The 53198-nt window shown below is 71.1% G+C and carries 59 protein-coding genes and 2 pseudogenes (1 of these 61 only partly in view); 30 read left to right on the top strand and 31 right to left on the bottom strand.

Annotated features, from left to right (window positions below):
• The 3 genes and pseudogenes from AOQ53_RS06035 to AOQ53_RS47275 all read left to right on the top strand — a co-directional run.
• Positions 1 to 604: the 3' portion of a glycoside hydrolase family 6 protein gene (locus tag AOQ53_RS06035; RefSeq protein WP_059415623.1), read on the top strand. 362 nt of this gene lie to the left of the window's left edge; only the last 604 of its 966 coding nucleotides appear in the window; its start codon lies beyond the left edge, outside the window; it ends in the stop codon at positions 602 to 604.
• Between the two features lie 150 nt (positions 605 to 754).
• Positions 755 to 2729: pseudogene (locus AOQ53_RS06030) on the top strand (ATP-binding SpoIIE family protein phosphatase); the annotation flags it as partial.
• Between the two features lie 394 nt (positions 2730 to 3123).
• Positions 3124 to 3249: a hypothetical protein gene (locus AOQ53_RS47275; protein ID WP_269085437.1), complete on the top strand. Its 126-nt coding sequence runs from the start codon at positions 3124 to 3126 to the stop codon at positions 3247 to 3249.
• A 285-nt stretch (positions 3250 to 3534) separates the two neighbouring features.
• Here AOQ53_RS47275 and rph read toward each other — a convergent pair whose 3' ends face one another.
• From rph to AOQ53_RS06010, 5 genes are all read right to left on the bottom strand, one after another.
• Positions 3535 to 6138, bottom strand: coding sequence for a rifamycin-inactivating phosphotransferase (rph, locus tag AOQ53_RS06025; RefSeq protein ID WP_059415621.1), 2604 nt, complete (start codon positions 6136 to 6138; stop codon positions 3535 to 3537).
• 869 nt (positions 6139 to 7007) lie between these two features.
• The gene (locus AOQ53_RS06020; protein ID WP_059415619.1) at positions 7008 to 7673 is read right to left on the bottom strand and encodes a maleylpyruvate isomerase family mycothiol-dependent enzyme; all 666 of its coding nucleotides are present in this window, start codon (positions 7671 to 7673) and stop codon (positions 7008 to 7010) included.
• A gap of 70 nt (positions 7674 to 7743) precedes the next feature.
• Positions 7744 to 7920, bottom strand: coding sequence for a hypothetical protein (locus tag AOQ53_RS44460; protein WP_167745684.1), 177 nt, complete (start codon positions 7918 to 7920; stop codon positions 7744 to 7746).
• Positions 7921 to 8054: 134 nt separating this feature from the next.
• The gene (locus AOQ53_RS06015; RefSeq protein ID WP_059415617.1) at positions 8055 to 8267 is read right to left on the bottom strand and encodes a DUF4287 domain-containing protein; all 213 of its coding nucleotides are present in this window, start codon (positions 8265 to 8267) and stop codon (positions 8055 to 8057) included.
• Between the two features lie 668 nt (positions 8268 to 8935).
• The gene (locus AOQ53_RS06010; RefSeq protein ID WP_059415616.1) at positions 8936 to 9382 is read right to left on the bottom strand and encodes a DUF1772 domain-containing protein; all 447 of its coding nucleotides are present in this window, start codon (positions 9380 to 9382) and stop codon (positions 8936 to 8938) included.
• 89 nt (positions 9383 to 9471) lie between these two features.
• Between AOQ53_RS06010 and AOQ53_RS06005 the strand changes: the two genes are divergently transcribed.
• Positions 9472 to 10050 (top strand): TetR/AcrR family transcriptional regulator, encoded by a 579-nt coding sequence (locus AOQ53_RS06005; RefSeq protein WP_059415614.1) that lies wholly within the window; start codon positions 9472 to 9474, stop codon positions 10048 to 10050.
• Between the two features lie 176 nt (positions 10051 to 10226).
• Here the strand turns inward: AOQ53_RS06005 and AOQ53_RS06000 are convergent, their stop codons facing one another.
• Complete coding sequence (locus AOQ53_RS06000) at positions 10227 to 10676, bottom strand: DUF1707 SHOCT-like domain-containing protein (protein WP_236711606.1); 450 nt, start codon at positions 10674 to 10676, stop codon at positions 10227 to 10229.
• Positions 10677 to 10760: 84 nt separating this feature from the next.
• On the opposite strand from AOQ53_RS06000, the gene AOQ53_RS05995 reads away from it, so the two are divergent.
• Positions 10761 to 11357, top strand: coding sequence for a TetR/AcrR family transcriptional regulator (locus AOQ53_RS05995; RefSeq protein WP_059415608.1), 597 nt, complete (start codon positions 10761 to 10763; stop codon positions 11355 to 11357).
• A gap of 400 nt (positions 11358 to 11757) precedes the next feature.
• On the opposite strand, the gene AOQ53_RS05990 is transcribed toward AOQ53_RS05995, so the two are convergent.
• Positions 11758 to 12408, bottom strand: a complete 651-nt coding sequence (locus tag AOQ53_RS05990; protein WP_330219291.1) for a GNAT family N-acetyltransferase — start codon at positions 12406 to 12408, stop codon at positions 11758 to 11760.
• A 276-nt stretch (positions 12409 to 12684) separates the two neighbouring features.
• Here AOQ53_RS05990 and AOQ53_RS05985 point away from each other — a divergent pair, with 276 nt between their 5' ends.
• On the top strand, positions 12685 to 12999 hold the full coding sequence (locus tag AOQ53_RS05985; protein WP_330219290.1) for an ATP-binding protein: 315 nt from the start codon (positions 12685 to 12687) through the stop codon (positions 12997 to 12999).
• A 68-nt stretch (positions 13000 to 13067) separates the two neighbouring features.
• On the opposite strand, the gene AOQ53_RS44455 is transcribed toward AOQ53_RS05985, so the two are convergent.
• The 3 genes from AOQ53_RS44455 to AOQ53_RS05975 form a co-directional block, all read right to left on the bottom strand.
• On the bottom strand, positions 13068 to 13352 hold the full coding sequence (locus AOQ53_RS44455) for a hypothetical protein (protein WP_167745683.1): 285 nt from the start codon (positions 13350 to 13352) through the stop codon (positions 13068 to 13070).
• Positions 13353 to 13434: 82 nt separating this feature from the next.
• Positions 13435 to 14133 (bottom strand): ribonuclease H family protein, encoded by a 699-nt coding sequence (locus AOQ53_RS05980; protein ID WP_078945174.1) that lies wholly within the window; start codon positions 14131 to 14133, stop codon positions 13435 to 13437.
• Positions 14134 to 14166: 33 nt separating this feature from the next.
• The gene (locus tag AOQ53_RS05975; RefSeq protein ID WP_059415603.1) at positions 14167 to 14964 is read right to left on the bottom strand and encodes a VOC family protein; all 798 of its coding nucleotides are present in this window, start codon (positions 14962 to 14964) and stop codon (positions 14167 to 14169) included.
• Positions 14965 to 15110: 146 nt separating this feature from the next.
• Between AOQ53_RS05975 and AOQ53_RS05970 the strand changes: the two genes are divergently transcribed.
• The 3 genes from AOQ53_RS05970 to AOQ53_RS05960 all read left to right on the top strand — a co-directional run bounded on the left by AOQ53_RS05970 (position 15111) and on the right by AOQ53_RS05960 (position 18125).
• Entirely contained in the window at positions 15111 to 16118 is a 1008-nt protein-coding gene (locus AOQ53_RS05970; RefSeq protein WP_179948487.1) for a zinc-binding alcohol dehydrogenase family protein, read from the top strand.
• 194 nt (positions 16119 to 16312) lie between these two features.
• Positions 16313 to 17218: an SGNH/GDSL hydrolase family protein gene (locus tag AOQ53_RS05965; protein ID WP_059415599.1), complete on the top strand. Its 906-nt coding sequence runs from the start codon at positions 16313 to 16315 to the stop codon at positions 17216 to 17218.
• 31 nt (positions 17219 to 17249) lie between these two features.
• Positions 17250 to 18125, top strand: a complete 876-nt coding sequence (locus AOQ53_RS05960) for an aminoglycoside phosphotransferase family protein (protein WP_236711605.1) — start codon at positions 17250 to 17252, stop codon at positions 18123 to 18125.
• Between the two features lie 103 nt (positions 18126 to 18228).
• Here AOQ53_RS05960 and AOQ53_RS05955 read toward each other — a convergent pair whose 3' ends face one another.
• On the bottom strand, positions 18229 to 18711 hold the full coding sequence (locus AOQ53_RS05955) for a VOC family protein (protein WP_059415596.1): 483 nt from the start codon (positions 18709 to 18711) through the stop codon (positions 18229 to 18231).
• 177 nt (positions 18712 to 18888) lie between these two features.
• On the opposite strand from AOQ53_RS05955, the pseudogene AOQ53_RS47975 reads away from it, so the two are divergent.
• The 3 genes and pseudogenes from AOQ53_RS47975 to AOQ53_RS05940 all read left to right on the top strand — a co-directional run.
• A pseudogene (locus AOQ53_RS47975) lies at positions 18889 to 19365 on the top strand (epoxide hydrolase); the annotation flags it as partial.
• A 216-nt stretch (positions 19366 to 19581) separates the two neighbouring features.
• Positions 19582 to 20223 carry an ATP-dependent Clp protease proteolytic subunit gene (locus AOQ53_RS05945; RefSeq protein ID WP_059415592.1) on the top strand — a complete coding sequence of 214 codons (642 nt, stop codon included), beginning with the start codon at positions 19582 to 19584 and terminating at the stop codon, positions 20221 to 20223.
• Positions 20223 to 20825 carry a ClpP family protease gene (locus AOQ53_RS05940; RefSeq protein ID WP_059415591.1) on the top strand — a complete coding sequence of 201 codons (603 nt, stop codon included), beginning with the start codon at positions 20223 to 20225 and terminating at the stop codon, positions 20823 to 20825. Before AOQ53_RS05945 ends, AOQ53_RS05940 begins: the two co-directional genes overlap by 1 nt.
• Positions 20826 to 20847: 22 nt before the next feature.
• On the opposite strand, the gene AOQ53_RS05935 is transcribed toward AOQ53_RS05940, so the two are convergent.
• Positions 20848 to 21279: a helix-turn-helix domain-containing protein gene (locus AOQ53_RS05935; RefSeq protein ID WP_059415589.1), complete on the bottom strand. Its 432-nt coding sequence runs from the start codon at positions 21277 to 21279 to the stop codon at positions 20848 to 20850.
• Between the two features lie 261 nt (positions 21280 to 21540).
• Between AOQ53_RS05935 and AOQ53_RS05930 the strand changes: the two genes are divergently transcribed.
• Positions 21541 to 22428 (top strand): RNA polymerase sigma factor SigF, encoded by an 888-nt coding sequence (locus AOQ53_RS05930; RefSeq protein WP_059415587.1) that lies wholly within the window; start codon positions 21541 to 21543, stop codon positions 22426 to 22428.
• A 115-nt stretch (positions 22429 to 22543) separates the two neighbouring features.
• On the opposite strand, the gene AOQ53_RS05925 is transcribed toward AOQ53_RS05930, so the two are convergent.
• Positions 22544 to 23008 carry an ATP-binding protein gene (locus AOQ53_RS05925; protein WP_059415585.1) on the bottom strand — a complete coding sequence of 155 codons (465 nt, stop codon included), beginning with the start codon at positions 23006 to 23008 and terminating at the stop codon, positions 22544 to 22546.
• A gap of 187 nt (positions 23009 to 23195) precedes the next feature.
• Between AOQ53_RS05925 and AOQ53_RS44450 the strand changes: the two genes are divergently transcribed.
• Genes AOQ53_RS44450 through AOQ53_RS05915 form a run of 3 tightly spaced genes read left to right on the top strand, consistent with a single transcriptional unit; the run spans position 23196 to position 24324 of the window.
• Positions 23196 to 23336, top strand: coding sequence for a hypothetical protein (locus tag AOQ53_RS44450; protein WP_167745682.1), 141 nt, complete (start codon positions 23196 to 23198; stop codon positions 23334 to 23336).
• Complete coding sequence (locus tag AOQ53_RS05920) at positions 23333 to 23911, top strand: PRC-barrel domain-containing protein (protein ID WP_059415583.1); 579 nt, start codon at positions 23333 to 23335, stop codon at positions 23909 to 23911. The genes AOQ53_RS44450 and AOQ53_RS05920 overlap by 4 nt, the downstream gene beginning before the upstream one ends.
• Entirely contained in the window at positions 23908 to 24324 is a 417-nt protein-coding gene (locus AOQ53_RS05915) for a PRC-barrel domain-containing protein (protein ID WP_059415582.1), read from the top strand. Before AOQ53_RS05920 ends, AOQ53_RS05915 begins: the two co-directional genes overlap by 4 nt.
• An 11-nt stretch (positions 24325 to 24335) precedes the next feature.
• Here the strand turns inward: AOQ53_RS05915 and AOQ53_RS05910 are convergent, their stop codons facing one another.
• Positions 24336 to 25481 carry a DUF6777 domain-containing protein gene (locus tag AOQ53_RS05910; RefSeq protein ID WP_236711604.1) on the bottom strand — a complete coding sequence of 382 codons (1146 nt, stop codon included), beginning with the start codon at positions 25479 to 25481 and terminating at the stop codon, positions 24336 to 24338.
• A 179-nt stretch (positions 25482 to 25660) separates the two neighbouring features.
• Here AOQ53_RS05910 and AOQ53_RS05905 point away from each other — a divergent pair, with 179 nt between their 5' ends.
• Positions 25661 to 26959, top strand: a complete 1299-nt coding sequence (locus AOQ53_RS05905) for a streptophobe family protein (protein WP_059415581.1) — start codon at positions 25661 to 25663, stop codon at positions 26957 to 26959.
• A gap of 35 nt (positions 26960 to 26994) precedes the next feature.
• On the opposite strand, the gene AOQ53_RS05900 is transcribed toward AOQ53_RS05905, so the two are convergent.
• The 4 genes from AOQ53_RS05900 to AOQ53_RS05885 are packed head-to-tail and all read right to left on the bottom strand — an operon-like array spanning position 26995 to position 32262.
• Positions 26995 to 27981 carry a serine/threonine-protein kinase gene (locus AOQ53_RS05900; protein ID WP_059415579.1) on the bottom strand — a complete coding sequence of 329 codons (987 nt, stop codon included), beginning with the start codon at positions 27979 to 27981 and terminating at the stop codon, positions 26995 to 26997.
• Positions 27978 to 29465 (bottom strand): hypothetical protein, encoded by a 1488-nt coding sequence (locus AOQ53_RS47970; protein WP_408055139.1) that lies wholly within the window; start codon positions 29463 to 29465, stop codon positions 27978 to 27980. The genes AOQ53_RS05900 and AOQ53_RS47970 overlap by 4 nt, the downstream gene beginning before the upstream one ends.
• A 9-nt stretch (positions 29466 to 29474) precedes the next feature.
• Positions 29475 to 31805 (bottom strand): FHA domain-containing protein, encoded by a 2331-nt coding sequence (locus AOQ53_RS05890; protein WP_059415577.1) that lies wholly within the window; start codon positions 31803 to 31805, stop codon positions 29475 to 29477.
• Positions 31806 to 31851: 46 nt separating this feature from the next.
• Complete coding sequence (locus tag AOQ53_RS05885) at positions 31852 to 32262, bottom strand: hypothetical protein (RefSeq protein WP_059415575.1); 411 nt, start codon at positions 32260 to 32262, stop codon at positions 31852 to 31854.
• A 338-nt stretch (positions 32263 to 32600) separates the two neighbouring features.
• Between AOQ53_RS05885 and AOQ53_RS05880 the strand changes: the two genes are divergently transcribed.
• Both AOQ53_RS05880 and AOQ53_RS05875 read left to right on the top strand, forming a co-directional pair.
• On the top strand, positions 32601 to 32987 hold the full coding sequence (locus AOQ53_RS05880) for a nuclear transport factor 2 family protein (RefSeq protein ID WP_059415574.1): 387 nt from the start codon (positions 32601 to 32603) through the stop codon (positions 32985 to 32987).
• A 69-nt stretch (positions 32988 to 33056) separates the two neighbouring features.
• A complete protein-coding gene (locus AOQ53_RS05875; RefSeq protein WP_059415571.1) occupies positions 33057 to 33344 on the top strand; it encodes a DUF1905 domain-containing protein in 288 nt (95 codons plus the stop codon).
• A gap of 64 nt (positions 33345 to 33408) precedes the next feature.
• Here the strand turns inward: AOQ53_RS05875 and mgrA are convergent, their stop codons facing one another.
• Positions 33409 to 34401: an L-glyceraldehyde 3-phosphate reductase gene (gene mgrA / locus AOQ53_RS05870; RefSeq protein ID WP_059415569.1), complete on the bottom strand. Its 993-nt coding sequence runs from the start codon at positions 34399 to 34401 to the stop codon at positions 33409 to 33411.
• A gap of 117 nt (positions 34402 to 34518) precedes the next feature.
• Between mgrA and AOQ53_RS05865 the strand changes: the two genes are divergently transcribed.
• Both AOQ53_RS05865 and AOQ53_RS05860 read left to right on the top strand, forming a co-directional pair.
• The gene (locus tag AOQ53_RS05865) at positions 34519 to 35487 is read left to right on the top strand and encodes a LysR substrate-binding domain-containing protein (RefSeq protein WP_059415567.1); all 969 of its coding nucleotides are present in this window, start codon (positions 34519 to 34521) and stop codon (positions 35485 to 35487) included.
• Between the two features lie 41 nt (positions 35488 to 35528).
• Entirely contained in the window at positions 35529 to 36044 is a 516-nt protein-coding gene (locus AOQ53_RS05860) for a mycothiol transferase (RefSeq protein ID WP_059415566.1), read from the top strand.
• Here the strand turns inward: AOQ53_RS05860 and AOQ53_RS05855 are convergent.
• Complete coding sequence (locus AOQ53_RS05855) at positions 36026 to 37099, bottom strand: adenosine deaminase (RefSeq protein WP_059415564.1); 1074 nt, start codon at positions 37097 to 37099, stop codon at positions 36026 to 36028. The genes AOQ53_RS05860 and AOQ53_RS05855 overlap by 19 nt on opposite strands.
• Positions 37100 to 37138: 39 nt before the next feature.
• On the bottom strand, positions 37139 to 37534 hold the full coding sequence (locus AOQ53_RS05850) for a VOC family protein (RefSeq protein WP_059415562.1): 396 nt from the start codon (positions 37532 to 37534) through the stop codon (positions 37139 to 37141).
• A 159-nt stretch (positions 37535 to 37693) separates the two neighbouring features.
• On the opposite strand from AOQ53_RS05850, the gene AOQ53_RS05845 reads away from it, so the two are divergent.
• Positions 37694 to 38098: a tautomerase family protein gene (locus AOQ53_RS05845; protein ID WP_059415560.1), complete on the top strand. Its 405-nt coding sequence runs from the start codon at positions 37694 to 37696 to the stop codon at positions 38096 to 38098.
• Positions 38099 to 38372: 274 nt separating this feature from the next.
• Positions 38373 to 38831, top strand: coding sequence for a pyridoxamine 5'-phosphate oxidase family protein (locus tag AOQ53_RS05840; protein ID WP_059415558.1), 459 nt, complete (start codon positions 38373 to 38375; stop codon positions 38829 to 38831).
• Positions 38832 to 38835: 4 nt separating this feature from the next.
• Here the strand turns inward: AOQ53_RS05840 and AOQ53_RS05835 are convergent, their stop codons facing one another.
• The 3 genes from AOQ53_RS05835 to AOQ53_RS05825 form a co-directional block, all read right to left on the bottom strand.
• Positions 38836 to 39744, bottom strand: a complete 909-nt coding sequence (locus AOQ53_RS05835; protein ID WP_059415556.1) for an aldo/keto reductase — start codon at positions 39742 to 39744, stop codon at positions 38836 to 38838.
• Between the two features lie 27 nt (positions 39745 to 39771).
• On the bottom strand, positions 39772 to 40662 hold the full coding sequence (locus AOQ53_RS05830; protein ID WP_059415554.1) for a glycoside hydrolase family 19 protein: 891 nt from the start codon (positions 40660 to 40662) through the stop codon (positions 39772 to 39774).
• Positions 40663 to 40862: 200 nt separating this feature from the next.
• Positions 40863 to 41300: a MarR family winged helix-turn-helix transcriptional regulator gene (locus AOQ53_RS05825; RefSeq protein WP_059415552.1), complete on the bottom strand. Its 438-nt coding sequence runs from the start codon at positions 41298 to 41300 to the stop codon at positions 40863 to 40865.
• 78 nt (positions 41301 to 41378) lie between these two features.
• On the opposite strand from AOQ53_RS05825, the gene AOQ53_RS05820 reads away from it, so the two are divergent.
• Both AOQ53_RS05820 and AOQ53_RS05815 read left to right on the top strand, forming a co-directional pair.
• The gene (locus AOQ53_RS05820; RefSeq protein WP_059415646.1) at positions 41379 to 42491 is read left to right on the top strand and encodes a substrate-binding domain-containing protein; all 1113 of its coding nucleotides are present in this window, start codon (positions 41379 to 41381) and stop codon (positions 42489 to 42491) included.
• A gap of 65 nt (positions 42492 to 42556) precedes the next feature.
• Positions 42557 to 43621, top strand: a complete 1065-nt coding sequence (locus tag AOQ53_RS05815) for an acyl-CoA dehydrogenase family protein (protein WP_059415550.1) — start codon at positions 42557 to 42559, stop codon at positions 43619 to 43621.
• On the opposite strand, the gene AOQ53_RS05810 is transcribed toward AOQ53_RS05815, so the two are convergent.
• From AOQ53_RS05810 to AOQ53_RS05795, 5 genes are all read right to left on the bottom strand, one after another.
• A complete protein-coding gene (locus tag AOQ53_RS05810; protein ID WP_059415548.1) occupies positions 43618 to 44820 on the bottom strand; it encodes a serine hydrolase domain-containing protein in 1203 nt (400 codons plus the stop codon). The genes AOQ53_RS05815 and AOQ53_RS05810 overlap by 4 nt on opposite strands.
• 103 nt (positions 44821 to 44923) lie before the next feature.
• Positions 44924 to 46096 carry an LLM class flavin-dependent oxidoreductase gene (locus AOQ53_RS05805; RefSeq protein ID WP_059415546.1) on the bottom strand — a complete coding sequence of 391 codons (1173 nt, stop codon included), beginning with the start codon at positions 46094 to 46096 and terminating at the stop codon, positions 44924 to 44926.
• Positions 46097 to 46147: 51 nt separating this feature from the next.
• Positions 46148 to 46702 (bottom strand): NADPH-dependent FMN reductase, encoded by a 555-nt coding sequence (gene ssuE, locus AOQ53_RS05800; RefSeq protein ID WP_059415544.1) that lies wholly within the window; start codon positions 46700 to 46702, stop codon positions 46148 to 46150.
• 190 nt (positions 46703 to 46892) lie between these two features.
• A complete protein-coding gene (locus AOQ53_RS47965) occupies positions 46893 to 46970 on the bottom strand; it encodes a putative leader peptide (RefSeq protein ID WP_351405193.1) in 78 nt (25 codons plus the stop codon).
• Between the two features lie 153 nt (positions 46971 to 47123).
• Positions 47124 to 47309, bottom strand: a complete 186-nt coding sequence (locus AOQ53_RS05795; protein ID WP_059415543.1) for a hypothetical protein — start codon at positions 47307 to 47309, stop codon at positions 47124 to 47126.
• A 225-nt stretch (positions 47310 to 47534) separates the two neighbouring features.
• Here AOQ53_RS05795 and AOQ53_RS05790 point away from each other — a divergent pair, with 225 nt between their 5' ends.
• Positions 47535 to 47975: an SPW repeat protein gene (locus AOQ53_RS05790; RefSeq protein ID WP_059415541.1), complete on the top strand. Its 441-nt coding sequence runs from the start codon at positions 47535 to 47537 to the stop codon at positions 47973 to 47975.
• Positions 47976 to 48100: 125 nt separating this feature from the next.
• The gene (locus AOQ53_RS05785; RefSeq protein ID WP_059415539.1) at positions 48101 to 48364 is read left to right on the top strand and encodes a GlsB/YeaQ/YmgE family stress response membrane protein; all 264 of its coding nucleotides are present in this window, start codon (positions 48101 to 48103) and stop codon (positions 48362 to 48364) included.
• Positions 48365 to 48501: 137 nt separating this feature from the next.
• Here AOQ53_RS05785 and AOQ53_RS05780 read toward each other — a convergent pair whose 3' ends face one another.
• Positions 48502 to 49425, bottom strand: coding sequence for an NAD-dependent epimerase/dehydratase family protein (locus AOQ53_RS05780; protein ID WP_059415644.1), 924 nt, complete (start codon positions 49423 to 49425; stop codon positions 48502 to 48504).
• A gap of 59 nt (positions 49426 to 49484) precedes the next feature.
• Complete coding sequence (locus AOQ53_RS05775) at positions 49485 to 50270, bottom strand: GNAT family N-acetyltransferase (RefSeq protein WP_059415538.1); 786 nt, start codon at positions 50268 to 50270, stop codon at positions 49485 to 49487.
• Positions 50271 to 50385: 115 nt separating this feature from the next.
• Between AOQ53_RS05775 and AOQ53_RS05770 the strand changes: the two genes are divergently transcribed.
• The 3 genes from AOQ53_RS05770 (at position 50386) to AOQ53_RS05755 (ending at position 52640) form a co-directional block, all read left to right on the top strand.
• Positions 50386 to 50871 (top strand): nucleoside deaminase, encoded by a 486-nt coding sequence (locus tag AOQ53_RS05770; protein WP_059415536.1) that lies wholly within the window; start codon positions 50386 to 50388, stop codon positions 50869 to 50871.
• A 644-nt stretch (positions 50872 to 51515) separates the two neighbouring features.
• Positions 51516 to 51875 (top strand): PLP-dependent aminotransferase family protein, encoded by a 360-nt coding sequence (locus AOQ53_RS45820; RefSeq protein WP_059415532.1) that lies wholly within the window; start codon positions 51516 to 51518, stop codon positions 51873 to 51875.
• 6 nt (positions 51876 to 51881) lie between these two features.
• Positions 51882 to 52640, top strand: a complete 759-nt coding sequence (locus tag AOQ53_RS05755; RefSeq protein WP_059415530.1) for a methyltransferase — start codon at positions 51882 to 51884, stop codon at positions 52638 to 52640.
• Positions 52641 to 53198 lie beyond the last annotated feature (558 nt).

Raw genomic sequence — 53198 nt, 5'->3', positions numbered from 1 at the left:
CTCGCCGTCCGCCTACGCCGACTGGATCGCCCAGTTCGCCGGCGGGATCGCCGACCGTCCTGCCGTCGTCATCCTCGAACCGGACTCCCTCGGGGATTACGGCTGCATGACCCAGGCGCAGATCGACGAACGCGAGGGCATGCTCACCGGCGCCCTCGCCCAGTTCAGCCGTCGGGCCCCCAACACCTGGGTCTACATGGACGCCGGCAATCCGCGCTGGGCCGACGCGGCGACCATGGCCCGGCGCCTCCACGAAGCCGGCCTCCGACAGGCCCACGGCTTCTCGCTCAACATCTCCAACTACATCACCACCGCCGAGAACACCGCCTACGGCAACGCCGTCAACCGTGAACTGAGCTCCCGCTACGGCTACACCAAGCCGTTCGTCGTGGACACCAGCCGCAACGGCAACGGCTCCAACGGCCAGTGGTGCAACCCCTCAGGCCGCCGCATCGGCACCCCCACCCAGCTGGGCGGAGGCGCCGAGATGCTCTTGTGGATCAAGGTTCCGGGTGAGTCCGACGGCAACTGCGGCGTCGGAGGCGGCTCCTCGGCCGGGCAGTTCCTCCCCGAGGTCGCCTACAAGATGATCTATGGCTACTGATCCCGGACTCCCGTGGCCTGGTACGCCCTGCCCCACGACCGGGCCACGGCTCCGTCCGCCACACCGGCCGAGTCCGCCGCTCGCCGTCTCGCGCACAGGCGGTCGGCAGTCGGCAGTCGGCCGGACCGTGGGCGTTCCCGCGTCCACCCTAAGAAGTACCGCGAGCTGTTTCCCGAATTCGACCGCGAGCTGTTCCCCGAAAGGGACGACAAGCCCTACACCGACCAGCTCTCCGAAGTGGCGAGGACGGGCGAGCCCGCGCGTCTCAACCGTATTCCGCCCGCTCGGCAGCAACTACGCCAACGCCTGGGCCACCAGCATGTGGCCCGTCCGGGATGCCGAAAGCAGGGTCCGCGCGGTCGCCAACTGGGGATTCGACATGAGCGCCGAGTACTGGGCGCGGCAACGCCTGCTCATCCTCAACAAGGCCAGCGGCGGCATCGGCCGGACACTCGACGTGATCGGCACCGCCCGGGAACTGGCCAGGGCCCCGGTGCCGGGATTCGCCGGCCTCGTCAGCGTGGATCTCTTCGACGAGGTGCTGCGCGGAGAGGAACCCCCCTCCGCGTCCGCGTTCACCCCCGGCGAGACCATCGCGCTCAGGCGTGCCGCCCAGCACAGCGCGAAGGAGGACACCGACCGGGCTGCCGGGCCCGCGATGCCGGTCAGCCACACTCCCGGTTCCGTCGCCGCCCGCTGCATGGCCACCGGCAGGTCCACGGTCGAGCTCGCTGCCGAGCCCGGGCAGGGCGGCGAATGGGCCTTCGGGCCCGGGCTCGCCGCCGACCCGGCCCACTGGCCACCGGGCAACCCGTTGATCGACGGGTCCCTCGCCGCGGACGGACTGACCGGCCGGATCACCGTGCCGCTCCGGGCCCGCGGCGCGCTGCTCGGCGTCGTGGCCTTCTCCCGCACCGACCGGCCCGAGGCCTTCACCGCCGACGACCTGATCCTCGCCGAAGAGCTGACCGCCAAGGCAGCCGTCGCCATCGACAACGCCCGCCGGTACTCGCGCGAACGCACAACCGCGCTGACCCTGCAACGCAGCCTGCTGCCGCAGGGGCTGCCCAACCAGGAGGCGGTCGAGGTGGCATCCCGCTACCTGCCCGATGGAACCGGCGCCGAAGTGGGCGGTGACTGGTTCGACGTCATTCCGCTGTCCGGCGCCCGGGGCGCCCTGGTCGTCGGCGATGTCGTCGGCCACGGCCTGCACGCCTCGGCCAGCATGGGCCGGCTGCGCACGGCGATCCGCACCCTCGCCGACGTCGACCTGCCACCGGACGAGCTGCTGACCCACCTGGACGACCTGGTCCTCCACCTCGCCAGCGACCTCCGGCCCACCGACCACTTCCAGCCGGCCGGCGAGTCCGGGGCCACCTGCCTGTACTACGACCCCGTCTCCCGGCGCTTCACGCTGGCGAGCGCCGGCCATCCCCTGCCCCAGATCATCTCCGCGGACGGCACCAGGGCACCGGTACCCGCACAGCCGGGACCGCCGCTCGGTATCGGTGGGCTGCCTTTCGAAGCCACCGAGCTCGAGCTGCCCGAGGCCAGCCTGCTCGCCCTCTACACCGACGGACTGGTGCAAAGCCGCAAGCGCGACGTCGACCAGAGGATCGCCGAACTGCAGCGGATCGTGAACCACTCGGCCACCTCACTGGAGGCCCTGTGCGACACGGTGATGGACGCCATGCTCCCCGAACGCCGCACCGACGACGCCGCCCTGCTGCTCGCTCGCACTCACGCGCTGGATCCCCACCACATCGCCGACTGGGACGTCGAACCCGACCCCGCGCAGGTGCCGAACGCCAGGAAGTTCGCCGTCGACCAGGTGGACGCCTGGGGCCTGAATGAGGCGGCCTTCGTCACCGAACTGGTCGTCAGCGAGCTGGTCACCAACGCCATCAGATACGGCGAGCCGCCGATCAGGCTGCGACTGATTCGCGATACCTCCCTGATCTGCGAGGTCTCCGACGCCAGCAACACCGCCCCGCACCTACGCCGGGCCCGAGCCTTCGGCGAGGGCGGCCGGGGACTGTTGCTCGTCGCCCAGCTCACCCAGGGGTGGGGCACCCGGCACGCCACCAGCGGCAAGGTGATCTGGTGCGCGCAGGCCCTCTCCTAACCTGAGCCGCGCTTGGTTCCACGCCGCGCGAGGCGTCGCCGGCCTCGCAGGCCGGGCACGGTGGCGAGGGAGGCCGGAGTCGGTGTCGGCACGGTCTGCCACCGGAAGAGAACCGGGCACGGCTCGTCTGCGCCCTGATCGAGGAAAACGAGATCCGCTTCCAGGAGGAGTTCGCCGGGCACGCGGACGAACCGCCGCGGGAGCGGCTGCGCGCCTTACTGCACGGCATGGCGGACCTACTGGAGGAACAGCGGGCACTGTTGCTGATCGCGGAGGCCAGCGCCCCGGGCGCCCGCTACTTCTCTCGCCCCTACCGCACACACCATGAGCAACTCACCTCCGTGGTGGCAGAGTTGGCCCCGCCGACGCGACCTATCTCGCGGACCTGTTGCTGATGGCGTACACCCCGGGCCTCTTCGACCACCAGCGCGGCGAATGCGACTGGCCGCTGGAGCGCATCAAGAGCGGGCTGGACACACTGGTCGACGGTATCGCGCGGACCACTGAGCGGCCGTCATAGTCGGTTGTCCTAGCGGGCGGGGGTGATCGAATGTTCAACCGGCTTGAGGTAAGGGTATTGGCGTCGGGGCCGGTGGGCTGCCCAGTTGGAGTTGTAATCGACGGCGAGGATGTGGTGGCAGGGGCGGTCGGAGAGGGGGCCGTGGCCCGTTCGCGGAAGAGGCACTGCCCGCCAACGGCCACAGCCCGTTGTGGGGGACCGCAGAGGGCGACGCGTGGTGCTGCGGGAGCGCGAGCGCACGGGCGTGGATGGTGCGGCTACCTTTCGGTGTCCCGGTGTGGTCGGTCAAGACAGGATCTCGACGTACCCGTCGGTTCCGTGCACGCGGATCCGCTGCCCGTCCCGGATCAGCCGGGTGGCCCGCTCCACGCCCACGACGGCCGGCAAGCCGTACTCCCGGGCGATGACCGCGCCATGGGTCATCAGGCCGCCCACCTCCGTCACCAGGCCCGTGATTCCGACGAACAGGGGCGACCAGCAGGGGTCCGTGAAGGTCGTGACCAGGATGTCGCCCGCTTCGAGATCGGCCTGCGCCAGGTCAAGGATGACGCGGGCCCTTCCCACGATGGTTCCGGCGGAAACCGGTACGCCGATCAGGGCACCGGCCGGCACGTCGTCGCGCCGGTACGCCCCGGTGACGGCCTCACCCTCCGATGTGAGGACCCGTGGCGGTGTCAGCGCGCGGTACGACCGGAACGCGTCCTTGCGCTGCTGGATGAGCCGGTCATCCACCTGGTGCGAGCGCACGACGTCGTGGAGTTCCTGGAACGTGAGGTAGAAGATGTCCTCTTTCTCAGGAAGCACGCCTGCCTGCACGAGGCGCTCGGCCTCCGCCAGCAAGGCTTGCTTGTAGACGAAGTAGCGGCTGACGATGCCGTACTTCGGGTACTCCCGGTACCCGATGAAGGTTCTGACCCGGTCGATCATCCGCTTGGCCTCGTCGGCTTTCCGGTCCCCGTCGGGCAGGGCCCGCAAGCGTGACAGCACGTCCTGTTCCTTCTCCTGCGCCTTCTGCCGCCCTTGCTCGAAGCGCCGCTCGGCGGCTCCCGGCTCGAAGTTCCTGACGTTGTCGAGGATGACGGGCACCAGCGTGGTGGGGCGCTCGCGCCAGCGAGGCCTCGTGATGTCGATCTCGCCGACGCAGCGCATGCCGTACCGGTCGAGGTAGGCCTCGATGGCGTCGCGCGCCTCGGTCCCGCCCGCGAGCTTCGCCAGCTCGTCCAGGAAGCCCTCGTCCTCGGCGCCCACGCCCTGCAGGAGCGCCACCACCTCCGGATGCGGGCGGATCACGTCCGCGACGTCGAGCAACGCCAGTCCCATCTCCGACGTGACGTTGTTGGGGGCGGACAGCGTGAGCGTGTCAGCCGCGTTCTTCTCCCCCAGCCACTCCTGCAGCTTGTCGTTGAGCCACCACGTGGCTTCCATCCCCGCCATGATCGTCTGCATGCTCAGCGGATCGCCGAGGACTCGCTTGTGCTCCTCGAAGGCCTCGAGCAGGAAGCCGAACAGCGCCGGTCCGGTCTTCGTCCGGATGTCGCGTTCCAGGGCGGCGATGGACACCTGGCTGCGCTCGATCAGCTCGGTGACGATGGCCGGGTCGGTTTCGATCGGGGCGGACGCGCCGCCGGCAGGCGGCCCGCCGGGTCCCGCGTCCGGCATTGCCGGGACGAAATCGCCGCGGTCGAGGACCGTCTGCAGCGCGTCCCTGACCAGCGGATCGCCTCTCCCCATGACGTCCAGGAGGCCGGCGCGGCTCGCGGGCGAGGCCAGGCGCCGGGTGACGTCGACGAACAGTCTCCCGCCGGCCTCGTGCATCGGCGCCATGGCCGTCAACTGCCACATGGAGAGCCCCAGGGGCCTCATGGGGTCGGTCATCATCTGCTGATGACCGACGGAGACGTAGACGTGATTCTCCTGGTCACCGGTCTCGGGGATGGGGAACAGCGTCGTGATCGGCCGGCTCTGAACGATCCGGAAGCCATCGTCGGCCAGGCACCATTCGATGTCCTGCGGGCGGCCGAAGTGCGCTTCGATCCGCCGCCCGAGCCGCACGAGCCGCACGACCTGCGCATCCGTCAGCGCCGGCTCGTCCTGCCGCTGCGAGTCGATCGCCACTTCCTGCGTACCGCCGGCCGGCAGGGCGTGAACGGCACGCTGTTTGGCGGCGATCGCCTTGGCGACGACCTCGCCTTCTCGCACCTTGAAGACGTCCGGGTTCACCAGGCCGGAGACAAGGGCCTCGCCGAGACCGAAACCGGCGTCCACGGTGGCGACCTTCCGGTTACCCGTGACGGGGTCGGCCGTGAACAGGATGCCGGCCGCATGCGGGAAGACCATCCGCTGCACGACCACGGCCATGTGGACCGTACGGTGGTCGATGCCGCTGCGCTGGCGGTAGGTCACGGCCCGCTCGGTGAACAGCGAGGCCCAGCACCGGCTGACGTGTTGGAGGATCGCCCTCGGCCCCACGACGTTCAGGTACGTGTCCTGCTGGCCGGCGAAGGAGGCCGTCGGCAGGTCCTCTGCCGTCGCGCTGGACCGTACGGCGTAGGCAGCTCGCGCACCGAACCGGACAAGCGCGCGGGTGATCATCGCCGCGAGATCGTCCGGGATGGCAATTCCTTCAATGGTCCGGCGAATCTCCGCGCTCAGCGCGCGGATCGCCTCCCGGTCGTCCGGATTCACGCGCGACAGCTGATCGAGCCGATCGTCGATCGACGACGCTTCCGCCATGATCCGCCGGAAGGCGTCCGCCGTCACGCAAAAGCCACCCGGCACGCCGATGCCCTCGATCCGCGACAGCTCGCCCAGATGCGCGCCCTTGCCGCCGACGACCGCGACCTGCCCCCCGTCAGTCTCCTGAAGATCCAACACGTACTGCTCAATCATTGCGCTCCCTCTGTGGCCGCCGTACTCGGCCGCACCGCACTGGCTGGTCGTATCCCCGACGCCGCAAGCCCTGTCGAACTTCTTGCTGGGCACGTCCTCATCTCTGGTTCGCCGTCCTTCTGACGAGTCGGCCGGCCGGTCCACCCAGTCCGGCGACACGCACACGGCACTCCGTCCCGAACGCCCGCAACCGCACCGCCGGTTCGACGTCACCCTTCGCCTTTGCGCCGACAGAACACACGCACGTCGTGCCCCCCTCCCCCGCTTTCCGCAGGTTGTGGCCTCGGCGGAGGATTCTGCGCGACAACCCGGGTCTTGCCGCAAGCCCCCTGGTGCGCTATACGTTAAGAGTGGCAAGGAGAGCTCTCCTTGCCTTTGCCTTTGCCCGTCCGCTGGAACTGACGAGCTCCCCGCGAAGCGGTGGCGCGCCGCGTACGGGCGCACGGCGTTTCGCCACGGCCCGGACGCCCACTCGTGTTCACGATCGCGTGGCCGGAAACACCGACGACTACAGCCGGTTCACGGCCGTGGTGAAAGCCATCCGGGTACCGTGTAGCGGGCCAGGGCGGCCTCGGGTTTGTCGGACCCTTGTCCTGGGCGCCCCGCGCAAGAGCGCTATCGACACCCGTTGGCCGAGCATCTGCTTGATCCCCGCAAGATGATCGCCGTGGGATCAGAATGTTGGCGGGCCTGATGGGGCTCGTGTGTGCCGTGGGTGGGTGGTGCAGGTGCGCTCCTGGGCGGGTGGATCCAGCAACGCAACAGGCGGAGTTGGGCAAGCTGAGCCCGCGTCAGATCGGCCGCCCGCCGCATCGCGTCGACCAGCCACCGGGGGTCCGCTTCTGCCATGCCTCTCCTACCCAGCGCAGTCACGCCATCCCGCAGCGTTTACGGAGGAGCTCCACGCCATCGCCTTCAAGGTCGTCGCAGTACGTCGAGCGCCCGGTCATCGCCATCACCAGGGCCAAGGTGGGACCGGAGACGAGTGGCCCGGAACCGGCCGTGAAAGGGCCGTCATCCGCAACGAGTGTCAGGCCGCCGATACGTCCCTTGGCCAGGACCACGAGATCCGAGCCCCGGTAGTACTCAGCCACCAGCGTGACCACCTCGATCGGGTACTCACGACTGATGCCCAGCGGACGCCGGATGTCTTCTCCGTGCACGATGGTCTCGCCCAGTATGGCCATGGCAGGGAGGGGAGGTTTGATCGTGTTCAGGGCCGCGCGCCGGAATCTCTCCAGCGTCTCGGCTGGAGTGGCGCCCAGCTGCTCCGCCAGCCGCATGGCGACCTGTTTGTCGAAGTCAAACCGGCAGCGGAACACACCCGCCAGCCACCGCAGGGAGTTGAGGCTCGCTGCTGCGGTGAGGTGCGCCAGTACCTCACGCACCGTCAATTCGGTGCACAGCGACGACGTTGCCCACTGCTCGTCAGTCAGGTCTGCGAGATCAGCGGCCAGCGCCGTACGCTCAGCGTGGATCAGGGGCCAGGCTCCAGCCCCACGGCTGCGGTCTGCTGTCAGTTCCGGATCAGTCATGCGAGAGCGTCTCCTGTCACGGTGGTGCTGCCCCGGGGCCGGAACAGGAGTAGTTCTCGAAGCCTGTGGATCACGAGGCTCCGGAGACGTCCTGTAGCCAGTCGTCGAGTGCGGCGAGGCCGGTGTCGGTGTCGGTGAGGCCGATCAGGGAATCGACGCGGTGGAGCAGGGCCTGTCCCTGGTGCCTTGCCGCGCCCCATACGCGGTCGAGGTCGCTGATCTCGTCGTCGACCCGGTGGCGTCGCATCCCGTTCGCCCGCGTGAGCGGCCGGGCCGGGCAACGGGACGAGGGGCGGCCCCGCCCCCCAGTCACGGCCCGAGCGCCCCGTCATTGACGGGGCGCTCGGGCCACCCCTGCAATGTGCTCCCATGCGTGGCAGCTCAGGTTCCGGACCGCTCGGCGAGAGTGTGCGCGACGAGGGCATTGGCGTGACCGTGGCCCAGCCCGTGTTCGGCCTTGAGCCAGTTCACGAGCTCCATGTGCTTGGTCAGAGGCGAGGAGCGGATCAGGTCCTTCCACTCCGCAATCGGGCGACCGTACTTCTTCTCGATGGAAGGGAAGTAGCTGGCAGGGCCCTTCACGGTGGCGGTCATGTCAGCCATCCTGTCTGTCCGTTGTGTCGCTTCGGTGTTGTCGCCGGTATGACCGAGGGGCACGGACGGAGTCATCGGTCGATGAAGGTGTGCTGCGTCACACCTCCTGCTCGCCGATGTGGGGGCAGGTAATGGTGCTGGCCGAAGGTTGGCGAGCCGTTCGCCGGGGGGAGGGACCGGCCGGGATCCCCGGCAGCCGACGGCGGGCCCGGTCAGCCATGCCTGGCTCGGTGACACCGCCTCGCCTCCACAGGACGTATGGCGGCAGGGACATGATGGCGTCCACGTGCAGCAGCATGTTCAGCTTCTCTGTGCCGAAGTTGGAGAAGGCCGCGGCATTCCGCTTCTTCTGTGCCCGCTGGACGGCGTCGGACGACGGTACCGCCGTGCCACCGACCGCGTCGCGGCGGGCGGCCAGTGAGGCGCGGGCGCGCTGGAGCGCGCTGTTGAGCGAGGCGAGGGTACAGCCGTACTGGTCTGCGACGGTCCCGGTGCACGTGCAGCCATCGCTGCCGCGCCGAACACGCCCAACGCACCTGAAGCGGGACCGCCGTTCACGAAGACCGACGGCGTGGGGCAGGCTGCACTCCCGGATGTCGGGATTTCGGGGCCCGCCGCCGCCCGGGGAGTGGGCTTGTGCGCCGGGTGCGCGGTGTCGGCCTGCGGGGTCAGTTGAGGGCGGCGACCAGCAGGGCGAAGGCGGCGATGATGACGGCGACGCGGACGTAGTGGAGGCGGTCCCAGCGGTTCATCTGCTGCTTCCAGTCGGCGGGCCGGTTGTCAGGGGTCCACGTCTTGCCCCGGTTGTTGATCGGGACGAGCAGCAGGATCGACATGATCACGCTGAGGATCAGCAGTGCGCCGGCGGTGACGACGAGACCGGTGCCGTGGTGGTGCCATCCGGCGATGGCCCAGACCGCGACGAGGATGAGCGAGGTGATGTACCAGACCGGCATCACGGCGCCGAGCATCCGGCCCCCGTGGGCGCGGCCGAGTTGGCCACTGTCACCGGGGAGCGCGTTGAGGATCGGGTTGATGACGAAGGCGACGGAGAACTCCACCCCCACCATCACGCCGACGACCACGGTGGTGAAGACCTCAAGTGCGGTGAGCATGACGACCTCCGGATTTCTAGCATTGCTAGGCAGTAAGGCTACGCTAGCGCTGCTGCCGCTCGATTGTCTAGCGGTGCTAGGATCGACTCATGTCGGTACAGGAACGCAAGGAGCGCGAACGGGCGGACCGCGAACGCCTCATCGTGGCGACGGCCCGCGAACTCGCCGAGCAGCAGGGCTGGGACGCGGTCACCACTCGCCGGCTCGCCGAACGCATCGAGTACAGCCAGCCCGTTCTCTACAGTCACTTCCGCGGCAAGCGGGAGATCATCGGCGCCGTCGCCCTCGAAGGCGCCGCCGAGATGGCCGCAGCGCTGAGAGCCGCGACCCGCGCCGCGGACGGCCCGCGCGCCCGGGTCGCCGCCCTGGCCCGCGCCTATCTCTACTTCGCCGAGCGCAACCCGGCGGTCTACGACGCCATGTTCCAGCTCGACGGCGGCCTGGCGTTCGCGGACCAGGACACCCCGGAGCCTCTGAAGGACGCCTTCGCCGCCCTGCTGGAGAACCTCGGCGAGGTCGCCGGGGACGGCGTCCACCCGGGACTGTTCACCGAGGTGTTCTGGGCGGCCCTGCACGGGCTCGCCACCCTGACCCGAGCGGGACGGCTGCCACCGGAGGACACCGAGCCGAGGGTGGAGCTGCTGGTAGACCGGCTGGCCATGGTCTGACACACCATCCCGGCGGGCACGCAGCCGGGGCCCTCGGGACCCGGCTGCGTGCCCGCGGCATCGCTTCCGGCCACTCGCGCCCACACGGCACAGCCGCAGATCGCCGGGCCTCGTACCGCAGACGGGCACCCGCTCCGCAAGCCGCGATGCTCATTGATCACGACCCGATACGCGCCCTAGCGGGCCACAGTGCGGCCACCGCTCCCTTCACCGCTGCCGTCCGTGTCACGCGGCCAGATGGCGATGGCGATCAGCACGGCCGCCCACACACCCAGCGGCGTGGCCGGCCAGTAGTAGGTCAGCTCCCCCTTCTGCGCACAGCGTGTGCCCCAGATCCCGGACATGATCACCGCCCCGCCGAGCCAGTAGCGCCATTCGGCCAGCCACTCCCTGAGGTCTCTGCGGTCCTGCTCCGAGCGGGTCGGCGCCGGTTCGGGTAAGTCGGCTGTCAGCACGGCGAGTTCATCGGCCGTACGCGCCCGCAGGGCGCGCCTGGAGCGCATCTCGTGCTCGTGCGGATCGAGTCGCCCCTCGGCCAGCGCCGCCGCCAGCACACCGAGCGTCTCGTCGCGGTCGCGGTCCGAGACCCGCACAGCGGGCACGGCAGGCTCACGTCGGTCATGCACCAATGTCTCCTTTCGGCTCCGTGCAGCACCTCACCTGACGGAAGGTTAGAATACGACTGTATCTCAAAGATGGGAGCGCGACCGATGCCCAAGACCGTCGACAGGGAGGAACAGCGTCGGCAGATCGGCGCGGCCCTGCTCCAGCTGGTCGCCGAACGCGGCCTCGACGAGGTCAGCGTGCGCACCGTGGCGGCCGCAACGGGCCGTTCCCCCGGCGCGGTTCAGAAGTACTTCCGCACCAAGGACGAGATGCTCACGTTCGCCGCCGAGCTGGCCGGTGAGCGCATCGAGCGCCGGATGGCCGAGGTGAACACCGCACTGCCGCTGCGCCAGGCGCTGCGTGACCTGATCCTGAGCACGCTCCCCTTGGACGCCGAGCGACGTGCCGAGGCCGCCGCGCAACTCGCCTTCGCCATCCACGCGGCACATCACCCCCGCCTTGCCGCGATCCGGCGGCAGGTCGACCGAGACATCCGTGAGGCACTGGCCACCTGGCTGGAGTCGGCCGGGCACGCGACCCACCCGGCGGTCCTCGCCGATGCGGTCATCGCACTGTCCGATGGCCTGGCACTGCGCATGCTGTACACCCCACAGGAGCACGAGCAGCTGCTCACAGTCCTGGACCAGGCGCTGGACACCCTGATCCCGGACCCTGGAACAGCCCGGCATCCCCGCGAGTAGGCCGGGGAGACCGGGGCGTGCCGGAGCGGCTGTCGATCCGGACGGTTGGCGCGTCCACCTCAGCAGGGGGGCTTCGTTGGATCATCGGGCGGACCACAGGAAGATGCCCGCGATATGGAGTCCGGCCACCGCTCGGAAGCCTTGCCTGCGCAGGTGTCAGCGGATGGCGCGTAAGGAGTACGCCTTGTCGGCCGGGCCCACCTCGGGCCAAGCTCTCGGACGCCCCCGGTGCCGGGGACCGCGCAGGCAGGCCATGACCTCCTCGAAGGCTGATTGAGGAGTGGCTTCGCAGGTGAAAACGGACACCGTCCGTATCCGCGTCTGGACGCCACTTGTCGATCACAGAGCCCGAAATGTTGGGGAGCAGGAGTAACACCACTGCGGTGTGGGTGGAATGTAGCTATTCGGCAGGTTCGGCGATCAGCGCCGTACCGATCTCGCGGAAGCCGAGTCGGGCGTAGATCTTCGCGATGTCGCCGTCACCTGCCGACAGGAAGACGGTTTCCGCGCCCCGCGAGCGGGCGTCGGCTATCAGTGCCGCTGTGACCGCGAGTGCGAGACCGCGACGGCGCGCTGTGGGGAGCGTTCCGACGCCGACGATCTCGCTGACTCCCGCGAGCGGTTGGTGCTGGCCCGCGGACAGTGCCGACCCGTGCTCGACAGCTGCGGCGACCACCGTCAGGCCTGCCCGGATACGCAGCACCGCGCGTTTCACCGATCCGTCGGCGACGCGGGCGTCGACCGCTCTCGCCAATTGCGGTGTTCCCGCGAGTCCGACCTGCGTTCCAGGCTCGGCGAAGGCAAGGTGAGGAACGGCCAGGGCGCTGGGCAGCATGGGATCGTCCGCGCTTACGATCCGCACCGATATGTTGCCGGGCAACCCCACCACTGGCGCTGCCGCCGTGCATGGATCGAGCACCATCAGCGGATGTTCGTGGACCACGAGTCCCGACTCCTCGGCTGCTGTCCGCAGTGTGGGGGTGGTCTCGGCGACGCATTCGAAACTCTCCGGGATGCCGAGCTCCCGCTGGCGGGCGCGGACCTTCTGCACGTCGGCGGCTTGAAGCGGTCCGGACCACCCCCGTGCGGGACGTGCGTAAAACGGCCAGCCCTGGCCTTCCCGCACGAACAACGTAAGCGGCCCGCAGTCCTCGGCACGGGCGCCGTGGCGCGGGACCGCGTCGTAGTACTCCTCGAGCCGGTCCAGCAGTGCCCGCTCAGGGTGATCATAATTGGCAGAAGTCACGCCGGGTAGCCAAGCAACAGAGCACCAGCCAAAGCCACTTCATTGCACCTGCGCGCTCCACGCTCGGCCGGAAATCGATCGTTGGCCGGCAGCGTCGACTTCACCGCCTCTTCGAAGCTGCCTGCCGCCCAGATCCTCGACCTGGGAGCCGTACGCTGGCTCCATGCCGGCGAGTCGGTCATTCTCTGCGGGCCGGTCGGCGTCGGCAAGACGCACATCGCGCAGGCACTCGGCCACCTCGCCGTCCGCCAGGACGCCCAGGTTCGCTTCGCCAAGACCAGCTGCGTCCTGACAGACCTCGCTAGCGGCCGCGCAGACCGCACCTGGGAGAAACGGATCCGCGAATTGGTCCGCCCGACATCCTTGTCCTCGACGAATTCGCGATGCGCCAGCTGAACGCAACCCAGACTGCCGACCTCTATGAGCTGGTCAGCGAGCGGCAGGGAAGGTCTCTCTCAGTCCCACTAGTTGAACATCAGCTCGCCGACCGTGCCGGGACGCCAGTAACGCACCTGTTCCAGCTCTGCTTCGGCGAGCTCGCTGGTGTCAGCCGCGGCCAACGGAATAATCAGTTCTCCGATGTCCAGCAGCCGGAAGCCGCCCAGCTCAAATGCGTCCGCCCACGCCGGTGGGGATGTGAAGTCCGCCAGAGGCACACCAGCCTGCGGAGGACTCGCCGCAAAGGCCACCGCACGGCAGGCGGTTTTGAAGGCCCCGACGTCCCACCTGCGACAGCGGGTCATCGTCATGCCCCAGAACCCGGCAACTCGTCGGCCATGGCTGAGAGAGCGGAAAGGCCCGAGTGACCAGATCTGTCGGCCGAGGAGCCGGTCAGACGGTCTCGGCCGTGCGGCACTCCGGGTGGCCCCAGCCGCGATCGTTCTTGGCGATGGCCTCCCCGGCCGCGTAGGAGCGGCCGCACTGGCAGCAGCCGGGGAACTTGGCCTTGATGGTGCGCGAGGAGGCCTTCGTGGTGCGGGCCGCGCCGCCGCGCGACCGGGCGCGCGGGGCCTTGGCCGGGGTGTCCGGGGCGGGCGGCGGCTCGGGCGAGCCGAGGCCGCTGCCCGCGGGCTCCTGGGTGGTGGCGGCCTGGCTGGCGGCGCGGTCGGCGAAGTCGTTGAGCCGGTCGCCGTCGACCTGGTGGGCGGGCACGTAGCGGAACTCGACCGAGCGGCCGTCCAGGAGCTCGTCGATGCGCACGACAAGGTCCTGGTTGGCGACCGGCTTTCCGCCGGACGTCTTCCAGCCGTTGCGCTTCCAGCCGGGCAGCCAGGTGGTGACGGCCTTCATCGCGTACTGCGAGTCCATCCGGATCTCGAGCGGCACGTCCGGGTCGGTGGCCGTCAGCAGGCGTTCGAGCGCGGTGAGTTCCGCGACGTTGTTGGTGGCCTTGCCGAGCGGCCCCGCCTCCCAGCGCACCGGGCTCTCGGAAGCATCGGCGACGACCCAGGCCCAGCCCGCGGGCCCGGGATTTCCCTTAGAAGCCCCGTCACACGCGGCCACAACACGTTCACGCATGGGCCCGATCATGCCATGACCGCGTGGGCCGTCCGGCCGGAGGTCTCAGCTCACGTCGGTCATCTTCGGCATCTCGCCCTCGGTCCTGGTGATGTCGATGACCGAGAAGTTGGCGCCCTGCGGATCGCTGAGGGACGCGAACCGGCCGAACGGGGTGTCCATGGGCCCGAAGCGCAGGCCGCCGCCCAGCTTGGTGGCCTTCGCGACGGCGTCGTCACAGTCCTCGACGGCGAAGTAGACGTCGATGTACGGCGGCACCTCGGGCGGGGTGTCGTCCGTCATCTTCATCCGGCCCAGCACGCTGCGGTCGCCGAGGTCGTAGATCCGGAAGTCCATCTCCTCGTCCTCCATCTCCTTCTGCTGGTAGGAGAAGACGGCGGGGAAGAACGCGTCGGACTTCTCGGGCTCGCGGGTGAAGACCTCCGCCCACGTGTAGGCACCCGGTTCGGCCATCGTGTCGAAACCCTCATGGGTGCCCGCCTGCCAAACGCCGAAGACGACACCGCCCGGGTCGCGGGCCAGGCACATGGTGCCGAAGTCGCCGACCCGCATCGGCTCCATGAGGACCTCGCCGCCGTGGTCACGGATCCGGGCGGCGGTGGCGGCGGCATCCCGGGCCGCGAAGTACAGGCACCACTGCGACTGGCCCTCCTGGCCGGGCATGGGCGGGACGACGGCGGCGACCGCCTTGCCGTTCGCATAGGCCTCGGTGTAATTGCCGAACTCCGTCGACGCCTCGGCGAAGGTCCAGCCGAGGACGTCTCCGTAGAAGCTCTTGGCCCCTTCGAGGTCGCTGAACATCGCGTCGGCCCAGCACGGGCTTCCTTCAGGTTGCACGGCCATGGCTGCGACCCTCTCCGAATGGGTGGACAGTCCGTTTCCTCACGCTAATCACCCGTGGGCCGGCCCGCGCGCCGAACGGGCGGTTCCGTCGCAGACTGGGCGTGGGCGCTCGGCAGGACGGGAGCGGCGGCATGGCGGACGGGACGATGCGCACGTGGTCGGTGGTGCGGCCAGGCCCGGTCGAGGAGGGGTCTCTGCGGCTGGTCGGGAAACCGGTGCCGGTGCCCGCGGACGACGAGCTGCTGGTGCGGGTGCGCGCCTGCGGTGTGTGCCGCACCGACCTGCACGTCGCCGAGGGCGACCTGCCCGTGCGCCGGGCGGGCGTCACGCCCGGTCACGAGGTCGTCGGCGTGGTGGCCGGGGCGGGCGCGGCGGTGCGCGGCTTCGCGGCGGGCGACCGTGTCGGTGTGGCCTGGCTGCGCCGCACCGACGGCACCTGCGCGTACTGCGCGCGCGGCGCGGAGAACCTGTGTCCCCGCTCCGAGTACACGGGCTGGTGCGCCGACGGTGGCTACTCGGAGTACACGACGGTGCCGGCGGCGTTCGCCTACCGGCTGCCGGACGGCGTGCCGGACGTGGCCCTGGCTCCCCTGCTGTGCGCGGGGATCATCGGCCACCGGGCGCTGCGGCGGGCCGGGCTGCCGCCCGGCGGACGGCTCGGGCTGTACGGCTTCGGGGGCAGCGCCCATCTGTGCGCGCAGGTGGCGCTCGCCGAGGGCGCCACCGTGCACGTCATGACGCGCGGGGCTGCCGCCCGGCGGCTGGCGCTGGAGCTGGGCGCGGCCTCCGCGCAGGACGCGTACCAGCGGCCGCCGGAGCCGCTGGACAGCGCGATCCTGTTCGCGCCTGCGGGCGAGTTGGTCCCGGTCGCGCTGCGCGCCCTGGACCGCGGCGGTGTCCTGGCCATCGCCGGCATCCACCTCACCGACACACCTCCCCTGCACTACGAGACCGAGCTCTTCTACGAGAAGCAGGTGCGCAGCGTCGCCTCCAGCACGCGCGAGGACGGCCGCGAGTTCCTGACCCTCGCGGCGAGGTACGGCGTACGCGCGACCACCCATCCTTATCCGCTGTCGCGGGCCGTGGAGGCGCTCGCGGATCTCAAGGCAGGGCGGTTCGACGGGGCGGCGGTGCTGGTGAACGACTTGTCGTGAAGTGAGCCGGGGGCGGCCCCGTTCGGCAGGCGCCCGGCCTCACCTGCGCCACGAGGGCGCTGTCTCCGGGCCTGACCCGCCGTCATGTCGTCGGCCGCGGACCGCGGTTCCGTGGCCGACTCGTGTCTTCCCCCAGGGGTCCGGCTGTGCTTGCCTGGGGAGCCGTTTCACCGGCCCGGGGCGGGAGTTGCCGTATGCGCAGACCGTGGTTCGTGGGTGTGCTGGTGGCGGGGTTGCTGCTCGGTGCGTGCGCTGATCCGTCGTCCGGGCCCGAGACTCCCCCGCCGTCCGCTCCGGAGGTGTCCGCGACCACGCACCAGCGTGCCCCGGCCTCCTCCCCCAGTGCCCGGGCCCCCGTGCAAGCGCCCACCGTGCTGTACCTCGGTGACTCGCTCGCCATGGAGAACCAGAAGGTCCTCGGCCAGGAGCTGCGCCGGGACCTGCGCGCGAAGTACACGAGTGCCCCCTACTCGGGCACCACCCTGTGCGACTACCTGGAGGGCACGGCCGAGCGGTCCCTCGTACCGGCCCGGGACAAGGCGGCCGCCCTGGTGCGGTCGCTGCGTCCGGACTTCGTGGTGTTGCAGTTCTGGGGCAACGCCTGGGACTTCACCTGGTGCATGGACGGGATCACGTACGACGGTGCGCGGGAGCGGTACTTCAAGCGGTACGAGGCCGACGCGCGCAAGCTCGTCGAGCAGATCGCGACGGCCGGCGGGTCCCACCGGCCTCGGATCGTGTGGGTGCTCCAGGGCCCGGATCCGATCACGCCCGACCGGGTGCGCCGGGTGAACGGACTGTACGAGCGGCTGGCCGCCACGTCGGGCGGCATCGTCGCCGACGCCGGGAAAGCGGTGAGTCCGGGCTCGGACCGCTACACCTGGACGCAGTACCTCCCGTGCACCGCCTACGAGCGTGCCCATCCGGACTACTGCACTCAGCCGTCGCGCGACCGGACGGCCCTGCACCGGGACGACGACTACCTGCACTTCTGCCTGGCGCCCACGACGTCCACGCCGAAGCCCTGCCCGGTCCGCTCCCCCGGCATCCTGCGCATCGCCCGGGAGATCACGAAAACCATTCGACAGTCGGTGACTTGACCGCTCGAATGGCGGCATGTGCGCGGTTCGAATGCATGAGGACGAAGTGGACATCGACGTCTCGCTCGTCGGCCGGCTGATCGCGGGACGGTTCCCGCTCTGGGCAGGACTGCCCCTGCGGCGACTGGAGTCCTCCGGGACGGAGAACGCCATGTTCCGCCTCGGTGCGGACAAGGTCGTACGGCTTCCGCGGCATCCCCGCGCCGTCGAGGGCATCACGCACGAACTGCGCTGGCTGCCCCGGCTGGCACCCGGGCTCCCCACCGCCGCTCCCGAACCCCTGGGGCGGGGTGAGCCCGGTGAGGAATTCCCGTGGCCCTGGGCCGTGTACAGCTGGCTGGACGGTCGCAACCCCGTGCCCGGCACGCTCGGGGAACCCCGGCTGCTCGCCGAGGACCTGGGGGCGTACGTCGCCGCCCTGCGCCGGGTCGACGCGGCGCAGGGCCCGATCGGGTACCGGGGTGTGCCTCTGGCGACCCGGGACCGTTTCATGCGTGAGGCGCTCGCGCAGCTGGCGGGGCGGATCGACACCGCTGCGGTGACGGACCTGTGGGAGCAGGCCCTGCGCGTCCCGGAGTACGCAGGGCCGCCGGTCTGGGCGCACGGCGATCTGATGGCCGGGAACCTGCTGGTCAGCGGCGGACGGCTGACCGCCGTGATCGACTACGGCACGGTGGGAGTGGGCGACCCCGCCGTCGACCTCATCAGCGCCTGGTGTGTGCTGCCCGCCGAGGTCCGCGGCGTCTTCCGCGAGGGCGTGGGCGCGGACGAGGCCGAGTGGGCGCGAGGCCGGGGCTGGGCCCTGTCGATCGCGGTCATCGCGCTGCCGTACTACTGGGACACCAACCCGCCTGTCGCGGAGAACTCGCGGCATGTGATCAGGGAGATCCTGGCCGAGTCCCGGTAGGGGCAGATGATCAGGGAGATCCTGGCCGAGCCCCGGTAGGGGCAGAGCCGAGTCCCGGTAGGGGCAGAAAGGTAAAGCTTCCTGCCCCTGTCCGGGGGGCGCTTCATTCGCCCGCGTACGCCTTCTCCAGGGCCGCGATGTCGAACTTGCTCATCGCCATGAACGCCTCGGTCACCCGGGCCGCCTTCGCCGGGTCCGGGTCGGTGATCATGTCGTCGAGCCGGTCGGGGACGACCTGCCAGGACACGCCGTACTGGTCCTTGAGCCAACCGCACGGGCCGGGCTCGCCGCCGTTCTCGGTGAGCTTGGTCCAGTAGTAGTCGATCTCCTCCTGGTTCTCGCAGAAGATCATGAAGGAGACGGCCTCGGTGAACTTGAACTGGGGGCCGCCGTTGAGCCCGAGGAACTTGTGGCCGTTGGCCGTGAACTCGACGGTCATCACGCTGCCGGCGGGCTGGGGCGCTCCCTCGGGGTAGCGGGCGATCTTTCCGACACTGGAGTTCTTGAAGACCGAGACGTAGAAGTGGGCGGCCTCCTCGGCCTGGCCGTCGAACCAGAGACACGTGGTGAAACCGTCGGATGCCATGAGTACCTCCTGGAGCGAGGATCGCTGTCTTCTGTGTCGACCGGTCCACGCCGGGAAACTCATCGGCCGGGCGGGTGGTCATTTCGCTGGGCGGCGTCACGGCCCGCGGCCGGCATCGCGGTGATGACAACGTCCTCTCCTTCGGTCAGCGGCATCAGGCGCTTCCGCACCGACGTGCCGGCGGCGTATCCGCGCGAGCCGGTCCGTTACCGGCGGCTCGCGTACGACTGGCGGGCCGCCGGGGCGGGCTGGAGGCGTGGCCGCAGTTCACGACCACGATCGACGGCGCGACCGAAAGGTGGTGGAGTTCCTCGACGTGGTCGGTCCGCTGACCGATCCCGCCGCGCACGGGTGGTCCGCCCGGCGCCTTCCACGTGGTCGTGCCGAACACCCCTGGGATCGGGCTGTCCGGGCCGACACTGGCGCGGGCCCATCCCGACCGCGTGACAGGCCTGCATCTCAATCTGCTGCGGGGCGCCCAGCAGGCCACCGAGCCGCCCCCGGACGAGCTGGACGCGCTCGGCCCCGAGGGGCGGGAGCATGCCCTCACCTCGTGGCGGCGCCGGCGCGACCGTTCCCCGCGAGGGCTGGGGGTACGCCGTGCTCCAGTCGATCCGCCCGCAGACCCTGGTGTACGCGCCGCCGAGCCGTCCGGCGCGCCGACGGCCCGACCTGCTGGTCGGTGATGTGCGGGCGTTCTTCCGGGAGTTGAGCGAGAGGAGCTAGGACCGGCTGTCCGAGGAGGCTCTGCCGGTAGCGGATCTGCCGAGGGCAGAGAAGCGGTCTGCGGGCATCGTCCGAGGCCGAGAGTGGAGTCGACGGCACATCCGCGGCACGTCCGCGGTCCTTCTGCCACGACGAGGAGAACCGATGACCCCACTCACGACACTCGCCCCGCGGGCGGAGGAGGGCGACACCCCTCCGACCCGGTACGACGACCATCTGGCCGCCCAGTTGCTCGCGCAGCGCATCGTGCTGCTGGGCACGCAGGTGGACGAGGTCTCCGCGAACCGGGTCTGCGCGCAGTTGCTGATCCTGTCCGCGGAGGACCCGCGCACCGACATCAGCCTGTACATCAACAGCCCGGGCGGCTCGGTGCACGCGGGCCTGGCCATCTACGACACGATGCGGCTGATCCCCAACGACGTCTCCACCCTGGCCATGGGCTTCGCCGCCAGCATGGGCCAGTTCCTGCTCTGCGTCGGCACGCCGGGCAAGCGCTACTCCCTGCCGAACGCGCGCATCATGATGCACCAGCCGTCGGGGGGCATCGGCGGCACCACCGCCGACATCGAGATCCAGGCGGAGAACCTGGAGTTCACCAAGCGGACCATCGAGCGGATCACCGCCGAGCACACCGGACAGACACCGGAGACCATCTCCCGGGACGGCGACCGGGACCGCTGGTTCACAGCCGAGGAGGCCAGGGAGTACGGCATGGTGGACCGGGTCCTGGAGTCCCTCGCGGACATCCGCCCGGCGGCCACCCGGCGCAGGATGGGGCTTCAGTGATGGGTACGTACACGATTCCGAACGTCGTCGAGCGCACCCCGCAGGGCGAGCGGTCCTACGACGTGTTCAGCCGGCTGCTGTCCGAGCGGATCATCTTCCTCGGCACCGAGATCGATGACGGCGTCGCCAACGTCGTCATCGCGCAACTGCTCCATCTGGAGTCGTCGTCCCCGGAGGGCGAGATCTCGATCTATCTCAACTCCCCCGGTGGCTCGTTCACTTCGCTCATGGCCATCTACGACACCATGACGTACGTGCAGGCGCCCATCTCGACGTTCTGCGTCGGGCAGGCGGCCTCCACGGCGGCCGTGCTGCTGGCCGGCGGGGATGCCGGGCGGCGGTTCGTGCTGGAGCACGCCCGCGTGCTGCTCGGGCAGCCGGCCACGGGTGGAGCGCGCGGCACGGCGTCCGACCTGTCGCTCCAGGCCAAGGAGATGGTGCGGATCCGCTCCCAGGTGGAGGAGGTGCTGTCCCGGCACACCCACCACGACGTGGCGACCCTGCGGGCGGACATGGACCGCGACAAGGTGCTCACCGCTCAGGAGGCGGTGGCCTACGGGCTGGCCGACGAGGTGCTCAGCCGGCGACTCGTGCGGGTCTGAGGCGCCGGCCGGCCCACCGGGCTCAGGCGGCCATGCACAGTCCCTCGGACGACGAGGGGGACGATGCCGCACGGCGGCTGCCGCCCGAGTACCGCGAGGTGACCCGGATCAGTTCGCCCTGCGCCCTCGACAGCAGGTCGCCGAGGCTCAGTCCGAGGGCGTGGGCGGCGGCCGCGAGGACCTCCGAGGAGGCCTCCTTGCGGCCGCGCTCCACCTCCGACAGGTACGGCATGGAGATGCGTGCCTCGTCGGCGACGTCCTTCAAGGTCCGCTCCTGCGCGAGACGTTCGCGCCGCAGGACGTCACCGACCAGGTCGCGCCACAAGGGTTCCTTCACGGCGGGAGCCGGTGGCCCCTGGTGTGGCGGAGCGGTGGCCGGACGGGCGGCCTGGGGGCGCGCGCCGGGCGGGCGAAGGGGGATGACGCGGGCTTCGTTCGGCACGTGGTTGGTCACTTCTCCAGCCTAGGAGTCGTGGTCGTCAGGGGAAGGGGCCGACATTCCGCCCTGGGTGGAATCGCCGAACAGGAGGGCGGCCAGGCGGCGTTGGGAAACCCTGGCTCCTCTTCGCGCCGGAACTTCCCCCGTCGTGATCGTCGCACGCCACGGTTTTTTCCGCCGCTCGGCCGATCGCCGGGCATGTGTGGCAGATAACCGGGTACCCGCAACCCGGAGGGACCTAGGCAGATGTCAGCCGTGACGTTCATGGGAGAGACAATGGAGACCGCCGTGATCCGGTCGCAGGCACAGGTCGTCGAAGAGAACGCGGAGGCCGGCACGGGTGACGGAGCACTGCCGGGAGTCGTGGACCCGCGGTCCGTGGCTCCGCGGGACGCCAGGGAGCTGTCCCGCCAGTTCTTCCAGCGCCTGACGGAAGTCGAAGAGGGCACGCACGAGTACCAGTACGCGCGCAACACACTGATCGAGATGAACATGTCGCTCGTGCGGTTCGCGGCCGGCCGGTTCCGTGGCCGCGGCGATGACATGGAGGACATCGTCCAGACCGGCATGATCGGCCTGATCAAGGCCATCGACCGGTTCGAGCTGTCGCGCGAGGTCGAGTTCACCTCCTTCGCGCTGCCGTACATCGTCGGTGAGATCAAGCGGTTCTTCCGGGACACGACGTGGGCGGTGCACGTGCCGCGGCGGCTTCAGGAACTGCGTGTGGAGCTGGCCAAGGCCCGCGAGGAACTCGCCAGCCGGCTGGACCGCGAACCCACGGTCACCGAGCTGGCCACGCTGATGAACATCTCCGAGAAGGAGGTCGTCGAGGGGCAGATCGCCGCCAACGGGTACAACTCGTCGTCGCTGGACGCCGCGCTCACCGGTGACGGCCCGGAGGGCGGCGAGGCGGTTCTGGCCGACTTCATCGGCGTGGAGGAGGACGGGCTGCGGCTCGTCGAGGACTTCCACTCGCTCGCCCCGCTGATGGCGGAGCTCAGCGAGCGCGACCGGCAGATCCTCCACATGCGGTTCGTGGAGGAGGCCACCCAGGCGGAGATCGGGGAGCGGCTGGGCTGCTCGCAGATGCACGTCTCCCGCCTGATCAAGCGGATCATCACGCGACTGCGCGAGGGCATGCTGGGCGAGCTGGGCTGCGCCTGACGCGGTCGGCGGACCAGCGGGTGCCGTCCCCACACGCGGGAGTGGGACGGCACCCGCCATTCGTGTCGGCTCCGGGATTCCGGGGTTCCGGGCGGCTCAACCGCCGGTGGACGGCTCAGCCATCGGTTTCGTCGGTGAGCGGGAGCACGACGCGTACCCGTTTGCCCACCGGCACCCGCTCCACGGTGACCTGCTCCGCGAGCGCGTGGACGATCTCCAGGCCGTGCCGCCCGACGCGCTCGGGATTGCGGGGGAAGATGCGGGGCAGTGCGGAGCTGCTGTCGTAGACCGACACCGTCACCGCGGTGTCGGTGCCGACGAGCTCCAGGATGTACGGCCCGTTGCTGTGCCGGTCGGCGTTGGTGACCAGCTCGCTCACGACGAGCTGCACCGCGCCGTCGGCCCGGTCGTCGATGCGGGCGCACCACTCGGTCCTGAGCTGGTCGAGGAAGAGCGCGGCGAAGGATCGCGCCTCGGCGATGCAGCCCTGCTCGCCGGTGTAGTGTGCCGCCCGCCTCAGCGGTTCCACGGGCACGTCGAAACCAGTCGGTATCACTGCCCCGTCCAGGTGGTCGATCATTCGTTTCTCTCTGGGAAGCCGGACTGGCCGGACGCTCTGCACAGTGCTCGTACCCCGAGCCGGGCCTCGCAGTCCTGACAGGCCTTCGGCCCGTCCGGTGCCCTGGGCATTGTCCCCTGTCCGCGGGGCACCCGGTAGGAATCGGGACCGGCCGAGGGCGGCCGGTCCGGATCGCCGGAGGTGTGCGGTGGCCTGCTGGATGTGGCTGGTCGTGGTGGTCGCGGCGCTCGCCGCCGTCGTCGTGGTGACGCTCGCCGTGCAGGCCGGCCGGCGGTCGGGGACGGTCATCGCGGTACGGCGCCGGCCCGGTGGGAAGGGCGAGCGATGAACGAGCTGATGGCGGCACGGAGCCTGACGACCCTGCCGGTGGTCACCCTGGGCGGCGAGGCCGTCGCGCAGGTCAAGGACACCGTCTTCGACGCCGCTGCCGGGCGTGTCACCGGCTTCACGCTCAGCGGCCGGGGACTGCTGTCGGGCCCGCTGAAGCGGAGCCTGCCCTGGGCGGCCGTGCACTCGCTGGGCCATGACGCGGTCATGATCGTCGATGCCGGTGCCCTGGCGGAGACGCCCGTCGTGGTGGCGCGCCGGGAGGCCCAGCAGGGCCGGGTGCTGCACGCGAAGGTGCTGACCGACGAGGGCGCCGAGGTCGGGACGGTGCTCGACGTGGTCGTCGAGGGCGGCACGAGCGGCCGGGTCGTGGGCTTCCGGATCGCCGCGGGCAAGGCGCTGGTGCAGGGCTCCAGGCGGCGTCGGCACCGGGTGTACGTGCCGCGCGGCGAGACGCTCGCGGTCTCCGGCCGGGCGCTGGTGATCCCGGCGGACGCCACCCGCTACGTGGCCGACGACCTGCCGTCCTTCGCCGCCCGGGTCGGCGCCTTCCACGAGGGGCGTACGCCGCCATGATGCTGTTCTCGCAGGCGCGGGGGCTGCCGGTCCTGACGCTGACCGATGCGGAAGAGATCGGCGTGCTGAAATCCCTGACGGTCGACGCACCGTCCGGTGTGGTCACCCACGTCAGGGTGCGCGGCAGACACTCCCGCAAGGAGTCCGTGCTGGCCTGGGGCGCCCTGCATGCGATCGGCCCGGACGCCGTGCTCGTCCGCTCGGCCGCCGCCCCGTCCGAGGTGCCGCCGCACCACGAGCTGCCGGGCCTCAGAATCCTCACCGAGACGGGCGACGAGCTCGGCACGGTCCAGGACGTCGTGTTCGAACCGGAGACCGGCCGCATCGAGGCCGTCCGCACCGCCCACGGCGATCTGCCGGCCGACCGCCTGCTCGGCCTCGGCGACTACGCCCTGGTGGTCCGTGCCGGGTGAGCCGGACCGGGTCAGGAGGCCGGGGGCTGGTCCGGCGTGCCGTTACCGGTGTCGTTACCGGTGTCGTCTCCGGGCGGAGGCTGCGGCGGCTCCGACGTCGGCGGCTCGCTCGTCGGCGGCTCCGACGACGTCTCCGGTTCCGACGTCGGCGGTTCGCTCGTGGGAGGCTCCGACGAGGTCGGGTCGGACGGTGACGTCGGCGTGGTGACGCTCACCGACGGGGAGGGCTTGTCGGGCTTCTCGGTCTTGCGGTCCTTCGTGCCCGTGTCGCCCTTGTGGCGCTCGAACCACTCGCCGTCGGGCTCGCACATGACGAAGACGTCGACCGGCTTCGGAGCGGGCGTGACCGCGACGACGTTCGAGGGCTTGTACCCCGGCCACGCGTCGCCGGTCATCTTGGGCGCGCTCTGCTGGGCGACCGGCGCGGACAGCGGGTTGCCGCACGCGCAGCGCTCCCGGGGCACGCCGCGGTCGTCGACGAGGACGGCCGTGCCGGCCTGGAGGACGGCCTGGTAGCTGGTCGCGCGGCCGTCGCTGTACCCGTGGTTGGTGACGCGCGTGTCCATGCGCAGCACCACGGGTGTGAGCGAGCGCAGGTAGGCGGGAACGTCGGGCGGGTCGACGCGGGCGACGGAGGCGAACGCCCGCTGCTTGTCCGGCGCCCCCTTGAAGAACGTGATCTGCTTCTCCACGTCACAGCTGGCCATCTTGCGGGTGCCGCCGTACAGGCCGGGCGCTCCGCCCTGTACGCCCTGGACGGCGTTCTGCGTGGCCAACTCGGTGGGCGAGGGCGAGACCGGTGAGGCCGAGCTCTCCTTCGCCGTGGACTCGGTGAACGGGTCCGGGCCGGTGTCGGCCGCGGGCTGGAGGAAGACCTCGCCCTCGGACGTGCTGGTACCGCCGTCGGACGCGCCGGTGCCGCCGCCGTCGGGCCGGGTGAACACCACGGCCAGGATCACCGCGGCCACGACGGCGGTGGCGATCAGCGCGACGCGGGGTGCCGACCCCCACCACGGGCGGCGTGGCTCCGGCGCCTGCCCTCCCCCGCTCGGTGGCTCGGAGGGCGGCCCTCCTCCCGACGGCGGCTGGGAGGGACCCGACAGCGGGCCCGAGGGAGGTCCTGTGGGGCGCCCGGACGAGGGCGGTTCGACGCTCACGAGCTCTTCTTCCCGCGTGGGTTCTCTGCGGCCTTCTCACACCTGAGGAGATTGATCCGTGTGTATGCCGCTTTTTCCATTACGAGTTCATTGTGTGCTCCGGTCCCGTACGGCTCGCAAGCCGACGCGGACGGACCTCCCGACGGGCACCCGGCGCGGGTGCTGCTTAGCGTGGCAGCGTGAGTTCGCGCACCTCTTCCGGCCAGGCACGTACCTCCGGCGAGCGGGCCGTCGCCCGCCACGGCTGGGCGCATGCCCTCCTCACCGTGCTCGGCGGGCTGCTCGCCATGGCGGCGGTGTCCGCTCTGGGCCTGTGGGCGGCCGGGGCGGCGGACCTCCCGGACGGCGCTTTCCCGCCGGTCGTGGTGGCGACCGTGGTCACCGCCGTCGGGGGCGCCGTGAAGCTGTCCGGAAGCGCCGGAGACCTCGCCGACACGCAGGCGGGCCTGACCGTCATCCCGCTGTCCGTCACGCTCACCGGGGCACTGGTGATCGCCTGGGGTTTCCTGCGGCCCCTGCGGCACCGCGCGGTCGCCGGTGCCGCGGAGCTGGCCGGCTGGGCTGCCAGGATCGCGGTCCTGTGGCTGCTCGCGCTGATCGGCCTGACGCTCGCCGCCCGCCACACGTTCGACATCTCCCTCGGGAACGACGCGCTGGGCGAACTCGGCGATCTGTTCGGCGCCTCACCGGAGATCGGCTTCACCACCGACGTTCCGCTGTCCGTGTTCGTCGGCGTGGTGTGGCTGGCCGGCGTGCTGGCACTGGCCCTGCTGGTGTCGCGCGGCGCCCCGTTGCCGGCCGGGCTGCTGCGCTTCCAGACGTCGGTGCGGCCGGCCGCGTACGCGATGGTCGCGCTGCTGCTGGCCTACGTCGTCATCGGCGTGGTCGTCGCCCTGGTCGTCGCGGCGACCCGGGGGCACGCGGCGGAGACGTTCGCCGTGATCCTGCTCGGCATGCCCAACCTGGTGTGGATGGGGCTGACCATCGGCCTCGGCGCCACCTGGAACGGCCGCGTGGAGGGGCCGTTCGGGCTGCCCATGCCGCACGTGCTCGACGAGGTGCTGCGCACCCCGGACATCTCCGAGCTGAACCTGCGGACGCTCTCCGAGCACGACGGCAGGGTGTGGTGGCTGCTGGCCGTCGACGTGGTGCTGCTGATCGCCGCCGCGTTCGTGATGGCGGCCCGGTCGCCGGCCCGGGTCCGGGCCTGGCAGCACGCCGTGCACATGGCGGTCGCGCTCGTGCTCACGGTGTTCATGATCTGCCTGGTCGGGCGCATCTCCGCGCACTTCGGCCTGTCCGTGCTCGGCATCGGCGACCTGGGCGGCGGCCTCGCGGGCGAGTTGTTCCTCAGACCCCGGCTGTGGGGGGCCGTGGGCCTGGCCGTCCCGTGGGGGCTGGTGACCGGGTTCGCCGGGGCGCTGCTGGCGCGGCACGTACGGCGGCGGGGTGAGGTGCGCGCCGAGCCGGCGGGTTGAACAGCGGGCACACCGACTGCCCTTCGTCCGCTGCTCTACGCCCGCTCGACGAAGACCGGTTCGGCCCAGCGCGGGGGCGGCTTCGGCCGCTCCTCCCCCGGCTGCCGGCCCGCCCGGGCAGGGGCGGCCCCGGTGACGACCCCGCCGCCGGCCGCCGCGGCGCGCAGCGCGGCGACGAAGTCGAGGCAGGACGGATAGCGGTCGTCCGGGCGCTTGGCGAGGGCCTTGGCGAACACCGGGTCCACCTGTGGTGGGAGGTCGGGGCGGGCCTCAGTCAGCGGCGGCGGATCGTCGTACTGGTGCGCCCACAGCAGGGCCATGTCGTCGTCCCGTAGGAAGGGCGGGTGGCCGGCGAGGATCTCGTAGACGACGCAGGCGAGGCCGTAGACGTCGCAGCGGGCGTCGACCGGGCGGCCCGAGATCTGCTCTGGGGCGACGTAGTCGAGTGTGCCGACGAACTGGCCGACCGTGGTGAAGCCGGTGAGCGACAGCGACTTCTTCGTCAGGCCGAAGTCGGTGAGGTAGACGTGCTCGGGGTGGTCGCTGTCGGTGCCGCGGGACACCAGGATGTTGCCGGGCTTGACGTCCCGGTGCACCAGGCCGTGGTCGTGAGCCGCGTCGAGCGCGGAGGCGACCTGGGCGGCGACGCGCACGGCGGTGGCGGGCGGCAAGGGGCCCTCCCGGTCCAGGAGATGACGCAGGTCGCTGCCGGCGACGAACCGCATCGCGATGTACAGCACTCCGTCCGTCTCGCCGGCCTCGAAGACCGGCACGATGTGCGGGTGGTCGATCGCGGCGGCGGCCCGGGACTCGTGGGTGAAGCGGCGTCGGAAGGTGTCGTTGCGGGCGAGTTCCGGGGCGAGCAGCTTGAGCGCGACGGTGCGCTCCAGACGCAGGTCCCGGGCCCGGTAGACCACGGCCATGCCGCCGCGCCCGATCTCCTGCTCGATCCGGTACCCGGCGATCTGCTGCCCGACCAGCTCGGAGGGCCGCCCCGAGAACAGACTCGTCTCGCGGCTCAACGGGCGTCACCCTCGGGCGACACGCTCCGGGTGGGCTCGGACCCCACGACCCGCGTGGGCGCCTCGGCCGGTCGGCCCGCCTCCTTGTCCGGAGCCGGTGCGCCGTCCCCCTCGGGGGACACGGCCCGGGTGGGCGGCGCGTCGGGGGGCACGACCCCTGTTGGCACAGGCCCCTCGGGAGGCACGCTCCGAGGGTTCTCGGGGGCCTCAGGAGACACGACCCGCGTCGGCTCGGGAGCGCCGGGAGCTGCGGGGGATGCCAGCAGAGTGGGCTCGGGGGCCTCGGAAGGCATGTTCCGAGGGAGTTCGGGCGCCTCAGGAGACACCACCCGCGTCGGCTCCACAGCCTCCGGCGACACCATTCGGGTTGGCTCCGCAGCCTCAGAAGGCGCGACCCGACGGGGCTCGGACGCCTCAGGAGACACCACCCGCGTCGCCTCCGCAACCTCCGGCGACTCCACCCGGGTTGGCTCCGCAGCCTCAGAAGGCGCGACTCGACGGGGCTCGGACGCCTCAGGAGACACCACCCGCGTCGCCTCCACAGCCTCAGAAGGCGCGACCCGACGGGGCTCGGACACCTCAGGCAACACCACCTCCGTGGGAGCGAGGACCTCAGGAGGCACGATCCGGGAGGGCTCGGGAGTCTCAGGAGGCACGACCGGGCTCGGCTGTGCAACCTCCGACGACACCATCCGCCTCGGCTCAGCAGCCGTCGGCGAAACGATCCGCGTCGGCTCGGGGACCCCGGGAGGCACCACTCGCGCCGGCTCGGCAGCCTCAGGCGGCACGACCCGCGTGGGCTCGGCAGCCTCGCGAGACACGGATGCCGGAGGCTCAGACGGTACAACCCGCGTGGGCGGCGCCTCGGGCGGCGGGGCGGACTGCTCGCCCGGGCCCACTCGCTCGGCCCCGGGTGTCGTCCCGACGGCCTCCGCGGGCACGACCCGGGTGGGGGCGCGCACCGGGGCCGGGGGCTCGGACGGGCGGGGCTCCGGGTGCGCACGGGGTGTGTCGTCCGTCGCGTACGTGTTCGCCCGGGTGCCGTCGGCGTACACCCAGTGCCCGTGGGCGGCGTCGTAGAGCCACACGGACTCGCCGTCGACGACGACGCCGATCCGCAGGCCGTGGGTGCGGGCGTGGAAGGACTCCCGGTCCAGACCGCCCGCGAGGTCCTCGACCGCGGAACGGTAGCGAGCCAGGGCTTCCTGCGTACGGGCCAGCAGCGGGCGTGGATCGGCGCTGCGTGTGAGCGGCCCGTCCGCGGCGGGCGGATCCTGCGGTACGGCGACCAGGCGGCGGCCGTCGACCCAGGCCGACCAGCCGTTGAAGCACAGCACATGCCCCCAGTCACCCTGCCGCTCCAGGAGCTGCACCGGCAGCAGGGGGTCGAGGTCCACGGTGGGCCGGGCCGGGTCGGGCGCCTCCCAGGCGGGCATCCCGTGCTGCGGGACGACGTGGGTGGGCCGGAAACCGGGAGTCGTCATAGGGGCTGCCTACTTCCGCATCACGGCCGGTTCGTGGCGGCGCAGCAGCCGGGACACCAGGAAGCCGAAGAGCGCCGACAGGACGAGCAGCATCCCGACGTCGAGCAGCCAGGTCCCCGCCGAGTGCTCGAAGAGCGGGTCCTTGGTCAGCTCGTCGGGCACGATCCGGGACAGCCCGACGGTGCCGGCCATCGCGGCCAGGGCCCAGCGCGCGGGCACCAGCCAGCCCAGTTGCTCCAGCCCGGGCACACCGTCCAGCTTCAGCAGGGCACCGCAGAAGACGACCTGGACGATGGCGACGAGCACGAGCAGCGGCATCGTCACCTCCTCCTTGCGCACCAGCGCGGAGATGAACAGGCCGAGCATCATCGCCGTGAACGCCAGCAGCGCGACGGCGACCGCGATCTCCACCAGGGGCGACATCAGCACGCCTTCGCCGCCGGGCGCGTTGAGGTCCACGCCGAGCAGGGCGACCAGGGTCAGCACCACCGCCTGGAGCACGGTGATGACACCCAGGACGACGACCTTGGACATCAGGTACGCCGATCTGGACAGGCCCACCGCCCGCTCACGCTGGTAGATCACCCGTTCCTTGACGAGTTCGCGCACGGCGTTGGCGGCCCCGGTCAGCACCGCACCGACGCACAGGATGAGCAGGGCGTTCATCGCCGTGTCCTGCGTCAGCTTGCCGCCCGCCAGGGCCCGCGCCATCACGCCCATCACGAACGGCAGGGCGATCATGATGATCAGGAAGGTGCGGTCGGCGCTGAGTGCTGCCGCGTACCGCCGCACCAGCGTGCTGAGCTGGGCGGCCCGGCTGCGCGGCCGGGGCGGCGCAGTGATGGCGACGGGTTCGGAACGGGGCTGTTGCGGCTGGGCGGTGGCGTCGGCGACGTACCGGCCGTGGAAGGGCGAGGCGCTGTAGTCCCCGGCCCAGTCCCGGTCGGCGTCCCGGTCGAAGGCCTCGAAGGCCTCCGGCCACTGCTCGAAACCGAAGTACGCCAGGGCGTCCTCGGGCGGCCCGTAGTAGGCGATCTTCCCTCCGGGCGCGAGCACGAGGAGCCGGTCGCACACGTCCAGGCTGAGGACGCTGTGGGTGACCACGATGACGGTCCGGCCGTCGTCGGCGAGGCCGCGCAGCATGTGCATCACCGAGCGGTCCATGCCGGGGTCGAGTCCGGAGGTCGGCTCGTCGAGGAACAGCAGCGACGGCTTCGTCAGCAGTTCCAGGGCCACGCTGACGCGCTTGCGCTGGCCGCCGGACAGGCTGTGCACGTGCTGGTCGGCGCGCTGTTCCAGGCCCAGTTCGCGGATCACCTCGTCGACCCGGGCGCGCCGCTCGGACTTGGCGGTGTCCTGCGGGAAGCGCAGCTCGGCGGCGTAGGAGAGGGCTTTGCGGACGGTCAGCTGGGCGTGCAGGATGTCGTCCTGCGGGACGAGGCCGATGCGCTGGCGCAGCTCGGCGAAGTCGCGGTAGAGGTCGCGGCCGTCGTAGAGGACGGTGCCGTGGTCGGCGGGCCGCTGGCCGGTGAGGGCGTTGAGGAGCGTGGATTTGCCGGCGCCGCTCGGGCCGACGACGGCGAGCAGGCACTTCTCCCCCACCGGGAACGACACGTGGTCGAGCAGCGTCTTGCGGCCCCGGTCGACGGTCACCGCGAGGTCCTGCACGTCGAGGGAGACCTCACCGGTGTCGACGTACTCCTGGAGCTGGTCGCCGACGAGGCAGAACGCCGAGTGGCCGATGCCGACGATGTCGCCCTGGCCGACCGGTGCGCTGGTGACGCGGCTGCCGTTGAGGTACGTGCCGTTGTGGCTGCCGAGGTCGGTGATCTCGTAGGTCCCGTCGGGCAGGGCGCGCAGTTCGGCGTGCCGGCGGGAGACCACCAGGTCGTCGATGACCAGGTCGTTGTCGGTGGCGCGGCCGATGCGGACGGTGCGGGCGGGCAGCGGCCGTACGGTCGTGGGCTGCCGGTAGGTGCCCGTCATGGCCGGCATGGAGACGGCGGAGGGGCGTTCCGGGGCCGGTGCGGGGCGGCCCGTCAGGACCACGCGCGGTCCGTCGGCCGGGTTGCCGAGGCGGATGACGCTGCCGGGGCCGACGTCCCACTCGTGGATGCGGCGGCCGTCGGCGTAGGTGCCGTTGGTGCTGTTCTCGTCCTCGATGGTCCAGTGCCCGTCGTCGGGCCGCAGCACCGCGTGGTGCCAGGAGACCCGGTCGTCGTCGATGACGATGTCGCTCAACGGGTCGCGCCCGACGTGGTAATCGCGGCCCGGAATCATCACTGTGGAGCCCGTCTCGGTCTCCAGGACGAGTTCTGGTGCTACCGACGACTGCGCCATGACCAAGATTCTACCGATTTGCCTGATGTATGACTCGGTGAGCCGCTCAGGCCACGGGTACGCCCAGGACGGGAGCGGTCCGCTGCATCCGCAGGGCGTCCACGGACTCGGCGAGCAGTTCGTACTCGGTGGTGTCGTCGCTGGTGGCGATGCGCACCAGCCGTCCGGCCGCCAACTCCTCGGCGACCCGCTCCTGCTGACCGGGATCGGCGCACCAGGCGCGCAGCAGGGTGGGCACGTCGGGCACGGTCTCGGCGACCGGCACCAGCGCGCCCGGCGGTAAGTGCTCGGCGTCGGGCTGGGGGTCGAGGCGCTGGGCGATCCAGGAGGCGCGGTCGCGCAGCCACCACAGGGCGAGGGCGAGGGTGGGCGCCCGGTAAGTGCCGAGCGGGACTCCGATGCGGCGGCCGTCGCAGACTCCGTACGCCGTGACATGGCACAGAAACTCGTCGTGCACGTGCCCCTCCCCCGTTGCCCTGCCCGCCTGCCTGCCTGCCGGTCCTGCCCGCTCTGCGGCTCGCGTGCTGTGCGTGAGGGCGCCGTCGCTGGATGTGAAGCGCTCTCGCTGGTCAGTATGTTCACTACTGAAACACTGTCACCATGTCTTTCCGGCCACTCTCCTGACATGTTCACACCCCGAGTTGGCCGAAACGCTGCGGGCGGTCGCCACAGGGCATGACTCCGGAGGTAATCGACGGTCCCGCCGGGTCCGGGCAGGGTGGTCCGTGCCGGTTCGCCGCGAGCGGTGATCCGGGCCCTGACCAGCAGAGACGGTCTTTCGGAGGCTGATCGCCCATGTCCGCACCCGCTCACCGCTACGAGGACGCCGTCGCCCGCTACTTCGAGGCCTGGAACGCCGAGGACCCGGCGGCGCGGGGGAAGGCGGTCGCCGCCGCCTGGACCGAGGACGGCGGCTACACCGACCCCCTGGCCGACGTCCGCGGCCATGAGCAGATCGCCGCGTTGATCGCGGCGGCCCGCGAGCAGTTCCCGGGGTTGGTGTTCCGGCTCGCCGGCGCCGTCGACGGGCACCACCACATCGCGCGTTTCTCGTGGGAGCTGGTGAGCGAGACCGACGGCTCGGCGCCCGTGGCCGGGTCGGACGTGATCACGCTGGACGAGCAGGGCCGGATCAGGGCCGTGCTCGGCTTTCTGGACCGGATGCCCGCCGGGGCCGCCTGAGACCGGCGATGAGTTTCCCGGTGTCCGGCGGTCTGCCGTGTGAGAGGCGACCGAACACCGGAGGACACCATGGCCACGACCGGAAACCTGGACGCGGAATTCACCGCGGTCCTGCGCAGGAGCCCCGCCGAGGGCGGCTGGACCTATCTGGTCTGGCCCCGGTCCGTCGAGTTCTTCGGCACCCGCGGCCTGGTCAAGGTCCGCGGGACGATCGACGGGCACCCCTTCCGCAGCTCGTTCATGGCATTGGGCGACGGCACGCACAAGCTGCCCGTGAAGGCCGACGTCCGCAAGGCCATCGGCAAGGAGGAGGGAGACTCTGTGACGGTGCGCCTGGAGGAGCGGATCGGTTCCTAGTGCCCCAGCAGGCACTAGAACCTGTCCCGGGGGCGGCCGCCGCCCCCGGGGAGGCCGGGGGCGGCTACTGCTTGACGACCGCGTCGATACGGGCCAGCTCGTCCGCGTCGAAGTCCAGGTTGCCGATGGCCCCGACGCTGTCCTCCAGCTGCTGCGCGCTGCTCGCTCCGACCAGCGCGGAGGTGACCCGGCCGCCGCGCAGCACCCACGCCAGCGCCATCTGGGCGAGGGTCTGGCCGCGCGACTCGGCGATGTCGTTCAGGTCGCGCAGCCGGCCCACCAGTTCCTCGGTGACCGCGTCGGAGTTCAGGAAGGGGCTGTCGCTCGCGGCCCGGGAGCCCTCCGGGATGCCGTCGAGGTAGCGGGCGGAGAGCAGGCCCTGCTCCAGCGGGGAGAAGACGATGGAGCCAACCTGGAGCTCGTCGAGGGCGTCCAGCAGGCCCTCGTCCTCGGGGCGGCGGTCCAGCATCGAGTAGCGCGGCTGGTGGATGAGGAGCGGGGTGCCCAGCTCGCCCAGGATGCGGGCGGCCTCGCGGGTCTGCTCCGCGGAGTAGTTGGAGATGCCGACGTACAGCGCCTTGCCCTGTTGCACCGCCGAGTGCAGGGCGCCCATCGTCTCCTCGAGCGGGGTCTCCGGGTCGGGGCGGTGCGAGTAGAAGATGTCGACGTAGTCCAGGCCCATCCGCTTCAGGCTCTGGTCCAGCGAGGACAGCACGTACTTGCGCGAGCCCCACTCGCCGTACGGGCCCGGCCACATCAGATATCCGGCCTTGGTGGAGATGACCAGCTCGTCGCGGTAGGCCGCGAAGTCCGACTTCAGGAACTCGCCCAGCGCGGACTCGGCGGCGCCGGGCGGCGGGCCGTAGTTGTTGGCGAGGTCGAAGTGGGTGACGCCGAGGTCGAAGGCGCGGCGCAGGATGGCTCGCTGCGTCTCGACCGGCCGGTCCGGGCCGAAGTTGTGCCACAGGCCGAGCGAGAGCGCGGGGAGCTTCAGGCCGCTGCGTCCGGTGCGCCGGTAGGGCATGTCCGCGTAGCGGTCGGGGTGTGCGGTGTACAACGCGACTCCAGAGGGGTTGGCTCGGTCGGGAAGAAACCGGTGTCCACTCTGTCGTGACCTGCGCCCATGCGTCCAACAGAAGAATCCGATGGAATTCAGCGGCTACGCTTCTCAGTCATGGAACTGCGCCACTTGCAGCACTTCGTCGCGGTCGCCGAGGACCAGCACTTCACCCGGGCGGCGGAACGACTCCTGGTGTCCCAGTCCGGCCTGTCGGCCTCGATCCGGGCGCTGGAGCGGGAGCTCCAGACGCCGCTGTTCGTGCGCACAACCCGCCGGGTCACGCTCACCCCGGCCGGGCGGGCTCTCCTCGGTGAGGCCGAGCGGATCCTGGCGCAGGTGCGGGCCGCCCACGAGGCGGTGGCGGCGGTGCAGGGCGTCCTGCGCGGCATGCTCGCACTCGGCAGTGAGCAGTGCATCGCCGGCGTGCATGTCGCGGGACTGCTCGCCACCTTCCGGCATCAGCATCCGGACGTGGAGATCTGTCTGCGGCAGGCCGGGTCGGGCGCGCTCGCGGAGGAGGTCGCGGCCGGGCGGCTCGACCTGGCGTTCGCCGTACGGACGCAGGCGGACAGCGACCAACTGCGGTCGGTGCCGCTGACCAGCGAGCCGATGACGCTGCTGTGCCACGCCAGTCACCGGCTCGCTTCGGCCGGCGCGGCCGTCACGCCGGAGGAGCTGGGCGGTGAGGTGTTCGTCGACTTCCACCCGGACTGGGGTCCGCGCCGCACCACCGACACGGTGTTCGCCGCCGCGGGCGTACGGCGGACCGTGGCCCTGGAGGTGAACGACGTGCACACCCTGCTAGACCTGGTCGACGAGAACCTCGGCGTCGCCGTCGTGCCGCGGCACTTCGCGCACAAACGCGCCTCCCTGACCGCACTGCCGGTGAAGGGCACCGGCGAGGCGGTCTACGAGACGGTGGCCCTGCTGCCGCCCCTGCAGGCCACCAGCCCGGCGGCCCGGGCGCTGATGGCGCTGCTGGAGGCCTCGGGCGCGCCATTGGGCGCCACAGGCACGTCACCGGGGACCATGGGCGCGTCACCGGGGACCGCAGGCGCGCAAGCGGAGACCAGCGGCGTGTGAACCGGGACGCACGAGACGCGGTGATGCGCGATGGTGGAGCCATGCATGCGAAGGACATCCTCATCGACGGCTACAACCGCATCCGGGAAGAAGTCCACGCCACCGTCGAGGGCCTCGGGCCCGACGAACTGAGCGCCCGCCCCTCCCCCGACACCAACTCCATCGCCTGGCTGGTCTGGCACCTCACCCGCGTCCAGGACGACCACGTCGCCGACGCCTTCGACCTCGACCAGGTGTGGCTGTCCCAGGACTGGGAGAAACGCTTCGGTCTCGGTCTGCCCCGCCACGACACGGGCTACGGCCACAGCCCCGCCAAGGTCGCCAAGGTCCGCGTCGACTCCGGCGACCTGCTGACCGGCTACTACGACGCGGTGCACGCGCAGACCCTCGACGCCCTGCGCGGCCTGGCGGCCAAGGATCTGGAGCGCGTCGTCGACGAGCGCTGGGACCCGCCCGTCACCCTGGGCGTACGGCTGGTCAGCGTCCTGTCCGACGATCTCCAGCACATCGGACAGGCCGCCTACCTGCGCGGGCTCCTTCAGAGCGCGGCCTCGTAGCCGGGCAGGACCACGTCCCGGATGAGCGCGTTCCGCTCGTCGAACGGGAGGAACGCGCTCTTCAGGGCGTTCACCGTGACCGTGCACAGGTCCTCGACGGTCCAGCCCGCCTGCTCGACCAGCAGGGTCATCTCGCGGGTCATCGTGGTGCCCGACACGAGCCGGTTGTCGGTGTTCAGGGTGACGCGGAAGCCGAGGTCCTTCAGCGCGGTGATCGGGTGCTCGGCGATGGAGGTCGCGGCGCCGGTCTGGAGGTTGGAGGTCGGGCACATCTCCAGGGCGACACGCCGGTCGAGCACCCAGCCCGCGAGACGGCCGAGCTTGCCGGCGGCGAGGTCGGGAATGTCGTCGGTGATGCGCACGCCGTGCCCGATGCGCTGGGCGCCGCACACCTGAAGGGCCTGGTGGATGCTGGGCAGGCCGTGCGCTTCACCGGCGTGGATGGTGAACGGCACGTTCTCGCGGCGCAGGTGCTCGAAGGCCGCGAGGTGGTCGGCGGGCGGGAAGCCGTCCTCGGCGCCGGCGATGTCGAAGCCGACGACACCGGCGTCCCGGAACGCCACGACCAGGTCGGCGATCTCCCGGCTGCGGTCGAACATCCGCATCCCGCACAGCAGCGTCCCGACGCGCACGGGCGTGCCCGCGGCCGCCGCCTTGGCCATACCGGCCGCGAGCCCCTCCTGCACGGTCTCGACGACCTCGGGCAGGGCCAGCCCGCCCTTCACCATCAGCTCCGGGGCGTAGCGCACCTCGCCGTAGACGACACCGTCCGCGGCGAGGTCGAGCACGTACTCCTCGGCGGTGCGCAGCAGGCCCTCGCGGGTCTGCATCACGGCGAGGGTGTGTTCGAAGGTGGCTATGTAGCGCACCAGGTCGCCGGAGTTCGCGGCCTCGTAGTACCAGGCGGCGAGTTCGGCGGGATCGGTGGTGGGCAGGGTGTGGCCGATCGTGTCCGCGAGCTCCACCACGGTGGCGGGGCGCAGGCCGCCGTCGAGGTGGTCGTGCAGCACGGCCTTGGGCAGCCGGCGGAGGGTGTCGATGCGGGGCGCGGTCATGTGCGTGTTCCTCGGAAGGTGCGTTCTCGGTCGGGGCGGTCAGTCGGTGGCGGGCTGGAGCAGATCCCAGCGGTTGCCGTACAGGTCCTGGAAGACGGCGACGGTTCCGTACGGCTCGTGCCGCGGCTCCTCCAGGAACGTGACGCCCGCTGCGGTCATCCGGGCGTGGTCCCGGGCGAAGTCGTCGGTGTGCAGGAAGAACCCGACCCGCCCGCCGGTCTGGTCCCCGACCCGGCCGGGCTGCGCCTCCCCCTCGGCACGGGCGAGCAGCAGACCGCTGCCCGTCCCCGGACTACCGGGTTCGACGACGACCCAACGCGACCCGCCGGGCCGGGGAGTGTCCTCGGCGAGCCGGAATCCAAGAGCCTCGGTGTAGAAGCGGATCGCCTCGTCGTAGTCGTCGACGACGAGGGTGACCAGGGCGATACGTCGCATCAGGGCCTTTCGGAGCGTGTGGTCGACGGGAGAGGTTATACGTAACACGCACGGGGCGCAAACAGTCGGGAGTTCTGGACCTACCAGCATGTGCATCCACTGTACCTACTAGTATGTACATCAACCGTCTCAACGACCCTGCGACTCCGGAGAGACCTCATGCCCTTCGTCCGCATAGACACGCTCCGGGCCGGCCCCGAGCGACTCGCCGCACTCGGCCGTGCCGTCCACGACGCCCTCGTGGAGACGATCGCCATCCCGCCCGACGACCGCTTCCAGGTCCTGGTGGACCACGACGGCGCGAGCAGCACCCTCCGGTACGACGACTACCTCGGCGTGCACCGCGACGACGGCATCGCCTACGTCGCGATCATTTGGCGCTCCGGTCGCACGCCCGCGCACAAGCAGGCGCTGTACCGGAGGATCGCCGAGCTCGCGCACTCCTACGCGGGCATCGAGCCGCGGAACGTGTTCGTCGTCCTGACGGAGAACGGACCGGCCGACTGGTCGCTCGGAGAGGGACGGGCGCAGTACCTCGGCGCCCCGGGGGCCCCGGGTCTGTGATCTGGATCACGCGGGGAATCGACGGCATCTCGTCAGCGCCGGTGAGCGGAGTCTGGTGCGTGCAGTTGCAAGGCGGAGGAGGGAGTCGACGCGATGGAGGTCCTCCCTGCTCGAGCGGAGCCGAGAGCTCGTGGGAGTCGGGGGCCGACGACAACGCCGCAGATGCGCGTGCCAGACCCCGCGTCTGCGACCTGATCCGAACGACGGGCCTAGGCCCCCGGCCTACGTCCTCCGCCCGAGGCGGTCCGCCCGGCCACCCACTAGCGTCGCGGGAATGAAGATCACCGAGCCACCCCGCACGCCCGAGCAGCGCAAGGCGGACCTTCTGCACCGTCTGGGGCGGGAGATCGACATCTGGGTCGCCACGGCGGACACCGAAGGCGTGCCGTGCCTGGTTCCGCTCTGGTTCGTGTGGCACGACGAGGCTGTGTGGCTGTGCACACGGCTGACCAATCCCACGGGCCGGAATCTACGGGACGGCCGACGGGCCCGGCTGGCCTTCGCGGACACCCGGGACGTCGTCCTCGTCGACGGTGACGTGGAGACGTTCACGGCCCCGGAGGTGCCACCGGAGGCGGCCGAGGCGTTCCGCGCGAAGACCGGCTGGGATCCGCGCGAGGACCACGCGTCGTACGCGTTCTTCCGGGTGCGGCCGAGCGCGGTCCAGGCGTGGTGCGAGGAGCACGAACTGCCGCGCCGACATCTCATGCGGGACGGAGCCTGGGTGGTCTGACCGGTCAACCGGCCTTTCGGCGCGGCGCGTTCAGTCGGTCCAGTTCCCCTTCCGTGAGGCGGATCGCGCCCGCCGCCACGTTCTCCACGAGGTGGTCGGGGTTGCCGGTGCCGGGGATGGCGAGCACATGGAGGCCCTGGTGCAGGGTCCAGGCGATGCGGATCTGCGCGGGGCTCGCGCCGTGGGCGCGGGCCACGGCGCGTACCTCCTCGTCATGGGCGGTGGTGGCGCCGCGCTCCCCGCCCTCGCCGGCGACGGCATAGAACGGCACGAACGCGATGCCCTGTTCACCGCAGATCCGCAGCAGTTCCTCGGTGGCCGGATCGGGGCGGTCGAGGGCGTACGGGTTCTGCACGCAGACCACCGGCGCGATGGCCTGCGCCTCGGCGAGGTGGCGGGGTTCGACGTTGGAGATCCCCAGGTGGCGTATCAGGCCTGCTTCGCGCAGTTCGGCGAGGGCGCCGAAGTGCTCGGCGATCGAGTCGTACTTCGGCATGCGGCGCAGGTTGACCACGTCCAGGTGGTCGCGGCCGAGCTGGCGCAGGTTCTCCTCGACGTGCCCGCGCAGGTCCTCGGGGCGGGCCGAGGTGCCCCACTCCCCGTCGTAGGTCCGGTAGGGGCCCACCTTGGTGACGATGACGAGGTCGTCGGGGTACGGCGCCAGCGCGCTGTTGATGAGCTCGTTGGCGGAGCGCAGCGACGAGAAGTAGAAGGCGGCCGTGTCGATGTGGTTCACGCCGAGGTCGATCGCCTTGCGCAGGACGGCGATCGACCGGTCGCGGTCGCTCGGAGTGCCGAGATGGAAGGCGGCACTGCCCGTCAGCCGCATCGCGCCGAAACCGAGGCGGTGGACGGGCAGGTCGCCGAGTTTCCAGGTGCCCGCGGCGTCTGCGGTGATCATCTGTGAGCTCATCGGGGGAGTCTCACACACTCCTCGCCGTCAGCAGTAGAGATTGCCGCCGGGCGACGTCCCGAGGATCTGCGTGAACCGCTGGTAGTTGCTCACACGGCTCTGCACCTGTGCCGGGTTCTTGCCGTCGCACTCCAGGGAGCCGTTGATGCTGCGGATGGTCTGGCCGAAGCCTGCGCCGTTCACCATGGCGTTGTGCGGGGTCATGGTGCCGGGGCCGGTCTGGGTGTTCCAGTACCACAGGGCCGTCTTCCAGGCGACGGCCGCGTCGTTCTGGACCAGCCAGGGGTTGTTCAGCAGGTCGATGCCGAGCGCATCGCCCGCGGCCTTGTAGTTGAAGTTCCAGCTCAGCTGGATCGGGCCGCGCCCGTAGTAGGCGGCCTGGCCGGCCGGACAGCCGTAGGGGCGGCTCCAGTCGCAGTAGTGCGGGTAGTTGGCGGTGTTCTGCTCCACCACGTGCACCAGGCCGCCGGTCTCGTGGCTGACGTTGGCGAGGAAGGCGGCGGCCTCCTGCTTCTTCACCGTGTCGCTGCCGGTGTCGGCGAAGCCGGGGTAGGCGCTCAGGGCAGCGGTGAGACCGCTGTAGGTGTAGAAGGGATTCCGGTTCGGGAACATCTGGTTGAACTGCGCCTCGGTCACGACGAAGCGCGCGTCGGGCGTGCCCGGACCGCTGTCGCAGGCGTAGGGCTCCCAGTACCAGGTGCTGATGGTCGGGTCGTAGCCCGGGTTGGCGTGCTCGGCTGCGTACGCCTTGCCGTCGGTGTAGCGGACGATGTCGCCGGCGGCGTACGACTTGCCGGCCACCCAGTTGGGATAGCTGGAGCACGCGGCGGCGGAGGCGCTGGTGGCGGGCAGGAGTACCGGGGCGGTGCCCGCTAGGGCGAGGGCGGCCAGGACGGCGGAGACACGGCGTCTCGACACGGATCAACTCCTTTGCGGAACACGGCCGCACCCGTCACGGGCAAGGCGGAGCAGAGCCTTCACCGCACGCACCGGGAGGACCGGTCACGGCGTGGGTGGCGCGGCCGTGGTGGGGGGTTGTCGGAGGCACACTCAACCGCGTTGGTCTGTACCAGTCAAGGGTGTAGACCAGTCATCCGTGCACCGGGGTCACCCCGGGCTCACACGCGTGCCGACTCCGCCAGCGTCACGGTCAGCCGGTCCAGCAGGGACCTCAGCAGTTCGTCGTCGCCGTCGCCGAGCGGGGGCCAGCCGGCCCGCACCGCGCGGTCGAGCCGCTGCCAGTACTCCTGGCCGCGGGGAGTGAGGTGGGCGAGGACGCGGCGGCGGTCGAACGGGTCGACCCGGCGGTGCACGAGGTTCTCGTCGACGAGCTGGTCGACCAGCTTGGTCAGCGTCGGAGGCGGCAGAAAGGCGGCCTCCGCGATCGCCGTCATATGGTGCCCCTCGCCGTCGGACAGCAGCGCCAGCACCCGCCACGCGTCGAGCGAGCAGCCCTCCTCCTCCAGCACGGCCCGCAACCGCCGCGCCGCCAGGCGCTCCGCCCGCGTCAGCAGTTGCACCAGGTCGTCGGGCCGGCGCGGGGTCGGGGTGGGCATCCTGCTCCTAGTTCACGAGGTGCGTCCATCCTAGGAGACGCGGTGGAGTTCGTCCGGCCGAGCCGGAATCATGACGCCATGTTCCGGCACGACCTCACCGCGTCCGAGTGGTTCACGGCCGACGACTCCGTGCTCGGCGTGGCCCTCGTCTTCCCCCTACAGGGACCGGCCGGGATCTTCGGGCCGACCTGCGAGCTGTGCGCGCGGCTGGCCGCCGAGGAGGTCAACCGGGACGGCGGCGTGCTCGGCAGGGAGCTCCGGCTGGTGCCGGTCGACGGCTCGGGCGCGCCCGGCGAGGTCGCCGGCCACGTCGAGGCCCTGGTGGACCTGGGCGTCGTGCAGGGCGTCACGGGCTGGCACATCTCCTCGGTGCGCCAGGCGCTGGCGCCGCGGATCGCGCACCGCGTCCCGTACGTGTACACCGCGCTGTACGAGGGCGGTGAGGACACGGCGGGCGTGTTCCTGACGAGCGAGACGCCGCGCGACCAACTGCGGCCCGCGATGGATCTGCTGGCGCACGAGCGCGGGGTGCGGCGGTGGTTCGTCGTGGGCAACGACTATGTCTGGCCGCGGCGAACGGCACGGGCGGCACGCGGGTACGCGCACCGGTCGGGCGGGTCCGTCGCCGGCGAGGTCTACCTCCCGCTCGGCACCCAGGACTTCGAGCCGGTGCTCCGCCGTATCGAGCGCTCGGACGCCGACGGGGTGCTGATGCTGCTCGTCGGCAGCGACGCGGTGCGCTTCAACCGGGCGTTCGCGGCGCACGGCCTGCACGCGCGCTGTCTGCGGCTGAGCACGCTGATGGACGAGAACATGCTGATGGCGAGCGGCCCGTCGGCCACCCAGGACCTCTACAGCACGGCCGGGTTCTTCGCCTCGCTGGCCAATCGGGACACTCTGGACTTCCACGGGCAGTACGCGGCCCGCTACGGCGTCGAGGCACCCGCCCTCGGCAGCCTCGGCGAGTCCTGTTACGAGGGCGTGCTGTTGCTGGCCGCGCTGCTGAAGCGGGCAGGGACGCTGGACGTGTCGGCGATCGGCGCGGCGGCGGGCGCGGTGTCGTACGAGGGCCCGCGCGGACTGCTGCACCTGCGGGACAGTCATGTCCGCCAGCGCATCTACCTGGCCCGCGCCGACGGGCTCGACTTCGACGTGCTGACGGAACTGGACCTGCGCGGCGCGCGTCCTTGACGGAGCCGTCGAACGACACACCCCGGGATCGACACGCCACGCCGCGCGAGCGCGAGAATTCCTCCATGAGCTCCGCATCCCCCGCCGTCCCGCCCCACCCCCTCGTCACCCGCGCACAGCGGCTGGCGCACGATCTCCTCGTCCCGCACGCCGAGCGCGTCGACCAGGAGGGGATGCCGGCGAGCCACATCGAGGCGGTGAGGCGGTCGGGCCTGCTCGGGCTGGGCGCGCCGAAGGAGTACGGCGGGGCGGACGCGCCCGCAGCCGTGGCGCGGGAGGTCGCGGAGATCCTGGCCGGGGCGTGCTGTTCCACATGGTTCGTGCAGACACAGCACCACACTCCGGTGAAGCTGCTCGCCACATACGACTCGCCGGTCCGGGAGAAGCTGCTGCGCCCGCTGGCGACCGGCGAGTCGCTGGCCGGCATCGCGTACGCGCACGTCCGTGCCTTCCCCCGCGTGCTGGTGCGGGCCGTGCCCGAGCGGGGCGGCTGGCGCTTCGAGGGCACGGTGCCCTGGTACACGGGCTGGGGTCTGAACGACGTGATGCTGCTGGCGGGCGTGACGGACGCGGCCGAGGTGGTGTTCGTCGTCGCCGAGGCCCGCGAACAGCCGGGGATGCGTCCGTCGGCGCCGATGCGGCTCGCGGCTCTCACCGCCGCCCGTACGGTCTCCCTGGAGCTGGACGGCCTGTGGGTGCCGGAGGACTCCGTCGTGCTGCGCACCTCGCAGGAGCAGTTCGCCCTGGTCGATCTGCCCAGGGCCGCCAACACCAGTCCGGCCGTGTTCGGGGTGGCGGGCGCGGCGCTGGACCTGGTGGCGGACGCCCCGGACGGCCGGGAGCCGGCCCGGGCGCTGCGGGCCCGGCTCGACGACGTCCGGCGGGAGGCCTACGCCCTGGCCGACCACGCCGCCCCGCACGAGTGCGTCCCGGAACGCCTGGCGCTGAAGGCACGGGCGTACGACGTGCTGCGGGCGGCCACGACCGCGGCGATCGTGGCCGGGGGTGGCCGGTCCATGGCCCTGGACAGCCGAGCGCAGCGGCTGGCACGCGAGGGGATGTTCCTGCTCGTGCAGGCCCAGACGGCCGAGGCACGCCGGACGCACCTCGGCGCGCTGGCGTCCGGCTAGTCGAGCCGGGGCAGCGCCGACGGTTTGTCCGTGCGGGACGGGACGCTGCCGCAGAACTCCGCTTCGATCACGTTGATGTAGAGCGACGGGTCCGGGAGCCAGTCACCGTTGATGTTGAACGTCAGCTGGTGCTTCCCGTCCTGTGTGCCGACCATCGCGGACAGGGAGCCGTTGGTACGGCCGCTCTTGCCCACGACCTTCACGCCGCAGGACAGCTGCGCGAACTCGACTCCGAGTCCGTACCCGAGCCCACCCCCCGCGGGGACCTCGTCGAGCAATTCCTTCATCTGCTTCGGGGGCAGCAGTTCGCCCTTGATCAGGGCTCTTTGGAAGCGGTTGAGGTCGCCGCTGGTGGAGATGACATCGCCGGCCGCGCCCAGCCAGGTCATGTTCTGTTCGGTGGCGTCATGGATCGGGGCGTCCGGGGCGTCCTGGTGGAGCCGGGAGTAGCCGACGGGGTGGGGTTTCGGCATGTGGGGTGACGTGCCGGGGAACGACGTGCCGCGCAGCTTCAGCGGCCGGATGATGCGGCGGGTGATCTCCTGCGCGTACGAGCGGCCCGTCACCTTCTCGATGACCATCCCGGCGATGACGAAGTTGGTGTTCGAGTACACCGGCGTCCTCTCCGGGTCGGGCAGCGGCGGGTACTTCAGCGCGATCGCCACGAGTTCCCCGGGCGTGTGCGTGTCGTACCGGTGCTCCGGAAACCCGGGACCGGCGGCGTCGTGGACGAACGCGGGGTCGTCGGTGTAGTTGGCGATGCCGCTGGTGTGGTTGAGGAGCCGCCGCAGAGTGATCTTGTCGCCGTCGTAGCCGTTGCCCCGCACCAGGCCGGGCAGCCATCGCTCGACCGTGTCGTCCAGGCTCAGTCTGCCTTCGGCCTCCAGCTGGAGCAGGACGGTCGCGACGAACGTCTTGGTGATGCTGGCCCCGCGGAAGTGGTCGCCGGGGGAACGCTCGCGGCCCGTGCCGGTATCGGCGTGGCCGGCCTCCGCGTACCAACTTCCCTTGTTGTCACGGACCTTGGCGGCCACTCCGGGCAGTCCGCCCTTGTCGACCAGGTCACGCAGTGCGGTCCGGGTCGCCTCGTGGTCGCGCTGCGGCTGTGCCGCGTGTGCGGACGGGGCGAGTGCCGCCGTTCCGGCCGCCAACGCCACGGCCAGGCCGAATGAGACAGTGCGTGAAGCCCGCTGCTTCATGGGTGTGTGCCTCCAGTTCACCGAGGGGCAGGGCTTGCCCCTCGGTGCGGATGACGCCCAACTCGGGCTTCAGGGTTGATCGTTGGGACGGGATACCGAGGCCCTAGCCCGCGAAGGGCGCGAGCACGGCGGGTTCGGTGGGCGTCGTGGGTGCGGTGGGTGCGGCGTCCTTGTCCGCGGGGTGCCGCCACAGCCCTTGTGCGGCGAGGCGCGGCAGCACGCCCTCGCCGAACCAGTACGCCTCCTCCAGGTGGGGGTAGCCGGAGAGGATGAACTCCTCGATGCCGAGGGCCTGGTACTCCTTGATCCGCTCCGCGACCTCGTCGTGGCTGCCGACCAGGGCGGTGCCCGCGCCGCCGCGCACCAGGCCGATGCCGGCCCACAGGTTGGGGTGGATCTCCAGGCGCTCGCGGCTGCCGCCGCCGTGCAGGGCGAGCATGCGCCGCTGGCCCTCGGACTCGCTGCGGGCGAGCCCGGCCTGCACCGACGCCACGGTCTGCGGGTCGAATCCGTCCAGCAGCCGGTTCGCCTCGGCCCAGGCCTGCTCGGCGGTGTCGCGGGTGATGACGTGCAACCGGATGCCGAAGCGGAGGGTGCGGCCCTCGGCGGCGGCCAGCGAGCGGATCCGGTCGAGCTTCTCAGCGACCTGGGCGGGCGGCTCACCCCAGGTGAGATAGACGTCGGCGTGCCGGGCGGCGATCTCACCGGCGATGGGCGAGGAACCACCGAAGTACACCTGGGGCACGGGGTCGGGCACGCGGGAGAGTGCCGCGCCCTGCACCCGGAGGTGCTCACCGTGCAGGTCGACGGTCTTGCCGTGCCACAACTCCCTTACGACGTGCAGGAATTCACCGGTCCGGCGATACCGGCTGTCCTTGTCGAGGAAGTCACCAAAAGCGCGCTGTTCCTGGTTCTCGCCGCCGGTGACGACGTTGAGCAGCAGCCGTCCGCCGGTCTGCCGCTGGAAGGTGGAGGCCATCTGCGCGGCCAGGGTGGGCGAGATCAGTCCGGGCCGGAAGGCCACGAGGAACTTCAGGCGTTCGGTGTGCTGGCCGACCATCGCGGTGGTGAGCCACGCGTCCTCGCACCAGGCGCCGGTGGGCGTGAGGGCCCCGGCGAAACCCACCTCCTCGGCGGCGCGGGCGATCTGGCTCAGGTAGGCGACCGTCGGCGGCCGGTCCCGGCCGGACGCGGTGGCCGGGGTGCCGTGGCCGCCGCCGACGACATGGCGGCTGTCGCCGTTGGTGGGCAGGAACCAGTGGAAGGTGAGGGACACGGGGATCTCCGATCGGTGTGGAACGTTCGTCGGCGCGGCGGCCGGCGGGTGTCAGCCCGCCACGGCCAGGAGCGGGGTGCGGTCGAGCGCCGCGGAGAACTGGTCGACGACCTGGGTGAGCGCCTCGGCGGCGGCCGGCGCGACGGTCAGGAACCCGTCGTCGTGCACGGTGATGTCCTTGTCGAGGGTGAACCAGCCCTGCACTATGTGGGCCGCGCCCATGGAGGCGAGCACCGGGCGCAGGGCGTAGTCGATGGCCAGGACATGGGCGATGCTGCCGCCGGTGGCGAGCGGCAGCACGGTCTTGCCAGTGAGTGCGTACTGAGGGAGCAGGTCCAGCAGTGCCTTGAGGACACCGGAGTAGGACGCCTTGTAAACGGGGGTGCCGACGACGACGCCGTCGGCATGTGCGAACAGGTCGGTGGCCTCGACGATCGCGGGGTGGCGGAAGTCCGCGCCGAACAGCGCCTCGGCGGGGATGGCGCGGACGTCGAGGGGGATCACGTCATGGCCCTGTGCGGACAGCCGCTCGTCCAGGTGGCGCAGAAGTCGGTTGGTGCGGGAGGAGGCGGAGGGGCTGCCGGAGACGGACAGGACGGTGGCCATGGGGTCTCTTTCCGGGAGAGGGCGCGACTGCGCGTGGCAACGCCGAATTCGGGGACGCCGCATTCAACGGGCGTGACTGAGTGCAGAATTCAGGCGTGAGGAAAACGCACCGCGCATGACGTGCCGTCGGCGCGACGGTGATCAGCCGACGGCGAATGCGGCGGTGGGGAGAAGCGGCGAGCCGGGAGACTCAGGCTGCGGCGCGACAGGAAGCGCTGGAGACGCGTGCGAGGTCGACGTGGCGTCGCCGCGTGAGGTCCAGTCGCATGGTCATGCCATGGATCGTGGCAGCGGAAGACGACGGCCGTCAAGGAGATCGCGGCTCATCTCGTATCCCGGACGATGGATTTCACGACCCCGGATTTCAGGACCCTGGGTTCCAAGGGCCATGGATTTCAGCCTTCGACGCCATTCAGTCGTCTCAGTCGCTTCGGTCGCCGTCCGACGGAACCACCACGAGGAAGGCGTCCGACTCCAGGTCCATCACGACGGTGGCCGGCTCGCCCTCGGCGCGGCGGCGGGCCGCGTACTCCTCCGCCGGCCATGATCCGCGCGGAGCTCCCGCCGGGAACCGCTCCAACACCTTCGCGCCGATGGCCGCAGACACGTCCGCTGCCCTCCCCTGTCCCGCGCCGCCTCCCGACGACGTCGATCCGTCACTGTCGTACACATCCGGTTGCCCCCGATCCGCCTGGACATGTACCGCCCGGTAGAGGTTCACACCTCCACCGACCTCTACACATAAAGGATAAATAAGCGCAGAATGAACTTACGCGGCGCTTACCGCACACCCACCAGACGCGGTCGCCCTGCAAGACGAAGGAGACGAATCATGGCCAACGTCTCGCCCACCAGAGGTGACATAACCAGCCACCCTGATGCCTCCGAGATGCGGGATCGGTACGCCCGCGTGCTCGGTGGTCGCGATGTGGCGCTCGTGGACGGACCGGTGTTCCTGCTCGGTCTGTACTGCGCGGCCTCCCCGTGGATAGTCCACTACACGACCAGCCAGCCGCCGCTCGTGACACACAACCTGATCATGGGCATCGCGATCGGTCTCCTGGCGCTCGGGTTCACTCGCGCTCCGGAGCGTATGTACGGCCTGAGCTGGGCCATGTGCGCACTCGGGGTGTGGATGATCATCTCGCCGTGGGTCGTCGGCGAGAGCCCGGACACCGGCGTCGTGTGGAACAACATCATCATCGGTGCACTGGCCGTGATTCTGGGTCTGGTCTGCGCCGGCACGGCGGCGAAGGCCTCCACGAGGTCCTAGGCCCACCGGAAGCAAGCCGAAGGCCGGTCCGCGCCCGGACCGGCCTCTCCATGTCCGCACCGGCGTGTGCCGGCCGTCAGCGGGCACACGCACTACCGCGGGGGTCCCGAGGAGAAGGGGCGGAGATGGAAGTCGACGGCATCATCAGTGCGATCGTGATCGGCATCGTCATCGGCGTCCTCGGCCGGCTCGTGGTCCCGGGCCGTCAGCGGATCGGAATCCTGTGGACGATCCTCGTCGGCATCATTGCCGCGCTGGTCGGCTCCGCGATCGCCGCCGCGTTCGACGTCGCCGACACCAAGGGCGTCGACTGGGTCGAGTGGCTCATCCAGATCGGTCTCGCCGCGCTCGGCGTCGCCGCACTGGACCGCTCGAAGGCACGCCGCTGACCGCGTAGGACGGCGACGGCGTCACGACAGCGACAGTACGGCGTGGCCGCAGCACGTGCGTGACACGAGGAGACACATGGCGCCCGGCGTGCCGTGACCCGGCGGCCCGGCACGCCGGAGCCGTATGTCCGCCGGCATCAGCGGCCCGCCGACCGCATCGCCGCGAGCCCCTCACGGCTGGACGGGTACAGCGGCGTCCAGCCCAGCTCGCGTTCCGCCTTGGCACAGGACACCACCAGCCGCGACGACACCACCGTGTGCATGTACGACATGGGGTTCACCAGCCACAGCGGTACGGTCATCGGCTTCGGCAGTCCGAACACCCCGGCCACGCTCTCGACATGGGCGCGGAGGCCGAGCGGGGTGCGGTCGGCGATGTTGTACGCCTGCCCGGACCGGCCGCGTTCCACGGCGGCGACCACCGCGCGGGCCGCGTCGGTGAGCTCCACCCACGGCAGCACCCGGCCGCGGTCGGCGGGCACGGGCAGTTGCCGCCTGCGCAGCAGGGGCAGCAGGGCGTCTGTGCCGCCGGGGCCGTAGAACACGCCGAAGCGGAGCGCGATGCCCTCCAGCGCCTCGGCCCCGAAGGCGAGCCGCTCCTTGGTCCGCATGGCCGCGATGTGCCGCTCCAGCCGAGGGGTCCTGCCGCGCGGGCCGAAGGGGTCGTCCTCGATGACCGGGCGGTCGCCGTGGTCCCCGTAGCCGTAGCCGAAGACCATCGACTCCACGACGAAGCGGCGGGCGCCGGTGACCCGGGCGGCTTCGACGAGGTGGGCCGTGCCCTCGGTGCGCAGCGCATCGGTGGCGAACATGTCGCGGTCGCGCATGGGGGGCTTGCGCAGGGCGGTCGCGGCGTGGATCACGGTGTCGAAGTGGTGTCCGTCGACGGCGCGCAGCAGCGCGGCGCGGTCCATGAGGTCGGCGCGGATGCCGTTGCCGGGGCTCCGGCCCAGTCCGGTGACCTTGTGGCCCGCCTCGGTCAGGGCGCGGGTGACGTGCCGGCCGAGGACGCCGCTCGCGCCGGCGAGGAGGATGCTCTGGTTCTTCTGGATCGTCGTCATGACCATGCGACGGACCGGGCGGGCGTGGATGTGACATCCGGGCGGGGGCGGCCGACCGGCTACGGCGTGTACAGGTAGGGCGTCGTCGTGGTCAGCGGGGTGAAGCCCAGGTGTTCCAGGATGGGGCGGCTCTGGCTGGAGGCGTCGACCTGGAGGTAGCGGTAGCCGCGTGCCGCGGCGGCGCGGGCGCGGTGGGCCACCAGGGCGCGGTAGACGCCGCGGCCGCGCCAGCTCTCGACGGTGCCGCCGCCCCACAGGCCGGCGAACCGCGTGCCGGGCACCAGTTCCATGCGGGCCGCGCTCACCGGCTCGTCGCCGGCCATCGCCACGACGGCGACGACAGTGTCCGGGTCGGCCGAGAGCCGGGCGAGGAGCTGGTCGCGCAGCCAGGAGCTGTCCGCACCGAACGCCTTCTCGTGGACATCGGCCACGAGGTCCACACCCGTCGGATCGGTGACCGGCTCCAGACGGACGCCCGGCGGCGGTTCGGCGTCGAGAACCAGCTCGCCGATCTCGCCGATCATCAGCGTCTCCTCGGGTTCGGGCCTGAACCCGGCCGCACGCAGCCGCTGCCCGAGATCCGCCGGCCGGTCGTGTCCGTACAGCTTCCACTCGAATTCGAGGCCGAGTCCGGTGTAGTGGGCGATCTGCGCGGCGATCGCCGCGTCCGCCTCAGCCTCGTCGAGAGCGGACCACACGACGCCGTTCCAGCCCTGCGCGGTGGCGACGCAGCGCACCACGCCGCCGGTCCGCTCGACGCGGCCGCCGGGGTCGTCCGGCCGCGCCCCCTCGCGCAGCTCACGGTCGAACAGGGCGAGCAGCGCGGGGTGATCCGTATGAGCCATGGGCACACCTCAGCAGGCGCCGGGGGGCCGGGCAACTCGTTTTCCGGTGCGGCCGTACGCCCCGGCGGCCGTACAGTCCTGTCGATCACGTCGTCACCAGGAAGGGCCCGGCACCATGGTCGTGAAGGACACGGAACTGCCGTACCTGCGCCGCTGCGTGGAGCTCGCGGCCGAGGCGCTCGAAGCCGGGGACGAGCCGTTCGGTTCGGTCCTGGTCGGCGGGGACGGCACGGTCCTCGGCGAGGACCACAACCGGGTGGCCTCGGGCGATCGCACGCGGCACCCCGAGTTCGAGCTGGCGCGCTGGTCGGCGGCCCGCCTCACGCCCGAGGAGCGGGCGGCGGCCACGGTCTACACCTCCGGCGAGCACTGCCCGATGTGTGCGGCCGCGCACGCCTGGGTCGGTCTGGGGCGCATCGTCTACGTCGCCTCCTCCGAACAACTCACATCCTGGATGAGCGAGTTGGGAATCCCCGCCCCGCCGGTGCGGACACTCCCCGTCCACGAGGTGGCACCAGGCGTAGTCGTGGACGGTCCGGTGCCCGAACTGGCGGAACGGGTGAGGGAGTTGCACGTCCGGTTCCATCGAGGACGCGACTGAGACACCCGGCCGGTACCGGCCCGTCAGGCTGACCCCCTCCGCCCGGGCCGGGGGACCGGCCGAGATGCAGGGCGGCGCGGCCGAACGTACGATCGAATTAAACAGACCAGGCGTATGCCTCGGTCTCCCCGACGGGGGGAGACGCATGTCCTTGCTGTCAGCACGTCGGCTGAGGGCCGCCCCGATCGCCTTCGTCTCGGTCGCCACAATCGTGTACATGACCGTGCGACTTCGCGTCCTGCGACTGCCTGGGGTTCGACTGGGAACCGGAGATCGTGGATGCCGTCGATCCCGCGGTACGCCAGTGGGGCACGCACCCCGGCTGGTCGCGGCTGCTGGGCAGTCCGCGGCTGTACCCCGGCATCGAGGAGCGGCTCGCCGCGCTGCTGTGCGCGCCGGACGCGCTGCTGCTGCCCACGCTGACGCTGGTGCACGCCTCGGTGATCCCGGCGCCGGCGCCGAGGACGGGCACGTCTTCGTGGAGGCGACCGCGCACTGGGCCGTCTACGACGGCTGCGTGGCGGCCCGTACCCAGGGCGCCACCCTGCGCCGCTTCCACGCGGAGCGGCTCGACGAGCTGCGTGCCCTGCTGTCCGGGGTGCCGCCGGGCACGCCCCGGCTGGTGTGCATGGACGGCGCAAAGCATGAGCGGCAGCATCCCCGACCTGCCCGCGCTGGCCGCGGTGTGCCGGGCCGAAGGAGCGACCCTGTACGTCGACGACGCGCACGGCTTCGGCGTGATCGGCGAACGCGGGCCGGGCGAGACCTGCCCGTACGGCATGCGCGGCAACTGCGTGGTGCGGCACACCGGGGGGTCGTACGACGGCATCGTGCTCGTGGGCGGTGGCATCTACGTGACGCTCGCCGGCTATCCGCTCGTGCCCCGTGACCGGGTGGGCTTCCGCATCCAGCTCACGGTGCTCACCTCCGACGACGACATCGACCGCCTGAACGGGACCCTGACCCGGCTGTCCGAGCGTTTCCCGCTGCGGCTGAAGGGCTAGACGGCCATGACGACACACAACGACGACGTGGACTGGGACCGCTGGCCGGTCGCCGACTACCTCCGCGAGAACTACCGCGAGGTGCATCCCTCGGACGCGGCGGTCATCGCGCACCACAGCGCGTTCTACCGCCGCTTCCCGCGCGGCGCCATCGCCCGCTCGGTGGAGTTGGGAGCGGGTCCCAACCTTTACCCGTTGATCCTCGCGTCCGGCGCGAGCCGCAAGATCGACGCCGTGGAGGCGGGCGCGAGCAACGTCGCCTACCTCCAGGACCAGATCTGCCACCGCCTCGACGCGAGCTGGCTCCCCTTCCACGCGCTGTGCCGGCGGCTCAACCCGGACGTGCCGGCGACCCTGGCCGGGGCGCTGGCGCATGTGAACGTCGTCCACGCCGACGTCCGGACCCTGCCACCCGGCTCGTACGAACTCGCCTCCATGCACTTCGTCGCCGAGGGCGCGACGGAGGACTTCGCCGAGTTCGCCGACTTCTGCCGCACCTTCGTCCGCACCGTCGAGCCGGGCGGCCACCTGGTCGCCGCGTTCATGGAGAACATGCCGACGCACCGCATCGGCCCGGCCTCCCGCTGGCCCGGCTGCCCGGTCAGCCCGGCAACCGTGACAGAAGTCTTCACCCCCCTGACCCGCGACCTGGACGTCACCCACATCGACACGGACCCGACCCTGCCGGACTACGGCGATTCCGGGATGGTGCTGCTGACGGGGGTGGCGGAGGCGGTCTTAGGGCACTGGTCCGGCCGTCACTGACGGTCACCCGGCAACCGACCGGGACCTGCGGCGGCTCCGGCTGCGGGCCGAGCGGGCGAGGTTTCGCCGTCGACGATCATGGCCGTGCGCTGAGCGGACCGAGGCTCCGCCGCCCACGGGCGGCTGCCCGAGCACGAACACGAAACGGAGCGCCGCCGACGATCCCAGCGGCACCGCCGAGGGTACGGGCACTGACCCGCCCGGCCCCGGCCCCATCGGCGACGCCGTCCGGCGCGACCGCAGGGGACGGCGCGGCCGACGGGCGCGTGAGCGGCGTCGTGTGAGGGCGCCCGCTGGGACACGAAGGATCCGCTGCATCAGCCGCGGCACGGGCACCGTGGAATCTCCGTCGGTGGGGCCGCCAGGACTGCGCCCTTCGGCACCCGGGCGGCAGGACCTCGGCGGCGGAGCCCTCCGGACCCCGGCAGGCGGGCAGTCGAGCCCTGGCCCGCAGGGCCGTCGGTGCCCCGGCCGTGGTCGGACTCGCCTGACGAGTCCGACGAGTCCGACGAAAACGGCGAGGCAGCTCCGGAAGCCGCGCAGCGGAACGCCGCCGGC

Source organism: Streptomyces azureus, from assembly GCF_001270025.1.
Lineage (GTDB): Bacteria > Actinomycetota > Actinomycetes > Streptomycetales > Streptomycetaceae > Streptomyces > Streptomyces azureus.
This window is presented reverse-complemented; position numbering and strand designations above follow the sequence as displayed.

What these genes read in the sequence shown, in the direction of transcription:
- AOQ53_RS05825 (WP_059415552.1), bottom strand. Translation starts at nt 41,300, where the DNA reads ATGCCCACCCCGACCCCGCGCCGGCCCGACGACCTGGTGCAACTGCTG.
- AOQ53_RS44460 (WP_167745684.1), bottom strand. Translation starts at nt 7,920, where the DNA reads ATGCGACGCCACCGGGTCGACGACGAGATCAGCGACCTCGACCGCGTA.
- AOQ53_RS47965 (WP_351405193.1), bottom strand. Translation starts at nt 46,970, where the DNA reads ATGCGACTGGACCTCACGCGGCGACGCCACGTCGACCTCGCACGCGTC.
- AOQ53_RS05995 (WP_059415608.1), top strand. Translation starts at nt 10,761, where the DNA reads ATGCCCAAGACCGTCGACAGGGAGGAACAGCGTCGGCAGATCGGCGCG.
- AOQ53_RS05965 (WP_059415599.1), top strand. Translation starts at nt 16,313, where the DNA reads ATGCGCAGACCGTGGTTCGTGGGTGTGCTGGTGGCGGGGTTGCTGCTC.
- AOQ53_RS47970 (WP_408055139.1), bottom strand. Translation starts at nt 29,465, where the DNA reads ATGACGACTCCCGGTTTCCGGCCCACCCACGTCGTCCCGCAGCACGGG.
- AOQ53_RS05925 (WP_059415585.1), bottom strand. Translation starts at nt 23,008, where the DNA reads ATGATCGACCACCTGGACGGGGCAGTGATACCGACTGGTTTCGACGTG.
- AOQ53_RS05850 (WP_059415562.1), bottom strand. Translation starts at nt 37,534, where the DNA reads ATGCGACGTATCGCCCTGGTCACCCTCGTCGTCGACGACTACGACGAG.
- AOQ53_RS47275 (WP_269085437.1), top strand. Translation starts at nt 3,124, where the DNA reads ATGGCGTACACCCCGGGCCTCTTCGACCACCAGCGCGGCGAATGCGAC.
- AOQ53_RS05930 (WP_059415587.1), top strand. Translation starts at nt 21,541, where the DNA reads ATGGAGACCGCCGTGATCCGGTCGCAGGCACAGGTCGTCGAAGAGAAC.
- AOQ53_RS05755 (WP_059415530.1), top strand. Translation starts at nt 51,882, where the DNA reads ATGACGACACACAACGACGACGTGGACTGGGACCGCTGGCCGGTCGCC.
- AOQ53_RS05860 (WP_059415566.1), top strand. Translation starts at nt 35,529, where the DNA reads ATGCATGCGAAGGACATCCTCATCGACGGCTACAACCGCATCCGGGAA.
- AOQ53_RS06015 (WP_059415617.1), bottom strand. Translation starts at nt 8,267, where the DNA reads ATGACCGCCACCGTGAAGGGCCCTGCCAGCTACTTCCCTTCCATCGAG.
- AOQ53_RS05915 (WP_059415582.1), top strand. Translation starts at nt 23,908, where the DNA reads ATGATGCTGTTCTCGCAGGCGCGGGGGCTGCCGGTCCTGACGCTGACC.
- AOQ53_RS05810 (WP_059415548.1), bottom strand. Translation starts at nt 44,820, where the DNA reads ATGAAGCAGCGGGCTTCACGCACTGTCTCATTCGGCCTGGCCGTGGCG.
- AOQ53_RS05845 (WP_059415560.1), top strand. Translation starts at nt 37,694, where the DNA reads ATGCCCTTCGTCCGCATAGACACGCTCCGGGCCGGCCCCGAGCGACTC.
- AOQ53_RS05840 (WP_059415558.1), top strand. Translation starts at nt 38,373, where the DNA reads ATGAAGATCACCGAGCCACCCCGCACGCCCGAGCAGCGCAAGGCGGAC.
- rph (WP_059415621.1), bottom strand. Translation starts at nt 6,138, where the DNA reads ATGATTGAGCAGTACGTGTTGGATCTTCAGGAGACTGACGGGGGGCAG.
- ssuE (WP_059415544.1), bottom strand. Translation starts at nt 46,702, where the DNA reads ATGGCCACCGTCCTGTCCGTCTCCGGCAGCCCCTCCGCCTCCTCCCGC.
- AOQ53_RS05820 (WP_059415646.1), top strand. Translation starts at nt 41,379, where the DNA reads ATGTTCCGGCACGACCTCACCGCGTCCGAGTGGTTCACGGCCGACGAC.
- AOQ53_RS05875 (WP_059415571.1), top strand. Translation starts at nt 33,057, where the DNA reads ATGGCCACGACCGGAAACCTGGACGCGGAATTCACCGCGGTCCTGCGC.
- AOQ53_RS05770 (WP_059415536.1), top strand. Translation starts at nt 50,386, where the DNA reads ATGGTCGTGAAGGACACGGAACTGCCGTACCTGCGCCGCTGCGTGGAG.
- AOQ53_RS45820 (WP_059415532.1), top strand. Translation starts at nt 51,516, where the DNA reads ATGAGCGGCAGCATCCCCGACCTGCCCGCGCTGGCCGCGGTGTGCCGG.
- AOQ53_RS05940 (WP_059415591.1), top strand. Translation starts at nt 20,223, where the DNA reads ATGGGTACGTACACGATTCCGAACGTCGTCGAGCGCACCCCGCAGGGC.
- AOQ53_RS06020 (WP_059415619.1), bottom strand. Translation starts at nt 7,673, where the DNA reads ATGACTGATCCGGAACTGACAGCAGACCGCAGCCGTGGGGCTGGAGCC.
- AOQ53_RS05955 (WP_059415596.1), bottom strand. Translation starts at nt 18,711, where the DNA reads ATGGCATCCGACGGTTTCACCACGTGTCTCTGGTTCGACGGCCAGGCC.
- AOQ53_RS05835 (WP_059415556.1), bottom strand. Translation starts at nt 39,744, where the DNA reads ATGAGCTCACAGATGATCACCGCAGACGCCGCGGGCACCTGGAAACTC.
- AOQ53_RS05945 (WP_059415592.1), top strand. Translation starts at nt 19,582, where the DNA reads ATGACCCCACTCACGACACTCGCCCCGCGGGCGGAGGAGGGCGACACC.
- AOQ53_RS05790 (WP_059415541.1), top strand. Translation starts at nt 47,535, where the DNA reads ATGGCCAACGTCTCGCCCACCAGAGGTGACATAACCAGCCACCCTGAT.
- AOQ53_RS05855 (WP_059415564.1), bottom strand. Translation starts at nt 37,099, where the DNA reads ATGACCGCGCCCCGCATCGACACCCTCCGCCGGCTGCCCAAGGCCGTG.
- AOQ53_RS05890 (WP_059415577.1), bottom strand. Translation starts at nt 31,805, where the DNA reads ATGGCGCAGTCGTCGGTAGCACCAGAACTCGTCCTGGAGACCGAGACG.
- AOQ53_RS05970 (WP_179948487.1), top strand. Translation starts at nt 15,111, where the DNA reads ATGCGCACGTGGTCGGTGGTGCGGCCAGGCCCGGTCGAGGAGGGGTCT.
- AOQ53_RS05920 (WP_059415583.1), top strand. Translation starts at nt 23,333, where the DNA reads ATGAACGAGCTGATGGCGGCACGGAGCCTGACGACCCTGCCGGTGGTC.
- AOQ53_RS05775 (WP_059415538.1), bottom strand. Translation starts at nt 50,270, where the DNA reads ATGGCTCATACGGATCACCCCGCGCTGCTCGCCCTGTTCGACCGTGAG.
- AOQ53_RS05785 (WP_059415539.1), top strand. Translation starts at nt 48,101, where the DNA reads ATGGAAGTCGACGGCATCATCAGTGCGATCGTGATCGGCATCGTCATC.
- AOQ53_RS06010 (WP_059415616.1), bottom strand. Translation starts at nt 9,382, where the DNA reads ATGCTCACCGCACTTGAGGTCTTCACCACCGTGGTCGTCGGCGTGATG.
- AOQ53_RS05780 (WP_059415644.1), bottom strand. Translation starts at nt 49,425, where the DNA reads ATGACGACGATCCAGAAGAACCAGAGCATCCTCCTCGCCGGCGCGAGC.
- AOQ53_RS05960 (WP_236711605.1), top strand. Translation starts at nt 17,250, where the DNA reads ATGCATGAGGACGAAGTGGACATCGACGTCTCGCTCGTCGGCCGGCTG.
- AOQ53_RS06005 (WP_059415614.1), top strand. Translation starts at nt 9,472, where the DNA reads ATGTCGGTACAGGAACGCAAGGAGCGCGAACGGGCGGACCGCGAACGC.
- AOQ53_RS05865 (WP_059415567.1), top strand. Translation starts at nt 34,519, where the DNA reads ATGGAACTGCGCCACTTGCAGCACTTCGTCGCGGTCGCCGAGGACCAG.
- AOQ53_RS05975 (WP_059415603.1), bottom strand. Translation starts at nt 14,964, where the DNA reads ATGGCCGTGCAACCTGAAGGAAGCCCGTGCTGGGCCGACGCGATGTTC.
- AOQ53_RS05980 (WP_078945174.1), bottom strand. Translation starts at nt 14,133, where the DNA reads ATGATCGGGCCCATGCGTGAACGTGTTGTGGCCGCGTGTGACGGGGCT.
- AOQ53_RS05815 (WP_059415550.1), top strand. Translation starts at nt 42,557, where the DNA reads ATGAGCTCCGCATCCCCCGCCGTCCCGCCCCACCCCCTCGTCACCCGC.
- AOQ53_RS44455 (WP_167745683.1), bottom strand. Translation starts at nt 13,352, where the DNA reads ATGACGATGACCCGCTGTCGCAGGTGGGACGTCGGGGCCTTCAAAACC.
- AOQ53_RS05880 (WP_059415574.1), top strand. Translation starts at nt 32,601, where the DNA reads ATGTCCGCACCCGCTCACCGCTACGAGGACGCCGTCGCCCGCTACTTC.